General features: G+C 72.3%; 52 protein-coding genes, 1 tRNA gene and 2 pseudogenes (2 of these 55 only partly in view). 44 read left to right on the top strand and 11 right to left on the bottom strand.

Annotated elements, in window-relative coordinates:
* A protein-coding gene (locus tag OG286_RS15085) for a protein kinase domain-containing protein (protein WP_405361354.1) crosses the window boundary here: on the top strand, positions 1-1,017 show its 3' portion. The gene continues 840 nt to the left of window position 1, outside the view; only the last 1,017 of its 1,857 coding nucleotides appear in the window; its start codon lies off the left edge, out of view; the stop codon is at positions 1,015-1,017.
* Between the two features lie 12 nt (positions 1,018-1,029).
* Here the strand turns inward: OG286_RS15085 and OG286_RS15080 are convergent.
* Positions 1,030-1,224, bottom strand: a pseudogene (locus OG286_RS15080) (hypothetical protein); the annotation flags it as partial.
* 45 nt (positions 1,225-1,269) lie between these two features.
* Between OG286_RS15080 and OG286_RS15075 the strand changes: the two are divergent.
* Both OG286_RS15075 and OG286_RS15070 read left to right on the top strand, forming a co-directional pair.
* Positions 1,270-2,019 (top strand): annotated as a pseudogene (locus OG286_RS15075) (amino acid ABC transporter ATP-binding protein).
* 127 nt (positions 2,020-2,146) lie between these two features.
* Positions 2,147-3,331 carry a protein kinase domain-containing protein gene (locus OG286_RS15070; protein ID WP_405361356.1) on the top strand — a complete coding sequence of 395 codons (1,185 nt, stop codon included), beginning with the start codon at positions 2,147-2,149 and terminating at the stop codon, positions 3,329-3,331.
* On the opposite strand, the gene OG286_RS15065 is transcribed toward OG286_RS15070, so the two are convergent.
* Entirely contained in the window at positions 3,302-4,042 is a 741-nt protein-coding gene (locus tag OG286_RS15065) for an MBL fold metallo-hydrolase (protein WP_396320816.1), read from the bottom strand. The genes OG286_RS15070 and OG286_RS15065 overlap by 30 nt on opposite strands.
* 359 nt (positions 4,043-4,401) lie before the next feature.
* Between OG286_RS15065 and OG286_RS15060 the strand changes: the two genes are divergently transcribed.
* The gene (locus OG286_RS15060) at positions 4,402-5,253 is read left to right on the top strand and encodes a fumarylacetoacetate hydrolase family protein (RefSeq protein ID WP_396320817.1); all 852 of its coding nucleotides are present in this window, start codon (positions 4,402-4,404) and stop codon (positions 5,251-5,253) included.
* 70 nt (positions 5,254-5,323) lie between these two features.
* Here the strand turns inward: OG286_RS15060 and OG286_RS15055 are convergent, their stop codons facing one another.
* Positions 5,324-6,064, bottom strand: coding sequence for a TetR/AcrR family transcriptional regulator (locus OG286_RS15055; protein WP_396320818.1), 741 nt, complete (start codon positions 6,062-6,064; stop codon positions 5,324-5,326).
* Between the two features lie 164 nt (positions 6,065-6,228).
* Here OG286_RS15055 and OG286_RS15050 point away from each other — a divergent pair, with 164 nt between their 5' ends.
* The 5 genes from OG286_RS15050 (at position 6,229) to OG286_RS15030 (ending at position 12,691) form a co-directional block, all read left to right on the top strand.
* Entirely contained in the window at positions 6,229-6,918 is a 690-nt protein-coding gene (locus tag OG286_RS15050; protein ID WP_396320819.1) for a rhomboid-like protein, read from the top strand.
* Between the two features lie 64 nt (positions 6,919-6,982).
* On the top strand, positions 6,983-8,725 hold the full coding sequence (locus OG286_RS15045; protein ID WP_405365345.1) for a DUF885 domain-containing protein: 1,743 nt from the start codon (positions 6,983-6,985) through the stop codon (positions 8,723-8,725).
* A gap of 247 nt (positions 8,726-8,972) precedes the next feature.
* The gene (locus tag OG286_RS15040; RefSeq protein WP_396320821.1) at positions 8,973-10,553 is read left to right on the top strand and encodes an MFS transporter; all 1,581 of its coding nucleotides are present in this window, start codon (positions 8,973-8,975) and stop codon (positions 10,551-10,553) included.
* Positions 10,554-10,633: 80 nt separating this feature from the next.
* Positions 10,634-11,560, top strand: coding sequence for a carbohydrate kinase family protein (locus OG286_RS15035; RefSeq protein ID WP_396320822.1), 927 nt, complete (start codon positions 10,634-10,636; stop codon positions 11,558-11,560).
* 126 nt (positions 11,561-11,686) lie between these two features.
* On the top strand, positions 11,687-12,691 hold the full coding sequence (locus OG286_RS15030; protein WP_396320823.1) for a trypsin-like serine peptidase: 1,005 nt from the start codon (positions 11,687-11,689) through the stop codon (positions 12,689-12,691).
* A gap of 113 nt (positions 12,692-12,804) precedes the next feature.
* Here the strand turns inward: OG286_RS15030 and OG286_RS15025 are convergent.
* Positions 12,805-12,876 (bottom strand) — tRNA-Arg (locus tag OG286_RS15025).
* A gap of 176 nt (positions 12,877-13,052) precedes the next feature.
* On the opposite strand from OG286_RS15025, the gene OG286_RS15020 reads away from it, so the two are divergent.
* From OG286_RS15020 to OG286_RS14895, 26 genes are all read left to right on the top strand, one after another.
* Positions 13,053-13,472, top strand: a complete 420-nt coding sequence (locus OG286_RS15020; RefSeq protein ID WP_405366057.1) for a PleD family two-component system response regulator — start codon at positions 13,053-13,055, stop codon at positions 13,470-13,472.
* Between the two features lie 73 nt (positions 13,473-13,545).
* A complete protein-coding gene (argS, locus tag OG286_RS15015) occupies positions 13,546-15,201 on the top strand; it encodes an arginine--tRNA ligase (protein WP_396320824.1) in 1,656 nt (551 codons plus the stop codon).
* Positions 15,202-15,286: 85 nt separating this feature from the next.
* Complete coding sequence (gene lysA, locus OG286_RS15010; RefSeq protein ID WP_396320825.1) at positions 15,287-16,735, top strand: diaminopimelate decarboxylase; 1,449 nt, start codon at positions 15,287-15,289, stop codon at positions 16,733-16,735.
* Positions 16,736-16,870: 135 nt separating this feature from the next.
* A complete protein-coding gene (locus tag OG286_RS15005; protein WP_396320826.1) occupies positions 16,871-18,163 on the top strand; it encodes a homoserine dehydrogenase in 1,293 nt (430 codons plus the stop codon).
* An 8-nt stretch (positions 18,164-18,171) separates the two neighbouring features.
* Positions 18,172-19,260, top strand: a complete 1,089-nt coding sequence (gene thrC, locus OG286_RS15000; protein WP_396320827.1) for a threonine synthase — start codon at positions 18,172-18,174, stop codon at positions 19,258-19,260.
* 348 nt (positions 19,261-19,608) lie between these two features.
* Positions 19,609-20,544 (top strand): homoserine kinase, encoded by a 936-nt coding sequence (gene thrB / locus OG286_RS14995; RefSeq protein ID WP_396320828.1) that lies wholly within the window; start codon positions 19,609-19,611, stop codon positions 20,542-20,544.
* A gap of 707 nt (positions 20,545-21,251) precedes the next feature.
* Entirely contained in the window at positions 21,252-23,357 is a 2,106-nt protein-coding gene (rho, locus tag OG286_RS14990; protein ID WP_396320829.1) for a transcription termination factor Rho, read from the top strand.
* Between the two features lie 127 nt (positions 23,358-23,484).
* Complete coding sequence (locus OG286_RS14985; RefSeq protein WP_396320830.1) at positions 23,485-24,630, top strand: LCP family protein; 1,146 nt, start codon at positions 23,485-23,487, stop codon at positions 24,628-24,630.
* A gap of 138 nt (positions 24,631-24,768) precedes the next feature.
* Positions 24,769-24,990, top strand: coding sequence for a 50S ribosomal protein L31 (gene rpmE / locus OG286_RS14980; protein WP_396320831.1), 222 nt, complete (start codon positions 24,769-24,771; stop codon positions 24,988-24,990).
* A 133-nt stretch (positions 24,991-25,123) separates the two neighbouring features.
* Complete coding sequence (gene prfA / locus OG286_RS14975; protein WP_148642920.1) at positions 25,124-26,215, top strand: peptide chain release factor 1; 1,092 nt, start codon at positions 25,124-25,126, stop codon at positions 26,213-26,215.
* 61 nt (positions 26,216-26,276) lie between these two features.
* Positions 26,277-27,143, top strand: coding sequence for a peptide chain release factor N(5)-glutamine methyltransferase (gene prmC, locus OG286_RS14970; RefSeq protein ID WP_396320832.1), 867 nt, complete (start codon positions 26,277-26,279; stop codon positions 27,141-27,143).
* Positions 27,144-27,272: 129 nt separating this feature from the next.
* Positions 27,273-27,920, top strand: a complete 648-nt coding sequence (locus OG286_RS14965; RefSeq protein ID WP_396320833.1) for an L-threonylcarbamoyladenylate synthase — start codon at positions 27,273-27,275, stop codon at positions 27,918-27,920.
* Between the two features lie 29 nt (positions 27,921-27,949).
* Positions 27,950-28,597: a protein-tyrosine-phosphatase gene (locus tag OG286_RS14960; protein WP_396320960.1), complete on the top strand. Its 648-nt coding sequence runs from the start codon at positions 27,950-27,952 to the stop codon at positions 28,595-28,597.
* Positions 28,598-28,956: 359 nt separating this feature from the next.
* Positions 28,957-30,237, top strand: a complete 1,281-nt coding sequence (glyA, locus tag OG286_RS14955) for a serine hydroxymethyltransferase (protein WP_396320834.1) — start codon at positions 28,957-28,959, stop codon at positions 30,235-30,237.
* Positions 30,238-30,397: 160 nt separating this feature from the next.
* Positions 30,398-31,756 (top strand): MraY family glycosyltransferase, encoded by a 1,359-nt coding sequence (locus OG286_RS14950; RefSeq protein ID WP_396320835.1) that lies wholly within the window; start codon positions 30,398-30,400, stop codon positions 31,754-31,756.
* A 286-nt stretch (positions 31,757-32,042) separates the two neighbouring features.
* On the top strand, positions 32,043-32,486 hold the full coding sequence (locus OG286_RS14945) for a hypothetical protein (RefSeq protein ID WP_396320836.1): 444 nt from the start codon (positions 32,043-32,045) through the stop codon (positions 32,484-32,486).
* Positions 32,487-32,771: 285 nt separating this feature from the next.
* Positions 32,772-33,587, top strand: a complete 816-nt coding sequence (atpB, locus tag OG286_RS14940; RefSeq protein WP_396320837.1) for a F0F1 ATP synthase subunit A — start codon at positions 32,772-32,774, stop codon at positions 33,585-33,587.
* Between the two features lie 89 nt (positions 33,588-33,676).
* Positions 33,677-33,919 (top strand): ATP synthase F0 subunit C, encoded by a 243-nt coding sequence (gene atpE / locus OG286_RS14935; protein WP_030302757.1) that lies wholly within the window; start codon positions 33,677-33,679, stop codon positions 33,917-33,919.
* A gap of 34 nt (positions 33,920-33,953) precedes the next feature.
* Positions 33,954-34,514, top strand: coding sequence for a F0F1 ATP synthase subunit B (locus tag OG286_RS14930; RefSeq protein WP_396320838.1), 561 nt, complete (start codon positions 33,954-33,956; stop codon positions 34,512-34,514).
* Complete coding sequence (locus tag OG286_RS14925; protein WP_396320840.1) at positions 34,511-35,326, top strand: F0F1 ATP synthase subunit delta; 816 nt, start codon at positions 34,511-34,513, stop codon at positions 35,324-35,326. Before OG286_RS14930 ends, OG286_RS14925 begins: the two co-directional genes overlap by 4 nt.
* Positions 35,327-35,477: 151 nt before the next feature.
* Entirely contained in the window at positions 35,478-37,052 is a 1,575-nt protein-coding gene (gene atpA / locus OG286_RS14920) for a F0F1 ATP synthase subunit alpha (RefSeq protein WP_396320842.1), read from the top strand.
* Positions 37,053-37,084: 32 nt separating this feature from the next.
* Positions 37,085-37,999 carry a F0F1 ATP synthase subunit gamma gene (locus tag OG286_RS14915; RefSeq protein ID WP_396320843.1) on the top strand — a complete coding sequence of 305 codons (915 nt, stop codon included), beginning with the start codon at positions 37,085-37,087 and terminating at the stop codon, positions 37,997-37,999.
* A 2-nt stretch (positions 38,000-38,001) separates the two neighbouring features.
* Complete coding sequence (gene atpD, locus OG286_RS14910; protein ID WP_396320844.1) at positions 38,002-39,447, top strand: F0F1 ATP synthase subunit beta; 1,446 nt, start codon at positions 38,002-38,004, stop codon at positions 39,445-39,447.
* A gap of 184 nt (positions 39,448-39,631) precedes the next feature.
* Entirely contained in the window at positions 39,632-40,015 is a 384-nt protein-coding gene (locus OG286_RS14905; protein ID WP_148642910.1) for a F0F1 ATP synthase subunit epsilon, read from the top strand.
* A 145-nt stretch (positions 40,016-40,160) separates the two neighbouring features.
* Positions 40,161-40,661: a DUF2550 domain-containing protein gene (locus OG286_RS14900; protein WP_396320845.1), complete on the top strand. Its 501-nt coding sequence runs from the start codon at positions 40,161-40,163 to the stop codon at positions 40,659-40,661.
* Between the two features lie 87 nt (positions 40,662-40,748).
* Positions 40,749-41,339 carry a cob(I)yrinic acid a,c-diamide adenosyltransferase gene (locus OG286_RS14895; protein WP_396320846.1) on the top strand — a complete coding sequence of 197 codons (591 nt, stop codon included), beginning with the start codon at positions 40,749-40,751 and terminating at the stop codon, positions 41,337-41,339.
* A 31-nt stretch (positions 41,340-41,370) separates the two neighbouring features.
* Here OG286_RS14895 and OG286_RS14890 read toward each other — a convergent pair whose 3' ends face one another.
* A complete protein-coding gene (locus OG286_RS14890) occupies positions 41,371-41,961 on the bottom strand; it encodes a hypothetical protein (protein WP_405361368.1) in 591 nt (196 codons plus the stop codon).
* 157 nt (positions 41,962-42,118) lie between these two features.
* Between OG286_RS14890 and OG286_RS14885 the strand changes: the two genes are divergently transcribed.
* From OG286_RS14885 to OG286_RS14865, 5 genes are all read left to right on the top strand, one after another.
* Positions 42,119-43,330 (top strand): sensor histidine kinase, encoded by a 1,212-nt coding sequence (locus tag OG286_RS14885; RefSeq protein WP_396320849.1) that lies wholly within the window; start codon positions 42,119-42,121, stop codon positions 43,328-43,330.
* Positions 43,327-43,977 carry a response regulator gene (locus tag OG286_RS14880; RefSeq protein WP_396320850.1) on the top strand — a complete coding sequence of 217 codons (651 nt, stop codon included), beginning with the start codon at positions 43,327-43,329 and terminating at the stop codon, positions 43,975-43,977. Before OG286_RS14885 ends, OG286_RS14880 begins: the two co-directional genes overlap by 4 nt.
* A 284-nt stretch (positions 43,978-44,261) precedes the next feature.
* Complete coding sequence (locus OG286_RS14875) at positions 44,262-45,131, top strand: 3-hydroxyacyl-CoA dehydrogenase family protein (protein ID WP_396320851.1); 870 nt, start codon at positions 44,262-44,264, stop codon at positions 45,129-45,131.
* A gap of 367 nt (positions 45,132-45,498) precedes the next feature.
* A complete protein-coding gene (locus tag OG286_RS14870; RefSeq protein WP_396320852.1) occupies positions 45,499-45,843 on the top strand; it encodes an STAS domain-containing protein in 345 nt (114 codons plus the stop codon).
* A gap of 182 nt (positions 45,844-46,025) precedes the next feature.
* Positions 46,026-48,413, top strand: a complete 2,388-nt coding sequence (locus tag OG286_RS14865) for a hypothetical protein (protein WP_396320853.1) — start codon at positions 46,026-46,028, stop codon at positions 48,411-48,413.
* A gap of 18 nt (positions 48,414-48,431) precedes the next feature.
* On the opposite strand, the gene nucS is transcribed toward OG286_RS14865, so the two are convergent.
* Complete coding sequence (gene nucS, locus OG286_RS14860) at positions 48,432-49,091, bottom strand: endonuclease NucS (protein WP_396320854.1); 660 nt, start codon at positions 49,089-49,091, stop codon at positions 48,432-48,434.
* Between the two features lie 486 nt (positions 49,092-49,577).
* Between nucS and OG286_RS14855 the strand changes: the two genes are divergently transcribed.
* Positions 49,578-49,970, top strand: a complete 393-nt coding sequence (locus OG286_RS14855; protein WP_329489629.1) for an SCO5389 family protein — start codon at positions 49,578-49,580, stop codon at positions 49,968-49,970.
* A 239-nt stretch (positions 49,971-50,209) separates the two neighbouring features.
* Here OG286_RS14855 and OG286_RS14850 read toward each other — a convergent pair whose 3' ends face one another.
* Entirely contained in the window at positions 50,210-51,520 is a 1,311-nt protein-coding gene (locus OG286_RS14850) for an LLM class flavin-dependent oxidoreductase (RefSeq protein ID WP_405361374.1), read from the bottom strand.
* A gap of 228 nt (positions 51,521-51,748) precedes the next feature.
* On the opposite strand from OG286_RS14850, the gene OG286_RS14845 reads away from it, so the two are divergent.
* Complete coding sequence (locus OG286_RS14845) at positions 51,749-52,072, top strand: ATP/GTP-binding protein (RefSeq protein WP_396320856.1); 324 nt, start codon at positions 51,749-51,751, stop codon at positions 52,070-52,072.
* Positions 52,073-52,099: 27 nt separating this feature from the next.
* On the opposite strand, the gene OG286_RS14840 is transcribed toward OG286_RS14845, so the two are convergent.
* Together OG286_RS14840 and OG286_RS14835 are read right to left on the bottom strand one after the other, a co-directional pair.
* Positions 52,100-52,867: an ABC transporter permease subunit gene (locus OG286_RS14840; RefSeq protein WP_396320858.1), complete on the bottom strand. Its 768-nt coding sequence runs from the start codon at positions 52,865-52,867 to the stop codon at positions 52,100-52,102.
* A 1-nt stretch (position 52,868) separates the two neighbouring features.
* The gene (locus OG286_RS14835) at positions 52,869-53,873 is read right to left on the bottom strand and encodes an ATP-binding cassette domain-containing protein (protein WP_396320859.1); all 1,005 of its coding nucleotides are present in this window, start codon (positions 53,871-53,873) and stop codon (positions 52,869-52,871) included.
* Positions 53,874-53,966: 93 nt separating this feature from the next.
* On the opposite strand from OG286_RS14835, the gene OG286_RS14830 reads away from it, so the two are divergent.
* Together OG286_RS14830 and OG286_RS14825 are read left to right on the top strand one after the other, a co-directional pair.
* Positions 53,967-54,761 (top strand): alpha/beta fold hydrolase, encoded by a 795-nt coding sequence (locus OG286_RS14830; protein ID WP_405361377.1) that lies wholly within the window; start codon positions 53,967-53,969, stop codon positions 54,759-54,761.
* The gene (locus OG286_RS14825) at positions 54,758-55,078 is read left to right on the top strand and encodes a hypothetical protein (protein WP_396320862.1); all 321 of its coding nucleotides are present in this window, start codon (positions 54,758-54,760) and stop codon (positions 55,076-55,078) included. The genes OG286_RS14830 and OG286_RS14825 overlap by 4 nt, the downstream gene beginning before the upstream one ends.
* Before the next feature lie 124 nt (positions 55,079-55,202).
* On the opposite strand, the gene OG286_RS14820 is transcribed toward OG286_RS14825, so the two are convergent.
* The gene (locus OG286_RS14820) at positions 55,203-56,132 is read right to left on the bottom strand and encodes a cellulose-binding protein (RefSeq protein WP_396320863.1); all 930 of its coding nucleotides are present in this window, start codon (positions 56,130-56,132) and stop codon (positions 55,203-55,205) included.
* A gap of 107 nt (positions 56,133-56,239) precedes the next feature.
* On the bottom strand, positions 56,240-56,891 hold the final stretch of the coding sequence (locus tag OG286_RS14815; protein ID WP_396320864.1) for a hypothetical protein. Its footprint extends 3,833 nt past the window's final position; only the last 652 of its 4,485 coding nucleotides appear in the window; the start codon falls outside the window, past its right edge; its stop codon occupies positions 56,240-56,242.

The raw sequence follows: 56,891 nt of genomic DNA, 5'->3' as shown, positions 1-56,891 counted from the left end.
GAGGGGGCGGCCGCGGCCCCGGCCCCGGCCCCGGCCGCGACGGTGCTGGACCGTCCGGCGCCGCCCCCGCCGTCGATGCCGCCCCCGCCGTCGACGCCGTCGACGGCTCCCGCTCCGCCGCTCGCGCCGCCTCCCACCCCGCCCGTCGCGCAGCCGCGCGCCGAGGTGCCGCCCGTGCTCCCGCCGCTCACCACGCCGCCGGTCACCGCCCCGCCCGCCGCGGCGAACGACACCGTCCGGGCCGCGCTGCGCGAGCGCCGGAGCGCGGCCTTCCGGGCGGCCACCGCCGGGGAGTCCGCCATCCAGCTCCAGGCGGTGGCCCGGGAGTCCGTCGTCGCGCTCGGCGCCACCGACCGGGACACCCTCTGCGCCTGGCGGGACTTCACCTGGTACCTCAGCCGGGCCGGCGACCTCGACGGGGCGATCCGGCTGCTCTCCACCGTGGTCGAGGACATGCGGCTCGCGCTGGGCCAGACCGATCCGGACACCCTGGCCGCCCGCTACCACCTGAGCTGGTGCATCGGCGAGAGCGGTGAGACGGTCACCGCGATCCGCCGGCTCTCCGAGCTGCTGCCGGACATGCACGCCATCTGGGGCGGCCACGACGCCCGCGTCCTGAAGGCCCGGCACGACCTGGCGGTGTACGCGGCCAACCGGGGCGATCTGGAAGGCGCCGTGCTCCAGCTGCGCACGCTGCTGCCGGACCTCGCCCGGGCGCTCGGCGAGCAGCACCCGACCACCGTCCAGGCCTGGCACGACCTCGCCGGCTACCAGCAGCGGCTGGCGCAGCCGGCCCGCCGCCCCCGCGCCTCGCGGCGGATGAAGATCAGCCCGCTCGAGGCCGTGGTGCTGATCCGGCGCCTCCTGGCCTGGGACTTCGCCTCGGACCAGGAGGCCAACGCCTGCCTGAACGCGCTGGAGCGCGGGACGGGTATCAAGGGGGTGGGGGACTGGATCCTGTCCGCTCCGGATCACGTCACGGCCGAGGACCTGGTGGAGGAGCTCTTCGGTCCGTAGCGCCCCGCGCGGTCAGCGGCAGCCGCTCACCGCCGGTTCCGCCGGCACGCCGGCCAGCGCGCGCAGCAGTGCGCGGGCGGCGGCGTCGTTCTGCCGGAACCCGGGGGAGTCGGTACGCGGCCGGGCGAAGGCCGCCGCCGCGCGGAGGCTGGTGTGCGGGCCGAGAGCGGTGCGGCGCGGGTGCGCCCCGCCGCCCAGGGCCGGATCCCCTCCAGCAGGGTGACCGCCACCACCACCGTCGCCGCAGCACCCATGGTGCAGGTCAGGGGCCTGTACAAGACCTTCGGGCAGCTCGCCGTGCTGCGCGGGGTCGACCTCGACGTGGCGGCCGGCTCGGTGACGGTGGTGCTCGGCCCGTCCGGCTCCGGCAAGTCCACCCTGCTGCGCTCGATCATCCACCTGGAGAAGCCGGACCGGGGCTTCGTCGCGATCGACGGCGAGCTGGTCGGCTACCGGCGCTCCGGCGGCCGGCTGCACGAGCTCAAGGAGCGCGAAGTCCTGCGCCGGCGCACCGACATCGGCTTCGTGTTCCAGAACTTCAACCTGTTCCCGCACCTCACCGTGGTGGAGAACGTCATCGAGGCGCCGGCCGGTGCGCTGCGCCGGCCCAGGGCCGAGGCCCGGGCGGCGGCGCTGGAGCTGCTGGAGCGGGTCGGCCTGGCCGACAAGGCGGACGCCTACCCCCGCCGGTTGTCCGGCGGCCAGCAGCAGCGGGTGGCGATCGCCCGGGCGCTGGCGCTGGAGCCGAAGGTGCTGCTCTTCGACGAGCCCACCTCGGCGCCCGATCCCTAGCTGGTCGGAGAGGTGCTGGACGTCATCAAGGACCTCGCCCGGGCCGGCACCACCATGATCGTGGTCACCCACGAGATCGGCGCCCGCGAGGTCGCCGGCACCGTCGTCTTCATGGACGGCGGCGTGGTGGTCGAGCAGGGCCCGCCGACGGCCGTCCTGGACGACCCGCGGCACGAGCGCACCCGGGCCTTCCTGGCCAAGGTCCTCTGACTGTTCCCGGGGGCCGTCCGGGCCGAGCCGCAGTCCGTTCACCCTCCTGTTCTCCCCCACCGCTATCGTGGCCCCGGTCACGGTGAACACCGTTCGAATCCGGTGGACTTGGGGGGTTGGGGGAGACATGAGGGCTGGGGAGGTGCTGGACGGCCGCTACCGGTTGGACCGCAAGCTCGGCGCGGGCGGCTTCGGGGTGGTCTGGACGGCGTACGACAGCAACATCGGACGGCCGGTCGCGGTCAAGGTCCTCTCCGAGGAGAAGGCGAGCGACGAGGAGGCCGTCGAGCGCTTCATCCGGGAGGCCAGGACCGCGGGCAGCCTCTCCAATCCGCACATCGTCACCCTGTACGACTACGGCCGGGTGCAGCGGGGCGCCCTCTCCACCCACTACCTGGTGATGGAGCTGGTGAACGGCCGGCCGCTCTCCGCGGTCCTCAGGGAGGGCACCCCCGACCTCGCGCTGTCGCTGAAGTGGGTCCGGCAGGTCTGCAAGGGGCTGGACGCCGCCCACCGCTCGGGCGTGGTGCACCGGGACATCAAGCCCGAGAACATCATGATCGCCGACAGCGGCGAGGCCAAGGTGCTGGACTTCGGGATCGCCCGGCTGCTGACCCAGTCCGGCGGCGGGCTCACCTCCACCGGCGTGGTCATCGGCACCCCGCCCTACCTGGCGCCCGAGTGCTGGTCCGGCGCGCCCATCGACGGCCGGGCCGACCTCTACGCGCTCGGCGTGGTGCTCTTCCAACTCTGCACCGGGCAACGGCCGTTCAACGCCGGTTCGCCGGTCACCATGATGTACCAGCACCTGAACGACCCGCCGCCGCCCGTCCACACCCCCGATCCGGCGCTCGCCGTGCTGGTCCGCCAACTGCTCGCCAAGGACCCGGCCGACCGGCCCGCCGACGCCGCCGAGGTCCGCCGCCGGCTGCGCGAGGTCCGGCTCGGCCCGGAGGAGCCCAGCGCCGAGGTGCTGCGCAGGCGGGCCGACCAGGCCTGGCAGCACGGGGCGGACGGCCGGCCGGGGGAGGCCGTCCGGATCCTCACCCCGCTGATCCCGCAGCTCGCCCGGGTCTGCGGCCCCGACGACGTCCGCACCCTGCGCACCTGCCACGACCTGGCCCTCTGGCTGGCCCGCGACGGCAGCCCGGGCGCCGCCGTCGCGCTGCTGACCGAGCTGTCCGGGGCCCTCGGTGAGCCGGACGCCCGCGCCGACGTGCTGCGCGACCTGGACCGCTGGCGGCGCGCGTGCGAGCGCGGCGGTCCGGGCCCGGACCGGCCGCTATCCCTGCGGCAGCTGCTCGACGGCTGACCGCAGCGCCGCCGAGGCTCCGTCGGTGACCGGGTCGCCGTGCCCGAAGACCGCCGTCCCCACCGGCAGCGCGGCCAGCCGGCGCAGGGCGTCGGCGGCCCGCACCGGGTCGGTGTTGAAGACGCCGAGCATGGTCCGCCCGCCGACGTTGGCCACCGCGTCCCCCGTGAACAGCACGCCGGGCCCGGGAAGGTGCAGGGCGATGCTGCCGTCGGTGTGCCCCGGCACGTGCACCACCACCGCGCCCCCGCCGAAGCCGAGCACCTCGCCGTCCTCGACCTCGCGGTCGACTGGGCACGGCGGGGCCGGGGGCAGCGGCGGCAGGCCGGCCCTGAGCTCCTGCTCGAACGGGCTCAGCACCGGCGGCACCGGCTCCCGCTCGCCGCGGATCACCGGGGCCTCCAGCCGGTGCGCCACCACCTCGGCGCCCCAGCGTCGCGCCAGCTCGGCGGCCGAGCCGGTGTGGTCCTCGTGGTGGTGGGTCAGCACGATCCTGCGCAGCGCCGCCGGGTCCGACCCGGCCCGGAGGATCGCCGCCTCGACGGCGTCGGCCGACCCGGCGATGCCGGTGTCGACCAGGGTGAGGGCCTCCCCGCCCCCGTTCTCGTCGCCGCCCCCGTCCCCGCCCGCGTTCTCGTCCCGCCAGAGGTAGGCGGTGCCGAAGTCCAGTGTGATCATGTACAACTCGGGGCGTACCCGTATCAGCTCCATGCCCGCGATCCTGTGCTCCCGCCCGGCCGCCCATGCGCCTGTTCGCCCTGGGCAGGACGCCGTTCGCCCATGGCGGAGCTCTCCCGCAGCGCTCTCGCAGGCCCCGCTGCCCTCCCGCAGCCCTCCCGGGCACTCCCGGGCACCTCGCCCGGCCCGCGACGGCCGGCCGGCCCGGAAGGCTGTCAACCGTACGGGCACCTGATTCGGCACCGTCACGGCTTGTGCGAATTGATAGGAACTCGCCCATCGAGACGGTCTGGTTCGCAGGTGGGAGGCATTGATATACCTCGCATGCAAGAGTCCGGGAGCGGTGTGCGGCCGCCCCGGCCAGCTGCGAAGAAACTGGTGGTGACGCTCATATGAAGCTCCTCCGTGTCGGACCTCCGGGCGCCGAGCGTCCGGTCGTGCTGGGCCAGGACGGCACCGCGTACGACCTCTCCGGGCGCGCCCCGGACATCGACGGCGCGTTCCTCGCCGGGCTCGACCCGGACGCGCTGGCCCGCGACGTGGCCGCCGGCCTGCTGCCGGAGACCGACCTCGCCGCCCAGCGGGTGGGCGCGCCGGTCGCCCGGCCGGGCAAGGTGGTCGGGATCGGGCTCAACTACCGCGACCACGCGGCCGAGGCCGGGGCGCCGATCCCGGACGAGCCGGTGATCTTCCTCAAGCCCAGCTCCACCGTGGTCGGCCCGTACGACGAGGTGCTGGTGCCGCGCGGCGGCGAGAAGACCGACTACGAGGCCGAGCTGGCCATCGTGATCGGCCGGACCGGCCGGTACCTGGCGGACCACGCGGAGGCCGCGCAGGTCATCGCCGGGTACACCATCGCCAACGACGTCACCGAGCGCGCCTTCCAGTTCGAGCGCGGCGGCCAGTGGGACAAGGGCAAGTCGGCGGAGACCTTCACCCCGCTCGGGCCCTGGCTGGTCACCGCCGACGAGGTGGCGGACCCGCAGCGGCTGCCGCTGCGCCTCTGGGTCAACGGCGGGCTGCGGCAGGACGGTTCCACCTCGCAGATGGTCTTCCCGGTCCTGGAGATCGTCCGGTACGCCAGCCAGTTCATGGTGCTGGAGCCGGGCGACGTGATCGTCACCGGCACCCCGGCCGGCGTCACCCTGGGCCACCCCGGCACCCCGTTCCTGATCCCCGGGGACATCGTCGAGATCGAGATCGACGGGCTCGGCCGGCAGCGGCAGGTGTTCGGCAAGGCGTAACGCCCGCCACTGGCGACCCTTGCCCCGGGCACGGGGGCCGGGGTTTGCCGCGACCCGGTGCGGTGCGCCGCTACGGCCGCCGCGCGAGCAGTTCGCGCAGCCGCTCCACCCGGGTGTCGTCCGGGCCCTCCAGTGCCAGCAGCCCCGCCAGCACGTCCGCCGTCTGGCGGTCACCCAGCGCCGTCGCCGCCGCCATCGCCACGAACTGGTCCACCAGCCAGTCCCGCACCTCGGCCACCGGCACCGCCCGGCCCTCGTCCAGCCAGGTCAGCGAGGCGCCCTCGACCACCGCGATCCACGAGCGGACCAGCAGCGTCAGCCGCGGCCCCGCCTCCCGGACGCCCAGATGGCGCAGCGTCCGCTTGAGCGCCGCCCGCCGGACCTCGTCGACGATCGCCGACGTGCCCGCCGTCTCCACCACCGAACCGCCGCGCAGCAGCGCCGCGTACCCCGCGTCGTGCTCGGCCACGAAGGCGAAGTAGCTGTCCAGCACGGCCGCCAGCTGCGCGGTCGGGGTGCCGGTCAGCGGCACCGTGAACCGGCTGGTCAGCTCCTCGGCCGCGGTGCGCAGCGCGGCCTCGTAAAGCTGCTGCTTGCCGCCCGCGAAGTACCGGTACACCAGCGGCCGTGACGCCCCCGCGGCCTCCGCCACGTCGTCCAGGCCCACGTCCTCGGGCGCTCTGGCGGCGAACAGCTCCAGCGCCACCGCGATCAGCTGCTCCCGCCGCTGCTGCACCGGCAGCCGCCGGTACCCGGTGCGTCGCGGGCGTGCCTCGGGGGTGACGGGGGCGGGGGCTGAGCTGGCGTCCATGGCGGTCAGCGTAATGGGCGTCAGGGCGTTCGGCTCCTGGCATGCGTGGTACTTCTCGAACGGGTGTCCGCGCCGCTGCCTGCGCGCTCCCGTGGGCGGGCGGAACGAGGGCGCCTCGCCCAGGATGGAGGCGTTGCCGCCGCCGCCGAGGAAGGGGCCGCCGGATGTCGCGGACGCCGGACCGGCCGGGCCTGCTGCGCCGCCTGCCGCGGGCCGTGCGGGCGTGGATCCGCTCGGCCCCGGGCACGTACGTGTGGCTGCTGGTGCTGGCGGCCACCAGCTTCGTGGTGGCGCGGATGGACCAGGCCAACCTGGACTGGTTCCTGGCCGCCCGGTCGACCAACGTCGACAACCTGCGCTCCGACCCGGTGCACGTCCTGGTGGCCAGCGCGATCTGGACGGAGTCGTCGGCCTTTCTCCTCTACTTCGTGCTGTTCAGCCTCTTCCACGCCAACGCCGAACGCTGGCTGGGCACCCTGCGCTGGTTCACCGTCGCCGCCACCGCCCATGTGCTGGCCACCTTCGTCAGCGAGGGCGTGGTCGCCCGGGGCATCGCGAAGGGCCGGCTGCACGAGGACCTCGCGGGCACCGTGGACGTCGGCGTCTCGTACGCGCTGGCGGGCGTCGTCGCCGTGCTCGCCTACCGCCTCGCCGGGCGCTGGCGGTGGTTGTACGGCGGCGGGGTGCTGGTCTTCTACCTGGTGCCGCTGGTCACCTCGCACACCTTCACGGACCTCGGACACTTCTGCGCCGTCCTGATCGGCCTCTGCTTCTTCCGCTTCGCGCGCGGACGGCCCACCTGGGACCCGGGCGTGGTGCTCCGGGGGTGGCGGGAGCGGCGGGCCGGAGCCTGAACTGGCAGGCCCATGCCATGGGATAGGGGCTTGCAAACGGCCCCTGCCACGAAATGATGTCCGAATGGTTGAAGAACTGATCAGCTCCGACGGCACCACCCCGCGCCGTGTCGCCGACGCCTACGTCCAGGCGCTCGCTCTGCTGGACCCGTTGACCGCGGTGTATCTGGGGCTCAACCCCGAGGACGACCGCCTCCCCGACCTCTCCCCGGCCGGCGTCGAGGCGGTCGCCGAGCTGGCCCGGCAGACCCTCGCGCGGCTCACCGAGGCGGAGGAGGCCGGGGCCGCCGAGGGCGAGGCCGAGCGCCGGTGCGCCCGGCTGCTGCGCGAGCGGCTCACCGCCGAACTCGCCGTCCACGACGCGGGCGAGAGCTTCCGCGCGGTCCGCAACCTGGGCTCGCCGGTGCACAACGTCCGTGACGTCTTCACCCTGATGCCCACCGGGACCGAGCAGCAGTGGGAGGTCGTCGGCCGCCGGATGGCCCGGGTGCCCGCCGCCCTGCTGCAGTACCGCGAGACCCTCGCCGAGGGCATCCGGCGCGGCCTGCTCTCCGGCCCCCGCCAGGTCACCACCGTGGTCGAGCAGTTGGGGGAGTGGCTGGACGCGGGTGCACCGCGCAGCGGCCCGGACAACGGTGACGGCGGGCGACGCGCGGGGTGGTTCGGCGAGTTCGTCAAGGACGCCCCCGAGGGACTGCGTGCGGGCCTCGCCGAGCACGCCGTCGCCGCCGCCGAAGCGCTGGCCGAGCTGCGCGACTGGATGCGCGACGTCTACGGCCCGGCCGCGGCCGACGCCCCCGACACCACCGGGCGCGAGCGCTACGGCCGCTGGGTCCGCTACTGGACCGGCGCCGACCTCGACCTCGACGAGGCGTACGCCTGGGCCTGGGAGGAGTTCCACGACCTCCACGCCCAGATGAAGGCGGAGGCCGAGAAGGTGCTCCCCGGCGCCGGCCCGATGGCGGCGATGAAGTGGCTGGAGAGCGACGGCCCCGCCATCCAGGGCGCGGAGTCCGCCCGCGAGTACCTCCAGGGCCTGATGGACCAGGCGATCAACGACCTCCAGGGCACCCACTTCGACCTCGCGGAGCCGGTCACCCGGGTCGAGTCGATGATCGCTCCGGCCGGCGGCGCCGCCGCGCCGTACTACACGGCGCCCTCGCTGGACTTCACCCGCCCCGGGCGGACCTGGCTGCCGACCATCGGCCGGGACAGCTTCCCGGTCTGGGACCTCGTCTCCACCTGGTACCACGAGGGCGTCCCGGGCCACCACCTCCAGCTCGCGCAGTGGAACTACGTCGCCGACCGGCTCTCCACCTACCAGGTCAGCCTCGGCGGGGTCAGCGCCAACCTGGAGGGCTGGGCGCTGTACGCCGAGCGCCTGATGGACGAGCTGGGCTACTTCACCGACCCCGGCCACCGGCTCGGCTACCTCAACGCCCAGATGATGCGGGCGCTGCGGGTGATCGTCGACATCGGCATGCACGTCGGCCTGGACTTCCCCGCGGACTCCCCGTACAAGCCCGGCGAGCCGGTGCTGCCGGACGCCGCCCGGGAGTTCTTCGGCCTGTACTGCGGGCTGTCGGCGGACTTCCTGGACAGCGAGCTGGTCCGCTACCTGGGCATGCCCGGGCAGGCGATCGGCTACAAGCTGGGCGAGCGCGCCTGGTTGCGCGGCCGGGCGGCGGCGCGGGCGGCGCACGAGGCGCGGGGCGAGGAGTTCGACCTCAAGGCCTGGCACATGGCGGCGCTGTCGCAGGGTTCGCTCGGCCTGGACGACCTGGTCGCGGAGCTGGCCGCGCTCTGAGCCCCGTCGCGGTACTTCGCCGGGCCCCGGGTGTCATGGACGCCCGGGGCCCGCGTGCGTCCTCGTCCGCCGCGCTGCCCCGGGCCCGCCCGGTGCTCCTGGGCCTCGTCCCCTGGTCCCGGGACCCTGGTTCTTTGGTCCTGAATCGCCGTATTTGGTGAGGTTTTTCCTTGCCATTCGGCGCCCCGCGAGTTTGGCTTGAAGGCGACTGCGTGACCTCTCCGATCCCCTCCGGAAGGCTCAACCAGTGTCTGCTCAAACTGCCACCGGTCATGAAGCTCATGGGGCGGCGGACAGCCGCCGCTGGTGGGCCCTGGCGGTCATCGCCATCGCCCAGCTGATGATCGTCCTCGACATCACGATCGTGAACATCGCGTTGCCGTCGGCCCAGAAGGACCTCGGCATCTCCGACGCCAACCGGCAGTGGGTGATCACCGCCTACACGCTGGCCTTCGGCGGCCTGCTGCTCCTCGGCGGCCGGCTGGGCGACCTCTTCGGCCGCAAGCGCGTCTTCACCATCGGCCTGCTCGGCTTCGCCCTGGCCTCGGCGATCGGCGGCGCGGCGGTCGGACCAGCCATGCTCTTCGGGGCCCGCGCCCTGCAGGGCGCCTTCGGCGCGATCCTCGCGCCCTCGGCGCTGGGGCTGCTGTCCACGACCTTCACCAACCCCAAGGAACGCAGTACGGCCTTCGGCATCTTCGGCGCGATCGCCGGCGGCGGTGCCGCGATCGGGTTCATCGCGGGCGGTCTGCTGACCGAGTACCTGAACTGGCGCTGGTGCCTGTTCGTCAACACCCCGATCGCCATCGCCACGGCCGTCGCCGCCTACTACGTGCTCACCCGTGACCACATCGCCAAGGGGCGCCGGGTCAGACTCGACCTGCCCGGTGCGCTGCTCGGCTGCGGCGGCCTGCTCGCCATCGTCTTCGGCACCTCCGAGGCCGTGACCCGGGGCTGGGGCGACTGGCTGGTGCTGGGCTCGCTGGGGCTCGGCGTCCTGCTGCTCGCGCTCTTCGTGCTGGTCGAGAAGAACACCCGGCACCCGCTGCTCCCGCTTCACATCGTCGGCGAACGCAACCGCGGCGGCGGCGCGCTCTCGGTCGGCCTGGCCATGGTCGGCATGTTCGGCCTGTTCCTGTTCCTCACCTACTACCTCCAGGTGATCAAGCACTTCTCGCCGGTGGTCTCCGGTGTCTCCTTCCTGCCGATGACCGCCGCCATCGTCATCAGCTCGACCGGCATCGCGGCCCGGCTGATGACCAGGGTGCCGTCCCGCAACCTGATCGCCCCCGGGCTGCTGCTCGCCGCGGCGGGCATGGCCTGGCTGACCCAGATGAAGGTGGACAGCCCGTGGGCCGCCATGGTGCTGCCCGCGGAGCTGCTGCTCGGCTTCGGCATGGGCCTGGTCTTCATGCCGTCGATGAGCCTGGCCACCCTCGGCGTCGCCCCGAACGAGGCCGGCGCGGCCTCGGCCACCATCAACTCGGCCCAGCAGGTGGGCGGCTCCTTCGGCACGGCGCTGCTGAACACCATCGCGGCCAGCGCCACCGCGTCGTACCTGGCCACCCGGGTCGCCTCCGACCCGGCGGTACAGGCGCAAGGTGCGGTGCACGGCTACGTGACCGCGACCTGGGTGGCGATGGGGATCCTGATCGTCGCCGCGCTGGTCGCCTTCCTGATGATCACCCACCGTCCGGCGCCCGGTGAGGCGGCCGGACTCGAACCCGGAGAGGCCGTGGCCGTCGCCGAGGCCGGCGCCGGGGGCACCGCGGACGTGAGTGCCAAGGCGGGGGCGGTGACGCCGAGCGACAGACAACGGGCATCCTGAAACTTGCCGCAAGGTCTTGCAGTCAACCTCCGGCGCCTGCTTGACTCCTGGTCAGTCCCAGGGATCAAGGAGGCGCCGTCGTGTCGGAGTCCGAGTCCTCGTTCGCCCATGACCTGCTGGTGGTCGGCGGTGCCGGAGTCGACACCATCGTCCGGGTCGACCGGCTCGAAGTGCCCGACGGCGATTCGCAGTACGTGCCGCCGGTCCGCGACTACGTCGCCCACACCGGCAACGGCGTCGCCCTCGGCGCCCACCACCTCGGCCTGCGCACCGCCTTCCTCGACCACCTCGGCGACGACCCGCAGGCCGGGTTGATCCTCGCCGAGTACGCCCGCCAGGGCCTCCCGTTCGCCCACCTGGTCTCGCCGCACGGCACCCCGCGCGCGGTCAACCTGGTCGACGCGGCCGGCCGCCGCTTCTCCTTCTACGACGGCCGCCACCCCGCCGACCTGCGCCTCCCGCGCGAGTTCTACCTGCCGTACGTCGAGCGCAGCCGGCACGTGCACCTCTCCATCACCGGCCCCAACCGCGACATGTACCCGGACCTCCACCGGCTCGGCCGCACCACCTCCACCGACCTGCACGACTGGGACGGCGTCAACCCGCACCACCGCGACTACGCCCTCAACTCCGACCTGGTCTTCCTCTCGGTGGCCGGCTGCCGGGGCCGCCACGAGGAGCTGATGCGGACGATCCTCGCCGAGGGCCGGGCCAGCGCGGTGATCGCCACCGCCGGCGCCGAGGGCTGCCACCTGCTCACCCGCGACACCCCGCCGCTGCACCTGCCCGCCGTCGACCCGGGCCGCCCGGTCGTCGACACCAACGGCGCAGGTGACGCGTTCGTGACCGGCTTCCTGCACGGCTGGCTCCGCGGCCGCCCGCTGCCGGAGTGCGCCCGCGCCGGCTCGGTGGCCGGCGCGTTCGCCTGCACCACCGCCGGGACGCACACCGCGTTCATCACCGCGGACGGTCTCGCCGACGGCCTGGCGCGCGCCCTGGCCGGCTGACCGGGCCCGGTCGCCCCGGCGCGGTTTTCTCATCGGTCTCCCAGCCGGGCATAACGACCCTCCCAGCTCCTTCCGCCATAGTCGGACCGTCTTCGCACCGACACCCAGGGCAGGAGCAGACCAGGTATGGGCCAGCACCGCCGCCGCGCGCCCCGACGCCGCCGCCTCCTGACCCCCACCCTCCTGAGCGCGCTCGCCGCGCTCACCCTCGCCGCGGTGGTCGCGGGCACGCACGACCTGGCCTCGGAGGCGACGGCGGCGGGCGGCCCGTCGGCGATGGTGGTCTCCCCGGCGGGCCCGGCCCCGTCGGCCACTTCGGACATCACCGCGCCGGCCGCACCGTCGGCCACGCCGGCGGACACCGCGTCGCCGGACCCGTGGGAGGTCCAGGCCGCCCCCGCCCCGACGGCGACCGACACCCCGACGGCGACCGACGCCCCCACGCCGGCCGACACCCCCACGGTCTCCCTCGGCACCACCGCCGAGGCCCCGGCCGCCCGCGCATCGGCCACCTCCGAATCGGCCACCGTGGGAGCCCTGTTCAGCGGCGAGGTCGCGGCCGGAGACCACTTCTGCACCGCCAGCGTCCTGCACAGCCCCACCGGCAACCTGCTGCTCACCGCCGCCCACTGCCTGAACAGCACCGCCGGTGTCACCTTCGCCCCCGGCTACCGCAACGGCACCGCCCCGTACGGCACCTGGCGGGTCACCGCCATCCACACCACCACCGGCTGGTCCCGCAACGGCGACCAGGACGAGGACTTCGCCATCCTGGAGACCGCCGCCGCCGGCGGCCGCCGGATCGAGGACGTGGTCGGCGCCAACTCACTCGGCGCCGACGAACCCTTCGACGCCACCGTCCGCCTCTACGGCTACGCCAGCGGCTCCGAGACGCCCCTCCTCTGCACCAACACCACCGGCCGCCGGAGCAGCTACCAGCGCGTCATCGACTGCGCCGACTACCCCGGCGGCACCAGTGGCGGCCCCTGGATCAGCACCTCCACCGGCCACGTCATCGGCGTGATCGGCGGCTACCAGCAGGGCGGCGACACCTCCGACACCTCCTACAGCGCCTACTTCGACCACACCATCGCGGCCCTCTACGGCGAGGCGGCCGCCGAGGCCGGCTGAGCCGCCCCGCCCGGTGGGGCGGACGCTCCCTCAACTCGCCCGCAGGAATGACAAAGGCCCAGATCCGTGGATGAACTCCACTGATCTGGGCCTTTGTTGCACTTCTTGCGAAGTGCCCCCGGCAGGATTCGAACCTGCGCACCCGCCTCCGGAGGGCGGTGCTCTATCCCCTGAGCTACGGGGGCCTGCTTGGTGTTGTCATCGCGTTCGCTCCGACGTGGAGAACATTACCAGGCCCGGGGCGTGGTCCGTGCACGGGTTTCCGGGGCGGGTTTCCGGGGAGGGCGAGCGAGGGGAGCGGAAGTCCGGAAAGGCCGGACGGGGCGGCGGGGCCGCCGATACCCTCGGTGAGGTGTCGGGAGTGTCCGGGCGGGTCCTCGTGGTGGACGACAGCGAGGTGATCCGCCAGCTGATCAGGGTCAACCTCGAGCTGGAGGGCTTCGAGGTGGTGACCGCCGCCGACGGCGCCGAGTGCCTGGAGGTGGTCCGCCGGGTGAAGCCGGACGTCGTGACGCTGGACGTCGTGATGCCGCGGCTGGACGGGCTGCGGACGGCGGCCCGGTTGCGGGCGGCGCCGGGGACGAGCGGGCTGCCGATCGCGATCGTGAGCGCCTGCACGCCGGCCGATCTGGATCTCGGCGAGGCGGTCGGCGTGGACGGGTACCTCGGGAAGCCCTTCGATCCGGCGGATCTGGTCGCGCTGGTGTGGCGTCTGATGACGCTGGGCGGCGGCGCGGACGGATTTCGCCCTCAGCGAACGGATGGGATCGATCGGGGCTGAGCACGGCGGCCGGGCGTCTCAACCGGTAAACCGAGTGGCGGGCGGGTGCCCCGTCTCGCCTACGCTTGGCGTCGTGACCCCCGCAGAGCTTTCCCAGGCAGTCCAGGCCGCAGTGAGCGCCGCCGTCGAGGCGGGCGAGCTGGCCGTCGCCGTGCCCGAGCACGTGACGATCGAGCGGCCCAAGAACAGGGACCACGGCGACTACGCGACCAACGTGGCCCTCCAGCTCGCGAAGCCGGCCGGTAAGCCGCCGCGAGCCGTGGCCGACCTGGTGGCCGCCCGTCTGCGCGAGCTGCCCGGGGTCGCCAAGGTCGACATCGCCGGTCCGGGCTTCCTGAACATCACCCTCGACACGGCCACCCAGGGCGCACTGGCGCGCACCATCGTCGAGGCGGGCGCCGAGTACGGCCGCAACGAGGCGCTCGAGGGCCTGAAGATCAACCTCGAGTTCGTCTCCGCCAACCCGACCGGCCCGATCCACATCGGCGGCGTCCGCTGGGCCGCCGTCGGCGACTCCCTGGCGCGCGTGCTGCGGGCGTCCGGCGCCGACGTCACCACGGAGTACTACCTCAACGACGCCGGCGTGCAGATCTCCAAGTTCGCCGGCTCGCTGAAGGCCGCCGCCAACGGGCAGCCCGTCCCCGCCGACGGCTACGTCGGCGAGTACATCGCCGACATCGCCAAGGCGATCACCGACGGCGTCCCCGGCGTGCTCGACCTGCCCGAGGACGAGCAGCTGCAGGTCTTCCGCGCCGAGGGCCTCAAGCTCATGGTGGCCGAGATCCAGCGCTCGATGGAGGAGTTCGGCACCCACTTCGACGTCTGGTTCTCGGAGAAGTCGCTGCACGACTCCGGCGCCGTCGAGAAGGCCATCGACCGGCTGCGCGAGCAGGGCCACGTCTTCGACCAGGACGGCGCCATCTGGCTGCGCACCACCGACTTCGGTGACGACAAGGACCGCGTCCTGATCAAGGCCGACGGCGAGACGACGTACTTCGCCGCCGACGCCGCGTACTACCTGTCCAAGCGGGACCGCGGCTCCGAGGTCTCCGTCTACATGCTGGGCGCGGACCACCACGGCTACGTCAACCGGCTCAAGGCCATCGCGGCCTGCGCGGGCGACGACATGGACCGCAACATCGAGGTCAAGATCGGCCAGTTCGTGAAGATGCTTCGCGACGGCGAAGAGGTCCGCATGTCCAAGCGGGCCGGCAACATCATCACGATCGACGACGTGGTCGAGTGGATCGGAGTGGACGCCGCCCGCTACACGCTGGCGCGGTCCTCGACGGACTCCACCATCACGCTCGACATCAACGTGCTGACCAGCCAGACCAACGAGAACCCGGTCTTCTACGTCCAGTACGCGCACGCCCGGATGAGCTCCGTCCAGCGCAAGGCGGCCGGGCTCGGCATCACCAAGGCCCAGGACTTCAAACCGGAGCTGCTCGCCACCGAGTGGGAGTCCGACCTGCTCGGCCAGCTCGGCGAGTTCCCGCGGGTGCTGGCCAAGGCCGGCGAGCTGCGGGAGCCGCACCACGTCGCGCGGTACCTGGAGGAGGTCGCGCGCGACTACCACCGGTTCTACGACAACTGCCAGATCCTGCCCAAGGGCGACGAGGAGGTCACCGACCTCACGCACGCCCGGCTCTGGCTCGCCGACGCGACGCGCACGGTGATCGCCAACGGCCTCACGCTCCTGGGCGTGACGGCGCCCGAGCGGATGTAGCACCACCCCCCACAGCGCAGAGCGGGGGCGGCGGACGGTCAACGGGGACCGTCGCCGCCCCTCGCCATAGGTCTAGGAAGAGCTCATGAGTCGCTCCGCACACCCCGCAGGCCCCCGTCACGGCGACGTGCTGCCCGAGGGCCACTACCAGGCCCCGCCGGCCGACCTGAACGTGCTCGACCCCAAGGTCTGGTCCCGGACGGTCACCCGCGGCGCCGACGGCGTCGTCACCGTCGGCGGTCTCGACGTCAACCGGCTCGCCGCCGAGTTCGGCACCCCGGCCTACGTCATGGACGAGGCTGACTTCCGCTCCCGGGCCCGCGCCTGGCGGGACGCCTTCGGCACCGACGCGGACGTGTACTACGCGGGCAAGGCGTTCCTCTCCAAGGCGGTCGTGCGCTGGCTGCACGAGGAGGGCCTGAACGTCGACGTGTGCAGCGGCGGGGAGCTGCAGGTCGCGCTGGCCGCGGGGATGCCCGCCGAGCGGATCGCGCTGCACGGCAACAACAAGTCCGTCCACGAGCTGGAGCAGGCCGTGAAGGCGGGCGTCGGCCACATCGTGGTCGACTCCTACGAGGAGATCGAGCGCCTGGCCGCGATCGCCGGCCGGCAGGGCGTCCGGCAGCCGGTGCTGATCCGGATCACCGTCGGCGTCGAGGCGCACACCCACGAGTTCATCGCCACCGCGCACGAGGACCAGAAGTTCGGCCTCTCGCTCAATCTGGCCGCGCCGCGAAGCGGCAGGGCCGAGGGTGAGGGTAGGCGACGGGAGGGCGGCGGCGCGGCGGCCGAGGCCGTGCGCCGGGTGCTCGCGCACGGCGAGAACCTGGAGCTGCGCGGCATCCACTCGCACATCGGCTCGCAGATCTTCGACACGGCGGGCTTCGAGGTGGCCGCCCGCCGGGTGGTCGGCCTGCTGGCCGAGATCCGCGACGAGCACGGCGTCGAGCTGCCCGAGATCGACCTCGGCGGCGGCCTCGGCATCGCCTACACCAGCGAGGACGACCCGCGCGAGCCCGCCGAGATCGCCTCCGCGCTGGCCGAAATCGTGCGCCGCGAGTGCGCCGCCGCCGACCTGAGCGCCCCCCGGCTGAGCGTCGAGCCCGGCCGCGCGATCGTCGGCCCGACCACCTTCACGCTGTACGAGGTGGGCACGGTGAAGCCGCTGGAGGGGCTGCGCACCTACGTCAGCGTGGACGGCGGCATGTCCGACAACATCCGTACCGCGCTCTACGACGCCGAGTACTCGGTGGCCCTGGTGTCGCGCAGCAGCGACGCCGAGCCGATGCTGGTCCGTGTGGTGGGCAAGCACTGCGAGTCCGGCGACATCGTCGTCCGGGACGCCTTCCTGCCGGCCGACCTGGCCCCGGGCGACCTGCTCGCGGTGCCCGCCACCGGCGCCTACTGCCGCTCGATGGCGAGCAACTACAACCACGCCCTCAAGCCCCCGGTGCTGGCCGTCCGGGACGGTTCGGCCCGGGTGATCGTCCGGCGCGAGACGGAGGAGGATCTCCTGCGTCTCGATATCGGATGACGAAATTCTCGTCTCAGATCATGGAACGACCGTAGATCCGTACGGAAAGTCCCGGAGACTGGTACAGACCGAAGTTCCGGCGGACCCGAAATCCCGCCGGAATACCGAAGCACGATGAATGCAGAGCGGAGTCGGATGATGCGTACGCGGCCGCTGAAGGTGGCGTTGCTGGGCTGTGGTGTGGTGGGCTCCGAGGTGGCGCGCATCATGACGACGGACGCCGCCGACCTCGCCGCGCGCATCGGCGCGCCGGTCGAGCTCGCCGGCATCGCGGTCCGCCGGGCCGGCCGGACCCGCCCGGGCGTGCCCGAGCACCTGGTCACCACCGACGCCGAGGCCCTGGTCAACCGGGGCGACATCGACGTGGTGATCGAGGTGGTGGGCGGCATCGAGCCGTCCAAACACCTCCTCCTGTCGGCGTTCAAGCAGGGCGCCTCGGTGGTCAGCGCCAACAAGGCGCTGCTCGCCCAGGACGGTACCGAGCTGCACGCCGCGGCCGCCGAGGCCGGGGTCGACCTCTACTACGAGGCCGCGGTGGCCGGCGCGATCCCGCTGCTGCGCCCGCTGCGCGAGTCCCTCGCCGGGGACAAGGTGAACCGGGTGCTGGGCATCGTCAACGGCACCACCAACTTCATCCTCGACAAGATGGACAGCACCGGCGCCGGCTACTCGGAGGCGCTGGAGGAGGCCACCGCGCTCGGTTACGCCGAGGCCGACCCGACGGCCGACGTCGAGGGCTTCGACGCCGCCGCCAAGGCCGCGATCCTGGCCGGGATCGCCTTCCACACCAAGGTGACCGCGGCGGACGTCTACCGCGAGGGCATCACCGAGGTGACCGCCGCCGACATCGCCTCCGCCAAGGAGATGGGCTGCGTGGTCAAGCTGCTCGCGATCTGCGAGCGCGCGGCGGACGGCGAGTCGGTCACCGCGCGGGTCCACCCGGCGATGATCCCGCTGTCGCACCCGCTGGCGTCCGTCCGCGAGGCGTACAACGCGGTGTTCGTCGAGGCCGAGGCGGCCGGCCGGCTGATGTTCTACGGCCCGGGCGCGGGCGGTTCGCCGACCGCCTCCGCGGTCCTCGGCGACCTGGTCGCGGTCTGCCGCAACAAGCTCGCCGGCGCCACCGGCCCCGGTGACTCGCTGTACACCCGGCTGCCGGCCAAGCCGATGGACCAGGTCGTCACCCGGTACCACGTCAGCCTGGACGTGGACGACCGCGCGGGCGTGCTCGCCCAGGTGGCGTCCGTCTTCGCCGAGCACGGCGTCTCCATCGACACCGTGCGCCAGCAGGGCCGCGACGGCGACGCCTCGCTCGTCGTGGTCACCCACCGTGCCACCGACGCCGCCCTGTCGGCGACGGTGGACAAGCTCCGTGCGCTGGACAGCGTGCGGGACGTGGCCAGCATCATGCGGGTTGAAGGGGAGTAGGAACAGCCATGAACGCCGTGATCGCCAGAGGCGCGCACACCCACCAGTGGCGCGGCCTGATCGAGGAGTACCGCGACCGCCTGCCGGTCAGCGACTCCACTCCCGTGGTCACCCTGCTGGAGGGCGGCACGCCGCTCGTCCCCGCCCAGGTGCTCTCCGAGCGCACCGGCTGCGAGGTCTACCTCAAGGTCGAGGGTGCCAACCCGACCGGGTCCTTCAAGGACCGCGGCATGACGATGGCCATCTCCAAGGCGAAGGAGGACGGCGCCCAGGCCGTCATCTGCGCCTCCACCGGCAACACCTCGGCCTCCGCCGCCGCCTACGCGGTACGCGCCGGGATGGTGTCGGCGGTGCTGGTGCCGCAGGGCAAGATCGCGCTCGGCAAGATGGGCCAGGCGCTGGTCCACGGCGCCAAGATCCTGCAGGTGGACGGGAACTTCGACGACTGCCTCACTCTTGCGCGTGAACTGTCCGAGAAGTACCCGGTGGCGCTGGTCAACTCGGTGAACCCGGCTCGCATCGAGGGCCAGAAGACCGCCGCCTTCGAGATCGTGGACATGCTCGGCGACGCGCCGGACATCCACGTCCTCCCGGTCGGCAACGCGGGCAACATCACCGCGTACTGGAAGGGTTACCGCGAATACGCCACCGACGGGCTGGCCGCCCGCACCCCGCGGATGTGGGGCTTCCAGGCGTCCGGTTCGGCCCCGATCGTGGACGGCGCCCCGGTGCTCAAGCCGCAGACCATCGCCACCGCGATCCGGATCGGCAACCCCGCCTCCTGGGACTTCGCGCTCGCCGCGCGGGACGAGTCGGGCGGCCTCATCGACAAGGTGACCGATCGTCAGATCCTGTCCGCCTACCGGCTGTTGGCCGCGCAGGAGGGCGTCTTCGTGGAGCCCGCCTCGGCCGCCTCGGTGGCCGGTCTGCTGGCCAAGGCGGAGGCCGGCCTGGTCGACCCGGGCCAGCGGATCGTCTGCACCGTGACCGGCAACGGCCTCAAGGACCCGGACTGGGCGGTGGCCGGCGCGCCGCAGCCCCAGGTGGTCCCGATCGACGCGGAGGCCGCCGCCCAGCGCCTCGGCCTGCTGGACTGAGCCCCGTCACCCCGTGACCGGTGTCCGGGCCGACCCTTTCGGGGGTCGGCCCGACGCCGTTCTCGGCTGACACTTTTGTGTCAATTCAGCCGCGCATTCCGATGCCATTCCGGCATGCATTCCGGCCAGAAACGGCAACACACCAGATCGAAGGCCCACGGGGTGTACCACTGTGGAACCTCTCTTCGATACTCTGGGTTCGGCCGTGTGGCACATGCCCCGGGTCCGGCCCGTCTGCGGGCCGCGCCGACGACTGTGACCGCCCGCCCCGGCCGGGGCCCGCGGCCCCTCCCCACCCTCGCACCGACGCGCTTCGCGCCGCCCGATTTCCCCAGGAGAGTCCACCGCATGGCCGGTCCTGCGTTCCGTGCTGCCGCCGTCCGGGTCCGGGTTCCCGCGACCAGCGCCAACCTCGGCCCCGGCTTCGACGCCTTCGGACTCGCCCTGGGTCTGTACGACGACGTGGTCGTCCGGGTCTCCGACTCCGGGCTCTCCGTCGACATCGCCGGTGAGGGTGCCGACACGCTGGCCCGCGACGAGCGCCACCTGGTGGTCCGCTCGATGCGGGCCGCCTTCGACCGTCTCGGCGGCCAGCCGCGCGGCCTCGAGGTCGTCTGTGCCAACCGGATACCGCACGGCCGGGGCCTGGGCTCCTCGTCCGCCGCGATCTGCGCCGGCATCGTGGCCGCCCGCGCCGTCACCATCGGCGGCCCGTCCGCACTGGACGACGACGCGCTGCTGGCCCTCGCCTCCGAGCTGGAGGGCCACCCGGACAACGTCGCGGCCTGCCTGCGCGGCAACTTCACGGTGGCCTGGACCGACGAGGAGTCGGCCAAGGCCGTCACCCTGGAGCCGTCCGCGCAGGTCGTCCCGGTGGTTTTCATCCCGGCCACCGAGGTGCTCACCGAGACCGCCCGTGGCCTGCTGCCCAGGACCGTCCCGCTGGCCGACGCCGCCGTCAACGCGGGCCGCGCCGCGCTGCTGGTGGAGGCCCTGACCCGGCGGCCCGAGCTGCTGCTCGCCGCCACCGAGGACCGGCTGCACCAGGACTACCGTGCCTCGGCGATGCCGGACAGTGCCGCGCTGGTGGGGGCGTTGCGCGCGGAGGGCATCCCCGCGGTGATCTCCGGGGCCGGCCCGACCGTGCTGGCGCTCACCGACGAGGCGGGTGCCGAGAAGGTGCTGGCCTTCGCCGACGACCACGGTCACGGCGGCCCGGTGTTCGCCGCGCACCGGCTGGAGCTCGACCGGGCCGGGGCCTCGGTGCTCCCGCTCGACGCCTGAGCACCAGGTCGGAGCGGTCCTTGGAGCAGTACGACGGGCCCGTCGAGCAGGACATCGAGCACGTCGGCAGGACATCGGGCGGGACGTCCGGCAGCCCGGACCGGCGCAGGCCGGAGCCGGGTTGTCCGGACACGATTGGCAAGCGCAAGGCTGGGGAATGTCTGAGGGGGTCGGTAGTGTTAACCTCATTGCTGCACCAGGTGCCCTCCGGGGCTCGGTGCGCCGCGTCCCGATCCCAGCGCTCCGCTCGCGCGGAGCCCCGGCGATGCACGGGGCGACGATTCTCCGGGAGCCCACCGCAGCGCGTACGCAGCCTGCCTGCGCGACTTGCGGCCGCATCCCGAAGCCGTGACGGCACCTGACTCCCACCCGCAGCCTCCACCTGAGGCCAGAACGGGCGGAGCACGGGCCACCGTCACGCGACGGGGCCCGGGATTCGCAGGCAGCGTGGGGGTACACCCCCTACCGAAGCTGGGGTGGGGGTACCTCCCGGCCGAAGGCTGGGGGGAAGGGTCGGCACGCGACCGTCCCATCGCGCCACTCAGCACCACCGTGCTTCACGCACCGCACCTCGCAGCCCTCTCCCGACTGGCGACCGCCATTCGGGGGATCACCGCCTCGGACCGACGCAGTCGAGCGTTGGTCAGGACAGCACAACCGGTCGCCGAGCCAGACAGGCCGACGTCCGCTCCAGGGAAGGACCCTTAGTGAGCGACACCACCGATCTGATGGGCGCGCGCCCGGACGCCGAGGCGTCGGACGCAGCCGCCGCCCCCGCGGCCCCGGCCCGGCGCCGTCGTACCGCTGCCGCGGGCCTGGACGGCCTCGTCCTGGCCGAGCTGCAGAAGCTCGCCTCGACGCTGGGGATCAGCGGCACGGGACGCCTGCGCAAGAGCCAGCTGATCGAGGCCATCAAGGAGAAGAGCGGCGGGGACCCGCTGCTCGCCGCCGGCGGCGCCACCACGGCCGCCCCGGCCACCAAGCGTGCCGCCGCCAAGGCGGACGCCGCGGAGCCGGCCGAGAAGCCCGCCCGCCGCACCAAGGCCGCGCAGGCCGAGGCCCCGGCCGCCGCAGAGGCGCAGGCCCAGATCGATATCCCGGTCCAGGCCGCCGCCGAGACCGCCGCGCCCGCCCGTACCGAGCGCACCCGCCGCCGGGCCACCTCGGCCGCCGGCGCCCCGACCGCCGAGGCCGCCGCCGAGGCGCCCGCCTCGGTCGCCACCGAGGCCAAGCAGGCCGAGGCCCGCCCGGCCGAGACCCGCGCCTTCGAGGGCCGCGAGGAGGGTCGTACCGAGACCCGCCGCGACCGCCGGGACCGTCGCGACCGCCGCGAGGGCGGCGAGCGCGAGGGCCGCCAGGAGGCCGGCGAGGCCCAGGCCGGCCAGGACGGCGAGAGCCGCGAGTCGCGCCGCGACCGCCGCAACCGCCGGGACCGTACCGACCGCCCCGAGCGTGCCGACCGCCAGGGTGGCCAGCAGCAGGGCGGCCAGGGCGAGGGCCAGCAGAACCGCCAGGGCGGCCAGCAGGCCCAGCCGCAGGCGCAGCAGCAGGGCGGTTACGACGACGACGAGTTCGGCGACGGCCGCCGCGGCCGCCGCGGCCGTTACCGCGACCGCCGGGGCCGTGGGCGCCGCGAGGGCTTCGAGGCGGGCGTAGCCGAGCCGCAGGTCGGCGAGGACGACGTCCTGATCCCGGTCGCGGGCATCCTCGACATCCTCGACAACTACGCGTTCGTGCGCACCTCCGGCTACCTGCCGGGCCAGAACGACGTCTACGTCTCGCTCGCCCAGGTCCGCAAGAACGGCCTGCGCAAGGGTGACGCCATCACCGGTGCGGTCCGCCAGCCGCGTGACGGCGAGCGCCGCGAGAAGTTCAACGCCATGGTGCGGCTGGACTCGGTCAACGGCATGGACCCGGAGAGCGGCCGCGGCCGCCCCGAGTTCAACAAGCTGACCCCGCTCTACCCGCAGGAGCGGCTCCGCCTGGAGACCGACCCGGGCGTGCTGACCACCCGGATCATCGACCTGGTGTCGCCGATCGGCAAGGGCCAGCGCGGTCTGATCGTCGCGCCGCCGAAGACCGGTAAGACGATGGTGCTGCAGGCGGTCGCCAACGCGATCACCCACAACAACCCCGAGTGCCACCTGATGGTCGTCCTGGTCGACGAGCGTCCGGAGGAGGTCACCGACATGCAGCGGTCGGTGAAGGGCGAGGTCATCTCCTCGACCTTCGACCGCCCGGCGGAGGACCACACCACCGTCGCGGAGCTGGCCATCGAGCGCGCCAAGCGCCTGGTGGAGCTGGGCCACGACGTGGTGATCCTGCTGGACTCGATCACCCGCCTCGGCCGCGCCTACAACCTGGCGGCGCCGGCCTCCGGCCGCATCCTGTCCGGTGGTGTCGACTCGACCGCGCTGTACCCGCCGAAGAAGTTCTTCGGTGCCGCGCGCAACATCGAGAACGGCGGCTCGCTGACCATCCTGGCCACCGCGCTGGTCGAGACCGGCTCGCGGATGGACGAGGTGATCTTCGAGGAGTTCAAGGGCACCGGCAACATGGAGCTCAAGCTCGACCGGAAGCTCTCGGACAAGCGCATCTTCCCGGCCGTCGACGTCGACGCCTCCAGCACCCGCAAGGAGGAGATCCTGCTGGGCAGCGAGGAGTTGGCCATCGTCTGGAAGCTCCGCCGGGTGCTGCACGCGCTCGACTCGCAGCAGGCGATCGAGCTGCTGCTGGACAAGATGAAGCAGACCAAGTCCAACGCCGAGTTCCTGATGCAGATCGCCAAGACGACCCCCGGGTCCGGCGACTGACCGTAGACGGGTAACTCACCAGCACAGAACCCCGGTTCGCGCGAGCGGACCGGGGTTCTGCGCGTTGTTCCAGAGTTGGGACAGATTGATCCCTTTCGATCATGTCGTCCGATTTACTCTGGAACGTATGGCCGAGCAAAAGAGGATTCCGAGCCGCCGCCGCAAGGTCCTGCGCGTGGCCGCCTGCGCGTTCGCCGCGCTCGTCGTCCTCGGGACCGGGGCGGCCGGCTACGCGTACTTCAAGCTCAACGGCAACATCAAGAGCGTCGACATCAACGCGCGGCTGGGCACCGCCCGCCCGCCGTCCGCCACCGACGGCTCGTTCAACATCCTGGTGCTGGGCTCGGATTCGCGGGCCGGCGGCAACGGCGCGCTGGCCGGCGGCGACACCGGCGACACCGCCCGTTCGGACACCGCGATGGTGGTGCACGTCGACCAGGACCACTCGCGGGCCGAGGTGGTCTCGATACCCCGCGACACCCTGGTCACCCGGCCCGACTGCACCGACAGGAGCGGCAGGAGCGTCCCCGGGGCCAAGCGCGCGATGTACAACAGCGCGTACGAGACCGGTGGTGCCGCGTGTGCGGTCAAGACCACCGAAGCGCTCACCGGGCTGCGGATGGACCACTACGTGGAGATCGACTTCGCCGGCTTCGCCCGGCTCGTGGACGCGATGGGCGGGGTCACGGTGACCACCACGGTGCCCATCCACGACCAGGACAGCGGGCTGGACCTGGCGGCCGGCGAGCACCACCTCGACGGCAAGCAGGCCCTGGCCTTCGTCCGTACCCGGCACGGCGTCGGCGACGGCAGCGACCTCGGCCGGATCGAGCTGCAGAAGCAGATGGTGAGGTCGCTGCTCCAGCAGGCCGGCGGGATGGGGCTCTTCTCCAACCCGGTCAAGCTCTGGTCGGTCGGCGACACCCTGACCAGCTCCGTCACCACCGACTCGGCGCTGGCCTCGGTGAACTCCCTGGTGGGCCTGGCCGAGGAGCTCAAGGGGATCGGCCCGGACCAGCTGTCGATGGTGACCCTGCCGGTCGTGACGGCCCCCGGCGACCCCAACCGGGTGGTCGCGCAGCAGCCGCAGGCGGACCAGCTCTGGGCGGCCCTGAAGGCCGACCAGGCGCTCCCGCAGGGCGTCGTGGCGGCCCAGCCCTCGAACCCCGCCCAGGCCACCCCCACGGTCCCCGCGAAGGCCCCCTCGAAGGCCCCGGCGACCGGCCCGGCGAACGCCGCGAAGCCCTCGCCGAGGGCGACCGCGGCCCGCTGAGCCCGGCCCGGAATATCCCGGATCGCCACCCGGTTTGGGAAGAAGCGGCCGGTCCTGGCAGACTGGTCCGTCGGTCCCGGTTCACGTGCGGCGTCCCAGCCGCCGACCCGGTGCCCTCCCGAACACTAGGAGAACCCCTTGAAGTCCAACGTTCACCCCGAGTACGTGGTCACCCATGTGACCTGCACCTGCGGCAACGAGTTCACCACCCGCTCGACCGAGACCAGCGGCGAGATCCGCGCCGAGGTCTGCTCGCAGTGCCACCCGTTCTACACCGGCAAGCAGAAGATCCTCGACACCGGTGGCCGCGTCGCCCGCTTCGAGGCCCGCTTCGGCAAGCAGCACAGCGCGAAGGCCTAGCGCTCCCTCGGCGCCGGTTTCCGGTGCCCCCGTACTCGTTCCGGGGGCGCTGGGGACCGGCGCCGTTCGCGTCCCCCGGCGCCCGAGCGCCCCGCGACCCCCATCACCGCAACCCACGGGAAGAAGGCCACCCATGTTCGAGGCAGTCGAAGAGCTCCTCGTCGAGCACGCCGACCTCGAAACGAGGCTGGCCGACCCGTCCGTCCACGCCGACCAGGCCAACGCCCGGAAGCTGGCCAAGCGGTACGCCGAGCTGACCCCGATCACCCGGGTCTACCGGGCGTGGAAGCAGGCCGGCGAGGACATCGAGGCCGCGCGCGAACTCGCCGCCGAGGAGCCGGAGTTCCTCGCCGAGGTGAAGGACTCCGAGGCCCGCCGCGAGGAGCTGACGGAGGAGCTGCGGCTGCTGCTCGTCCCGCGCGACCCGAGCGACGAGAAGGACGTCATCCTGGAGATCAAGGCGGGCGAGGGCGGCGAGGAGTCCGCGCTGTTCGCCGGTGACCTGCTCCGGATGTACCTGCGCTTCGCCGAGCGGATCGGCTGGAAGACCGAGATCATCGACTCCAACGAGTCCGACCTCGGCGGCTACAAGGACGTCTCGGTGGCCGTCAAGACCAAGGGCGCCCGGACGAACCCCGATGGCTCGCCCGCCCAGGGCGTCTGGGCCCGGCTGAAGTACGAGGGCGGCGTGCACCGCGTGCAGCGCGTCCCCGCCACCGAGTCGCAGGGCCGCATCCACACCTCCGCGGCCGGCGTGCTGGTCACCCCCGAGGCGGAGGAGGTCGAGGTCGAGATCGTCGCCAACGACCTGCGGATCGACGTCTACCGCTCGTCCGGCCCCGGCGGCCAGTCGGTCAACACCACCGACTCGGCGGTCCGGATCACCCACCTTCCGACCGGTATCGTGGCGTCCTGCCAGAACGAGAAGAGCCAGCTGCAGAACAAGGAGCAGGCGATGCGCATCCTGCGTTCGCGGCTGCTGGCCGCCGCGCAGGAGGAGGCCGAGCGGGAGGCCTCGGACGCGCGCCGCAGCCAGGTCCGCACCGTGGACCGCTCCGAGCGGATCCGCACGTACAACTACCCCGAGAACCGCATCTCGGACCACCGCACGGGCTTCAAGTCGTACAACCTGGACCAGGTCCTGGACGGCGACCTGAACGCGGTGATCCAGTCCTGCGTGGACGCGGACGCGGCCGCAAAGCTCGCGGCGGCACAGCAGAACTGAGACCGGCGTCCGGGCCCCGGACGCACCAGAGAAGCCGCAGCGCAGAAACAAGAGGTCGTACGTGAACCTGCTGCTCGCCGAGGTGGCCCAGGCCACCCAGCGGTTGGCCGCGGCCGGTGTGCCGTCGCCGCGCTTCGACGCGGAGGAGCTCGCCGCACACGTCCACAACGTCAAGCGCAGCCAGCTGCACACGGTCAAGGACGCCGACTTCGACGCCCGCTACTGGGAGGCCGTCTCCCGCCGCGAGGCGCGCGAGCCGCTCCAGCACATCACCGGCCGGGCGTTCTTCCGCTACCTGGAGCTGGAGGTCGGCCCCGGGGTCTTCGTGCCCCGCCCGGAGACCGAGACGGTCGTCGAATGGGCCATAGACGCCGTCCGCGACATGGACGTCGCCGAGCCGCTGGTGGTCGACCTCTGCTCCGGCTCCGGCGCCATCGCGCTGGCCCTCGCCCAGGAGCTGCCGCGCTCCACCGTGCACGCCTTCGAGCTGGACGAGGGCGCGCTGCGGTACACCCGGCGCAACATCGAGGCCAGCTCCGACCGGGCCCGGGTCACCCTGCACGCCGGCGACGCCACCAAGGCCTTCGCCGACGACCGCTCCTGGGACGGCCGCTTCGACCTGGTCATCTCCAACCCGCCGTACATCCCGCTCACCGAGTGGGAGTACGTCGCTCCGGAGGCCCGCGACCACGACCCGCAGATGTCGCTGTTCTCCGGCGAGGACGGGCTGGAGACCATCCGCGGCATCGAGCGCGTCGCCGCCCGCCTGCTGCGCCCGGGCGGCGCCGTGGTGATCGAGCACGCCGACACCCAGGGCGGCCAGGTGCCGTGGATCTTCAACGAGGAAGGCGGCTGGACCGACACCGCCGACCACCGCGACCTGAACAACCGGCCGCGTTTCACAACAGCCCGAAAGGTCTCGTTGTGACCACTGAACACAGCACGACGGCCCGGAAGGGTCTCGTTGTGACCATTCAACGCAGCACCACCGCCCGCGGGGCGTCGCTGTGAACGCGCCCGCCCACGTGATGAGCCATCTCGGAAGGGGACCGCACCGATGAGCCGCCGCTACGACTGTGCCGACGCCGGGGACCGCGCCACCGGTCTGCGCGAGGCCGCCTCGGCCATCCGCCGGGGCGAACTCGTCGTGCTCCCCACCGACACCCTGTACGGGGTCGGTGCGGACGCCTTCTCGCCGGAGGCCGTCGCCGCCCTGCTGGCCGCCAAGGGCCGCGGCCGCAACATGCCCTCGCCGGTCCTGGTCGGCTCGCCGACCACCCTGCACGGCCTGGTCACCGACTTCTCCGAGCAGGCCTGGGAGCTCGTCGACGCCTTCTGGCCCGGCGGCCTCACCCTGGTCGCCCGGCACCAGCCCTCGCTGCGCTGGGACCTCGGCGAGACCCGGGGCACCGTCGCCGTCCGGATGCCGCTGCACCCGGTCGCGATCGAGCTGCTGAACGCCACCGGCCCGCTCGCCGTCTCCAGCGCCAACAAGACCGGCGGCCCGTCGCCGTCCACCTGCGACGAAGCCGAGCAGCAGCTCGGCGACGCCATCTCGGTCTACCTGGACGGCGGCACGGCCGACCACGCCACCGCGTCCTCCATCGTCGACGTCACGGGCAAGGTCCCGGTCCTGCTGCGGGCCGGCGCGATCAGCGCCGAGCAGCTGAGGGAGGTCGTCCCCGACCTGGAGGCCGGCAGTTGACGGCCGCCTCCCTCCATGCCGGGCCCGGCATATCGCCGTACCTGAGCGTGGGCCCCAGGCCGTTGGACCACTTCCGGATCCTCTTCGTCTGCACCGGGAACATCTGCCGCTCGCCGATCGCCGAGCGGCTCACCCGGCGTGAGCTGGACACCCGGCTCAGCCCCCGGGTCGCCGGGCGCATCCTCGTGGAGAGCGCCGGCACCTGGGGACATGTGGGTGCGCCGATGGAGGAGCACGCCGCCACGGTGCTGGACGAGTACGGCGCCGACAGCGGCGGCTTCGCCGGGCGCGAGCTGCTGGACGAGCACGTGGTCGAGGCCGACCTGGTGCTCACCGCCACCCTGGACCACCGCGCCCAGGTGATCTCGATGGGCCACGAGGCCGGGCTGCGGACGTTCACCCTGAAGGAGTTCACCCGCCTCGTCCGGACGATCGACCCGGGCACCCTGCCCGACCCGCGCCGCGGCGCCGACGTCACCGAGCGTGCCCGCGCCCTGGTCCGGGCCGCCGCGGCGCTGCGCGGCTGGCTGCTCGCCGCCAGCCCGGAGTCGGACGAGGTGCACGACCCGTACGGCGCGCCGATCGGCATGTTCCGCAACTGCGGCGAGGAGATATTCCACGCGGTGGACCCGGTGGTCACCGCGCTCACCGGCGTCCCCGCCCGCCGCCCGGTCTGATCGACGGCACCGGCGCGCCCTCCTGCCGCTGTGCCCGATGGGCGGCTCCGGGCGCTGGTCCCGGTGCCGACGGTCGTCGCTCGGATGCCCCTCGTGCCTCGGGTCTCCTCGTTCCTCGCTTTCGGCACCGGCGCGCCCTCCTGCCGCTGTGCCCGATGGGCGGCTCCGGGCGCTGGTCCCGGTGCCGACGGTCGTCGCTCGGATGCCCCTCGTGCCTCGGGTCTCCTCGTTCCTCGCTTTCGGCACCGGCGCGCCCTCCTGCCGCCCGGCCGGGTGCACCGGCCCCGCGTCGGCAGGACGGCCGCGATCCCCGGACCTACGCTGGAGAAATCCACCCGATGCGCCCCGGGAGCTCCGCCATGACCGTCACCGATGCCGCGACCGGAACCTCCGAGACGACAGGGCGGCGGTGGGCGTCCGAGACGCTGCGCCGTGCCGACCCGCAGCTGGCAGACCTGCTGGCCGCCGAGGCCGAGCGGCGGGCCGAGAGCGTCCAGCTGCTGGCGGGGGAGAACCTCACCAGCCCCGCAGTGCTGGCCGCCCTCACCGGCCCGCTGATCGACAAGTACGCCGAGGGCTACCCCGGCCGGCGCCACCACACCGGCTGCACGCTGGCGGACGCCGCCGAGCTGCTGGCGATCGACCGGGCCTGCGGACTCTTCGCCGCCCCGCACGCCAACGTCCAGCCCCGGTCGGTCACTTCGGCGATGCTGGCGACGTACGCGGCACTGCTGCGGCCGGGTGACGTGGTGCTGGCGATGTCGCTGGAGCACGGCGGCCACCTCAGCTGCGGCTCGCGCGCCAACTTCTCCGGCCGCTGGTTCGACTTCGTCGGCTACGGGGTGCGCCGGGAGGACGGTCTGATCGACCTCGACGAGGTCCGTGAGCTCGCGCGCAAGCACCGCCCGAAGGCCATCGTGGCCGGCTCCATCTCGTACCCGCGGCACCCGGACTGGGCCGCCTTCCGGGAGATCGCCGACGAGGTGGACGCCTATCTGATCGCCTCCGCCGCGCAGACCAGCGGCCTGGTCGCGGCGGGTGTGGCGCCCTCCCCGGTGCCGTACGCGGACGTCACCGTGGCCGCCACCCACAAGCTGCTCCGCGGTCCGCGCGGCGGCCTGCTGCTCTCCACCGCAGCTCTGGCCGAGCGGATCGACCGGGCGGTCTTCCCGTTCAGCCAGGGCGGCGCGGCGATGAACGAGGTGGCCGGCAAGGCCGTCGCGTTCGCCGAGGCGGCCACCCCCGGGTACCGCGCGTACGCCCACCGCACCGTCGCGGGGGCGCGCGTCCTGGCCGCGGGGCTCGCGGAGGCCGGCATGCGCCCACTGACCGGCGGTACCGACACCCACCTGGTCACCGCCGACGTCGGCCCGCTCGAGGTCAGCGGCGCCGAGGCCGAGCGCCGCTGCGCCGTCGCCGGACTGATGCTCGGCAAGTGCGCCCTGCCGTACGACCCGGCGCCGCCCGCCGAGACGTCCGGGATCCGGCTCGGTAGCGGGACCGTCACCTCGCAGGGCATGGGCGAGGCGGAGCTGGCCGAGATCGCCGGCCTGATCGGACGGCTGCTCTCCGAGGGAACGGACGTACGGATCGGTGCCCGGGTCCGGGAGCTCGCGGGGGCCTTCGCCGACCGCCGGTGAGCGGGTATCGCGGTCAGCTACCCGGTAGGGCGAACCGCGATGCACGTCCCGGGCGTCCGACTCAATAAGGTGTGTGCCGTGGCGACGCACCTCGATACCCGGACAGGCACGGGAGTACCTTCGGTACCCACCCGTCGGACAGTGACGCAGGAGGCCAGTGGTGCGTGAGTATCTGCTGGTGCTGTTCTGCACCGCGGCCGTCACCTACCTGCTGACCGGCCCGGTCCGGAAGTTCGCGATCGCGGCGGGCGCGATGCCGCCGGTCCGCGCCCGTGACGTGCACCGCGAGCCCACGCCGAGGCTGGGCGGCATCGCCATGTTCGGCGGACTCTGCGCGGGCATCCTGGTCGCCTCGCAGCTGGACAACCTCTCCAAGGTCTTCTCCCAGGGCACCGACATCCGCGCGCTGCTCTCCGGCGCCGGGATCATGTGGCTGCTCGGCGTGCTCGACGACAAGTGGGGCGTGGACGCCCTGGTCAAGCTGGGCGGCCAGATGATCGCCGCCGGCGTGATGGTCTGGCAGGGGGTCACCGTGATCACCCTGCCGGTGCCCGGCGTCGGCGCGGTCGCGGTCAGCCCCACCCAGGGCATGGTCATCTCGGTCACCCTGGTCGTCGTCATGGTCAACGCGGTGAACTTCATCGACGGCCTGGACGGCCTGGCCGGCGGCATGGTCTGCATCGCCGCGATGGCCTTCTTCCTGTACTCGTACCGGCTCTGGTACGGCTACACGATCTCGGACGCCGCCCCCGCCGTGCTGTTCAGCGTGCTGCTGATCGGCATGTGCCTGGGCTTCCTGGTGCACAACCTGCACCCGGCCCGGATCTTCATGGGCGACTCCGGCTCGATGATGCTCGGCCTGATGCTGGCCGTCGCCGCGATCTCCATCACCGGCCGCGTCGACCCCGACCTCATCACCAGCGAGACCGGTTCGCAGACCGCCACCGTGCACGCCTTGGTGCCGATCTACATCCCGCTGCTGCTGCCGCTGACCGTCATCGCGCTGCCGCTCGCCGACCTGCTGCTCGCCGTGGTCCGCCGCACCTGGGCCGGGCAGTCGCCCTTCGCCGCCGACAAGCGGCACCTGCACCACCGGCTGCTCCAGGTCGGCCACTCGCACAGCCGGGCCGTGCTGATCATGTACTTCTGGGCCGCGCTGATCGCCTTCGGGACCGTCGCCTTCTCGGTCACCAACACCGGCCGCACGGTCGTGCTGACGCTGGCCGGGCTCTGCCTGGTCGGCCTGGTCGTGCTGCTCACCCCGCGGTTCCGCCCGCGGGCCCCGCGCGCGGTGCAGGGCTTCGTCCCGCCGCGCTACCGGCGCCGCGGCCCGGCCCGGAGTGCCGCGGCGGCCGTCGGGAGCGACGCCGTGCCGCCCGCCCCGACCTCGGCGCCGATGGCCGAGCTGTCCGCCAAGGACAAGGAACTGCTCGGCGAACTGCCCAAGGGCTCGTCCGCCGTCGGCGGCAACGGGAACGGCAACGGCAACGGTACGAACCGTGGCCGTCAGGTGAACTGACGTATCGTCAAGATGGTTCACCCGTACGGCGACACTGTTGGGCCATCGGTGTGACAGGTACCACACATTCATGGTAAAGCTCTCATCAAATAGTTTGTGATACCGTTCACGAGTACCGAGAACACGCCGAAAGACCTGACAGGTGGAGGACTTCCGTCCCTGGTCGGTCTCCCTCGACGGGCCCGCCGCGGAGCGGCAAGGCCTGCGGCGCTTCCTCGGTCGGTGCCACCCACCACGTTCTGTGCCCGTCCCCCCGCCACATCGACATGCCGCCGGAGCTGCCGACATGCCGTCCAACGACGCGCGGATCCTCCGCGGCGCCGCGATCCCCACTGCGGTCGCCGGAATCATCGCCATGGTGATCTCCTATGCCGTCGCGGGCGGCAAGGGAGCGCTCGGCGCCCTGTTCGGAACGCTGCTGGTGATGGCCTTCTTCAGCTTCGGCCAGGTCGCACTCGACCGGCTGACCAGGTCGAACCCGCACATCATGATGGCCGCCGGACTCCTGGTCTACACCACTCAGATCCTGCTGGTCGGTATCGTCCTCGCGGTCTTCAAGAACACCGAGCTCTTCAACCGGCAGGCGTTCGCCTTCACGCTGCTGGGCTGCGCCCTGATCTGGACGGGCTTCCAGGTGCGCGGCGCACTCAAGGCCAAGACCTTCTACGTCGACACCGACGCCTCCGAAAACAAGGCCGACAAGCCTTCCGACTCGGGGCGTCAACAGTGACGAGGCCCGACTGTCCCCCCAACGAGGGGGGCGGTGTTTATGCGGTCCTGACGGACTGCTATCGTCCGTCGCAACAACGGAGTACGGGAAGCGGCCAGGTCTGTCCGATCGATGGACGGATCGCCCCCCGGACCCGTGCAGTCTTCGATGGTCCCGCTGTGGCGCTGCTACCTGCCGAGCGGGCTCCGCGAGAAACCCATCAAGTTCCAGTGCCGCACCGTGGCCGCAGGCCACGCCGACACACCGAGGTTGCCGTAACCATGCGTCACGACGAAGGAGTCCGTGGTGAGTGCTGATCAGCTCACGTTCCTCGCCTCAGGCAGTTGCCACTTCGGGGACGCTGGCTGCGGCTTCCCGGCCCCGGGCCTGAACGAGTTCCAGTTCGAGCCGATCTTCTCGATCGGCAGCGTCGACTTCAACAAGCCGATGCTGCTGTCGATGATCGTCGCCTTCCTGGTGGTCGTCTTCTTCTGGGCCTCGTTCGCCAAGCCGCGCCTCGTCCCGGGCAAGCTGCAGCTGGTCGGTGAGATCGGCTACGACTTCGTCAAGCGCTCCATCGTGCTGGAGACGATCGGCAAGAAGGGCGAGAAGTACGTCCCGATGCTCGTCTCGATGTTCTTCTTCGTCTGGTTGATGAACATCATGTCGGTCATCCCGTTCGCCCAGTTCCCGGTGACGGCAGCGATCGCGTTCCCGGCCGGCCTCGCGGCCGTCGTCTGGGTCACCTACATGACGCTGACCTTCAAGAAGCACGGCTTCGTCGGCGGCCTGAAGAACCTCTGCTGGCCTTCGGGCATTCCCGGCTGGGTCATGTTCATCCTGGTGCCGATCGAGTTCTTCTCGAACATCTTCGTGCGCCCGTTCACGCTCGCGGTCCGAGCCTTCGCGAACATGTTCGCCGGCCACCTGCTGATCGTGATGTTCTCCATCGCCTCCTGGTACCTGCTCAGCCCGACCCTGGGCGCGCTCTACGGCTCGGCCTCGTTCATCGTCGCCGTCGGCCTGACCGCCTTCGAGCTGCTGGTCCAGTTCCTGCAGGCCTACATCTTCGTGATGCTGGCCAGCAGCTACATCGCCGGTGCCCTCGAAGAGGCGCACTGAGCCAGGGGCCACGGCCCTCCTGAACCACTCCCGGAACGCCCGGTGGCCAATCACCACCGGTACACCATCCCCGCAAAGGACACACTGCAATGAGCATGCTCGCTGAGGTCGGCGTCTACGGTTCCGTCGCTTCGATCGGTTACGGCCTCGCCGCGATCGGCCCCGGCATCGGTGTCGGTCTCATCTTCGGTAACGGCGTGCAGGCCATGGCCCGCCAGCCCGAGGCCGCCGGCCTCATCCGCTCCAACATGTTCATCGGCTTCGCGCTGACCGAGGCGCTCGCCCTCATCGGCATCGTCATGCCGTTCGTCTTCGGCCAGGGCCCCAAGTAATCCCCGCCGTAGACCCTTCGAGGAAGGTCCAGATATGAGCGTCGTGGCTCAGCTTGCGGAGACGGAGGAGATCATGAATCCTCTCCTGCCCGCGTGGCCCGAGATCATCATCGGCCTGCTCTGCTTCTTCATCGTCTTCGGCCTGCTCGGCAAGAAGCTCCTCCCCAGCATCGAGAAGGTGCTGTCGGAGCGCCGGGACGCCATCGAGGGCGGAATGGAGCGGGCCGAGGCCGCTCAGGCCGAGGCTCAGGCCCTGCTTGAGCAGTACCGCGCCGAGCTCGCCGAGGCGCGTCACGAGGCTGCCCGCATCGTCGAGCAGGCTCGCGAGCAGGGCGCTGCCCAGCTCACCGAGATGCGCGAGGAGGGCCAGCGTCAGCGCGAGGCCATCGTCGCCGCCGGCCACGCGCAGATCGAGGCCGACAAGAAGCAGGCGACCGCCGCCCTGCGCCAGGACGTGGGTTCGCTCGCTTCGCAGCTGGCCTCCCGCATCGTGGGTGAGTCCCTCGAGGACCACGCGCGGCAGAGCGGCGTCATCGACCGCTTCCTGGACGAGCTGGAGGCCAAGGCCGCCGTTGCTCAGGGTGCGGCCAAGTGATCGGCGCAAGCCGCGAGGCCCTCGCCGCCGGGCGGCAGAACCTCGAAGGCCTGACCGACTCCACCTCGGTGGATGCGGCCAAGCTCGCCGAGGAGCTCACCGCCGTCACGGTCCTCCTGGACCGTGAGGTGTCGCTGCGCCGCGTCCTGACCGACCCGTCCCGGTCCGGCCAGGACAAGGCCCAGCTGGTCTCCTCGCTGCTGACCGGTCAGGTCTCCGGCGAGACCATCGACCTGGTCTCCGGCCTGGTCCGCTCCCGCTGGTCGGGTGCGCGTGACCTGGTCGACGCCGTCGAGGAGCTGGCCGCGTACGCCGAGGTCATCGCGGCCGAGAAGGCCGGTGTCCTGGACGACGTCGAGGACGAGCTGTTCCGGTTCGGCCGGGTGGTGAGCGGCTCGAACGAGCTGCGCTCCGCGCTGACCGAGCCGAAGGCCGGTGCCGCCCCCAAGGCGGCGCTGATCAAGAAGCTGCTCGGCGGCCGCGCCAACGCCGGCACCGTCCGGCTGGTCACCGCCCTGGTGAACGCTCCGCGTGGCCGTAGCCTTGAGCAGGGCCTCGAGTCCTACTCGAAGCTCGCCGCCGCCCGGCGCGGGCGCGTGGTGGCCCTGGTCACCACCGCGGTGCCGCTGTCGGACGGCCAGAAGGAGCGCCTGTCGGGCGCCCTGGGCCGGCTCTACGGCCGCCAGGTGCACCTGAACATCGACGTCGACCCCGAGGTCGTCGGCGGTGTCCGGGTCCAGATCGGCGACGAGATCATCGACGGCACCGTGTCGAGCCGCCTCGAAGGCGCTCGCCAGTCGCTCGAAGGCTGAGTACCGAAGCACATCCGACCCTCGGTCGGGAACCGGCTCCACCGGAGCCGGCAAATCGTACGGCCGGTTCGAGAGACCCGGCCGAGAGTCGAATACTTGCGGCCCTCAATGGCGGGCCGAGGATCGCAAACTAGGAGAGCAGGGAAGCCTGATGGCGGAGCTTACGATCCGTCCGGAGGAAATCCGGGACGCGCTGGCCGACTTTGTCCAGTCGTACCAGCCGGACGCCGCCTCGCGTGAAGAGGTCGGCACGGTCACTGACGCGGCGGACGGTATCGCGCATGTCGAGGGCCTGCCCTCGGTCATGGCGAACGAGCTGCTGAAGTTCGAGGACGGCACGCTCGGCCTCGCGCTGAACCTCGACACCCGCGAGATCGGTGTCGTCATCCTCGGTGAGTTCAGCGGCATCGAGGAGGGCCAGACGGTGCGCCGCACCGGCGAGATCCTCTCCGTGCCGGTCGGCGACGGCTACCTCGGCCGCGTCGTGGACCCGCTGGGCAACCCGATCGACGGTCTGGGCGACATCGCCTCCACCGGCCGCCGCGCCCTGGAGCTGCAGGCCCCCGGCGTCATGGCCCGCAAGTCGGTCAAGCAGCCGCTGCAGACCGGCATCAAGGCCATCGACGCGATGACCCCGATCGGCCGCGGCCAGCGCCAGCTGATCATCGGTGACCGCCAGACCGGCAAGACCGCGGTGGCCGTCGACACGATCATCAACCAGCGTGACAACTGGCGCTCGGGCGACCCGGAGAAGCAGGTCCGCTGCATCTACGTCGCCGTGGGCCAGAAGGGCTCCACCATCGCGTCCGTCCGTGGCGCCCTGGAGGAGGCCGGCGCGCTGGAGTACACCACCATCGTGGCTGCTCCCGCCTCCGACCCGGCCGGCTTCAAGTACCTCGCCCCGTACACCGGTTCGGCCATCGGCCAGGAGTGGATGTACGAAGGCAAGCACGTCCTGATCATCTTCGACGACCTGTCGAAGCAGGCCGAGGCCTACCGCTCCGTCTCCCTGCTGCTGCGCCGCCCGCCGGGCCGCGAGGCCTACCCGGGTGACGTGTTCTACCTGCACTCCCGTCTGCTGGAGCGCTGCGCCAAGCTGAACGACGCCCTGGGCGGCGGCTCGATGACCGGTCTGCCGATCATCGAGACCAAGGCCAACGACGTCTCGGCGTACATCCCGACCAACGTCATCTCCATCACCGACGGCCAGTGCTTCCTGGAGTCCGACCTGTTCAACGCCGGCATCCGCCCGGCCGTGAACGTCGGTATCTCGGTCTCCCGCGTCGGTGGCTCCGCCCAGATCAAGGCCATGCGCTCGGTCGCCGGCCGTCTGCGCCTGGACCTCGCCCAGTACCGTGAGCTGGAGGCGTTCGCCGCCTTCGGTTCCGACCTGGACGCGGCCTCCAAGGCCCAGCTGGAGCGCGGTGCGCGCATGGTCGAGCTGCTGAAGCAGGGCCAGTACCAGCCGTTCCCGGTCGAGGAGCAGGTCGTCTCCATCTGGGCCGGCACCACCGGCAAGCTGGACGACGTCCCGGTGGCGGACATCCGCCGCTTCGAGCGTGAGTTCCTGGACCACGTGCGCCTGCAGCACAAGGACCTGCTGGCCGGCATCGTCGAGACCGGTCTGCTCGCCGACGGCACCGTCGACGCGCTGACCACCGCGATCGACGCCTTCAAGCAGGGCTTCACCACCGCCGACGGCAAGCTGCTCGGCGAGCAGGCCTGAGTCCGGTAGCGAGGGAAAGGACGTAACGACCCATGGGAGCACAGCTTCGGGTCTACAAGCGCCGGATCCGCTCTGTCACCGCGACGAAGAAGATCACCAAGGCGATGGAGATGATCTCCGCGTCGCGCATCGTCAAGGCGCAGCGCGCGGTGGCCGCCTCCACTCCGTACGCCGATGAGCTCACCCGGGCGGTGACGGCGGTGGCCACCCGGTCCAACGCCAAGCACCCGCTCACCACCGAGAACCCGGACGCCACCCGGGCCGCCGTCCTGCTGATCACGGCGGACCGTGGTCTGGCGGGCGGTTACTCGACCAACGCCATCAAGGCGGCGCTCACGCTCTCCGAGCGGCTCCGCGGCGAGGGCAAGGACGTGGTGACGTACATCGTCGGCCGCAAGGGCGTCTCGTACTACGGCTTCCGCGACTTCTCGGTCGCGGGCTCGTGGACGGGATTCTCGGACAAGCCGACCTACGGCGACGCCAAGGCCGTGGCGGCCGACCTGATCGAGGCCTTCACGGCCGAGACGGGCGGCGTGGACGAGCTCCACCTCGTCTCGACCGAGTTCGTGTCGATGCTGACGCAGAACGCGGTGGACGCCCGGCTGCTGCCGCTGAAGCTGGACGAGGTCCAGCTCAGCGACCAGACGCCGGCCAAGGCGGAGATCTTCCCGCTGTACGACTTCGAGCCGTCGGCGGAGGGCGTCCTCGACGCGCTGCTGCCGCGGTACGTCGAGAGCCGGATCTACAACGCGATGCTGCAGTCGGCCGCCTCCGAGCACGCCGCTCGCCGGCGTGCGATGAAGAGCGCGACGGACAATGCCGGCGAGCTCATCAAGTCGCTCACGCGGCTTGCCAACTCGGCCCGTCAGGCCGAGATCACCCAGGAAATCAGCGAGATCGTCGGCGGTGCCAACGCCCTCGCCGACGCTAGCCGCGGGAGCGAATGAGAATGACCACCACTGTTGAGCCGACCACGGCGACGGGCCGCGTCGCGCGGGTCATCGGCCCGGTCGTCGACGTGGAGTTCCCCGTCGACGCTATTCCGGACATGTACAACGCCCTGCACGTCGAGGTGGACAACCCCGACGGCTCGGGCAAGAAGACCCTGACCCTCGAGGTCGCGCAGCACCTCGGCGACGGCATGGTCCGCGGCATCTCGATGCAGCCGACCGACGGCCTGGTCCGTGGCACGCAGGTCAGCGACACCGGCGCGGCCATCTCCGTCCCGGTCGGCCAGATCACCAAGGGCAAGGTCTTCAACGCCCTCGGCGACGTGCTGAACGTCGACAAGGACGAGTTCGAGTCGCAGGTCAAGGTCCGGTGGCCGATCCACCGCAAGGCCCCGGAGTTCAAGGACCTCGAGTCCAAGACCGAGATGTTCGAGACCGGCATCAAGGTCATCGACCTCCTCACCCCGTACGTCACGGGTGGCAAGATCGGTCTGTTCGGTGGTGCCGGTGTCGGCAAGACCGTTCTGATCCAGGAGATGATCTACCGCGTCGCCGAGAACTTCGGTGGTGTGTCGGTGTTCGCCGGCGTCGGCGAGCGCACCCGTGAGGGCAACGACCTCATCGACGAGATGGTCGACTCGGGCGTTCTGGACAAGACCGCGCTGGTCTTCGGCCAGATGGACGAGCCGCCGGGCACCCGTCTGCGCGTCGCGCTCTCCGCGCTGACCATGGCGGAGTACTTCCGTGACGTCGAGAAGCAGGACGTGCTCCTCTTCATCGACAACATCTTCCGGTTCACCCAGGCCGGTTCCGAGGTGTCGACCCTGCTCGGCCGTATGCCCTCCGCGGTGGGTTACCAGCCGAACCTGGCCGACGAGATGGGCCTCCTGCAGGAGCGCATCACCTCGACCCGCGGTCACTCGATCACCTCGATGCAGGCGATCTACGTCCCCGCGGACGACCTGACCGACCCGGCCCCGGCCACCACCTTCGCCCACCTGGACGCGACGACCGTTCTGTCGCGCCCGATCTCGGAGAAGGGCATCTACCCGGCCGTCGACCCGCTGGACTCCACGTCCCGCATCCTCGACCCGCGGTACATCGCGCAGACCCACTACGACACGGCCATCCGTATCAAGGGGATCCTGCAGAAGTACAAGGACCTCCAGGACATCATCGCGATCCTCGGTATCGACGAGCTGTCCGAGGAGGACAAGGTCACGGTCCACCGTGCCCGTCGCATCGAGCGCTTCCTCTCGCAGAACACCTACGTGGCGAAGCAGTTCACCGGTGTCGAGGGTTCGACCGTGCCGCTGTCCGAGACGATCGAGGCCTTCAACTCGATCGCGGACGGCAAGTACGACGCCGTTCCGGAGCAGGCCTTCTTCATGTGCGGTGGCATCGAGGACCTCGAGAAGAACGCCGCCGAGCTGGCGAAGAAGTAATCGCGGCCGGTAGCAGCTGAGTGACCGTGAGGGGTGGGCCCCAGCCCTGGGACCCACCCCTCGCGTCGCATCGGCTGTGATTCCGGTCAAATCCGTGCCGCCGGTTTCATGCCGGGGGCGCGGGCCCGTTATTCTTACCGAAACTCCCGAGTAATCGGGGGTTGCATGAGCCTAGGAGCCCACGTTGGCTGAGCTGCACGTCGAGCTGGTCGCAGCCGACCGCAAGGTGTGGTCCGGTGCGGCCACCATCGTCGTCGCCCGTACGGCCTCCGGTGACACCGGCATCATGCCGGGCCACACCCCGGTGCTGAGCGTGCTGGAGACCGGTCCGGTCACCATCCGCACGGTGGACGGCGGCACCGTGATCGCCGCTGTGCACGGAGGCTTCATCTCCTTCGCCGACAACAAGCTGTCTCTGCTCGCGGAGATCGCCGAGCTGGCGGACGAGATCGACGTCGCACGTGCCGAGCGTGCACTGGAGAAGGCGCAGTCGGACCTGGACGAGCACGCCGAGCGACGCGCAGAGGTGCGTCTGTTCGCGGCGCGCGGTCTCAAGGCCCACGCCTGAGTGCGCCAGACCCTCTAGCGGGGTCGACCGACGGTCCCGGGGACGCGTGAGCGTGACCCCGGGACTGTCGTCTCAGTTGGTAGGTCAACGCGGTCGCCTGATACGACCGACACGGGGAACGCGGGTAGCGAGGAGGTAGGTGAGCATGGTCCTCGCCCTTGTGGTGTGCGCGGCGGTCGTGGCCTCGGGTGTGATCGGCCTGGTCGCGTTCGCGGTACGACGCCGTGTGATCCAGCGGGTCGGCGGCACGTTCGACTGCAGCTACCGGCTCAAAATGCCCGCCGACGCCTCGACGCAGCCCGACCTCGACGAGAACGGCAAACCCACCTCGGCCCCGGTCCCCCAGACCGACGGCAAGGGGTGGGTTTTTGGTATCGGCCGCTACAGCGGTGACTCGATCGAGTGGTTCCGGGTCTTCTCGTACGCCCCGCGCCCGCGCAAGGTGCTGCCCCGCCGGGAGATCGAGGTGCTCGGCCGGCGCTACCCCGAGGGCCAGGAGGAGCTGGCGCTGCTCTCCGGCTCGGTCGTGCTGCGGTGCCTGCACAACGGCGCCCCGCTGGAGCTGGCGATGAGCGAGGACGCGCTCACCGGCTTCCTCGCCTGGCTCGAGGCCGCACCCCCCGGGCAGAGGGTCAACGTCGCGTAGCGGCGAGGCCCTCGGGGTGGGGGCACCTCCCGGCCGGAGGCTGGGGGAGGGTTAACGCCGCCTAACCGCTTGGCTACTCTTGGCCCCATGGTCAATCTGACGCGCATCTACACCCGTACCGGCGACGACGGCACCACCGCGCTCGGTGACATGAGCCGTACCACCAAGACCGATCCGCGCCTGGTCGCGTACGCCGACACCAACGAGGCGAACGCCGCGATCGGTGTGGCGATCGCCGCCGGCGGGCTGACGGAGGATGTCGCCGCCGTCCTCACCCGGGTGCAGAACGACCTCTTCGACGTCGGCGCCGACCTGGCCACCCCGGTGGTGGAGGACCCGCCCTCGTCCCATTCCAGGGTGGCCCCGCCGCTGCGGGTGCTGCAGTCCTACATCGACAAGCTGGAGGAGGACTGCGACCACTACCTGGAGTCGCTGGAGAAGCTGCGCAGCTTCATCCTCCCCGGGGGCACCGCGGGCGCCGCCTACCTGCACCTGGCCTGCACGGTGGTGCGCCGGGCCGAGCGGGCCACCTGGGCCGCCATCGAGGAGCACGGGGAGAGCGTCAACCCGCTGACCGCCAAGTACCTGAACCGGCTCTCCGACCTGCTGTTCATCCTGGCCCGGACGGCCAACAAGGAGCAGGGCGACGTGCTCTGGGTACCGGGCGAGAACCGCTGATCACCCCTGCGGGGCCTACGGCTGCCGGGGCCTACTGCTGCTGCGGGATCTTCCAGCCGACCACGTGGCCGTCCTCGACGATCGCGCCGGCCGGCGCCTCCTTGGGCCACCGCGAGTAGCAGGCGGCCACGATCACGTTGATCACGGCGGCCAGGCCCAGCCGGATGTACCAGCCGATGAAGGCGGAGAAGTGCGCGGCACCGGCGGAGAGCGGCACCAGGGCGGTGATCAGGCCCAGCGTGATGGCGGCCGAGACCACGGTGCGGCCGCAGATCTGCCACTCGTGGCGGGTCCGCTCGGGGCCGTACTTGGGGGAGGGCTTCGGCTTGGGGCCGCCGGCGAAGCGGTGCTGGAAGTGCCGGTCGGCCCAGCGGACCAGCGAGGGCCCGTACCCGATGGAGAAGCCCGCGTAGCCCGCGGCCAGCGCGTGCGTCCAGCTCGCGGCGGCGCCGCCGCGCAGGTCGAGGACGGTGAGGACGAACAGCGTGAGGTCCACCACCGGCAGGCCGACCAGCAGCACGGTGCTCGTCCTGCGCCACCGCAGGAGGTAGCGGGTGGCCAGGCCGAGCCCGAGGAGGATCCAGAAGGCGACCTCGGCGGCGAGGATGAGGGTGACGATCATGGTGGGCTCCGCGGCTCTCGGTGACGCTGCCAGCCTTTCCGACGCGGGTGCGCGTGTCGTCGTCGCCGGAGCCGAGCCCGGTCTGCACCTTTCGATGTACGGCGGCTCCTCCCCGCACCGGAGCCGCCCACCCGGCCGGAGATGATCTGATGGGGCCGTGCGCAGACCCAACCTCACCCCGCGGCAGCAAGACCGGGCGATCGCGCTCTTCGGGCTGCTCGGGGGCCTGTTCCTGATCGCCATCGGGGTCTACGACGGCTCCGAGCACATCCCCCGCTGGATGGTCGTCCCGCCGCTGCTGCTGATGGCCTCGCTGGAGCCGGTCCGGCGCACCCGGCCGGTCCTCATCGCGACGGCCGGCGGGATCGTCTTCGCGGTCAGCATCTTCAACGGGGCGCTTCTGGCGACCACCCTGATGTACACCGACCTGCTGTACGCCGCGGTGCTCTACGGCAACCCGAAGATGTCGCGGGTGCTGCACCTGACCGGTGCGGCCTCGGTGCTGGGGCTCTCGACGCTGGTGCTGATCTACAGCGACGCCCCGACCGCGGTGGCCGTCGTGGTGCTGACCACGCTGGTCTACCTGGCGCCGGTCTGGACGGGCGACATCGTGCGCAAGCACCGGCAGGAGGCGGAGACCCAGCGGCTGCGGGCCGAACAGACCGCGCTGCTCTCCGAGCTGGACCGGCGCGAGGCCGTCGTCGCCGAACGGGCGCGGATGGCAAGGGAGTTGCACGATGTGGTGGCCAACCACCTGTCGGCCATCGCGATCCACGCCACCGGGGCCCAGTCGGTGGCCCGCCGCCAGCTGCGGCCCGAGGACGACCCGTTGGTGGAGGTGCTGGCGGTGATCCGGGAGAACAGCGTGCAGGGACTGGCCGAAATGCGCCGCATGATCGGCCTGCTGCGGGACAGTGGCGGGGGAGAGGCCGACGCGTCGTACGCCGCGCCCGACCTGGAGGCGGTCGACGCGCTGCTGGCCAAGGCCCGGGCGGCCGGGCAGGACGTCGGTCTGGACTTCGAGTTCACCGAGCACGGCGACCGCGGGGAGCTGCCGGTGCCGGTCAACCTGGCGGCGTACCGGATCGTCCAGGAGTCGCTGACCAACGCGCTCAAGCACGCCGGGCCGGGGCACGTCCGGGTGCTGCTGGAGTACCGGCCGGAGGAGCTGCGGATCGCGGTGGACAGCCCGTTCCGCAGCGGCGCCGGCCGGGAGCTGCCCGGTGCCCGGGCGGGCATGGTGGGCATGCGGGAGCGGGCCGGACTGCTCGGCGGCAGGTTCACGGCCGGGCCCGAGGGGGATTTCTGGAGCGTACGCGCGGTGCTGCCGCGGGCGCTGGTGACCGAGGACGGAGAGGGGCGGGCATGACGATCCGGGTGCTGGTGGCGGAGGACCAGGCGGCGGTCCGCGCCGCGCTGGTGATGATCCTGCGGGCCGAGCCGGACATCGAGGTGGTCGGGCAGGCCGCGGACGGCGAGGAGGCCGTCCGGCTCGCGCTGGAGCTGCGGCCCGACGTCGTCCTGATGGACGTGCAGATGCCCCGGCTGGACGGCGTCTCGGCGACCCGCCAGGTGGTGGCCGCCGGGGCCGCCCAGGTACTGGTGCTCACCACGTTCGACCTGGACGAGTACGTCTACGGCGCGCTGCGGGCCGGCGCGGCCGGGTTCCTGCTGAAGGACCTGGAGGCGGACACCCTGGTGGAGGGCATCCGCACGGTGGCGCGCGGGGACGGCATGCTGGCGCCCTCGGTGACCAGGCGGCTGATCGGCTCCTTCGCCCGCCCGGACCGGGCCGTCGGGCCGGACGTCCGCGAGGCGGTGGCCGGGCTCACGCCGCGTGAGCGGGAGGTGCTGGCCTGCCTCGGTGCCGGGCTCTCCAACGGGGAGATCGCCGGGCGGCTGGCGATGGCGGAGGCGACCACCAAGACGCACGTCAGCCGGATCCTGGCCAAGCTGCGGCTGCGCAGCCGGGTGCAGGCGGCGATCCTGGCCCAGGACCTCGGCCTGGGCATCTGAGCACCCGGCAGATCGGTCCGGCAGATCGGTCCGGCCGGCCCGTCCGGCCGGGTCTGTCGCAGATCACACTCTCGGATGCCACCACGGGCGCGTGAAGGGTATTAGAGTCCCGCGCGTAGTGAGCGAAGCGAGTGAGCCGAAAGAGGTGCGCGCTTCGCTCGGGCGACCGCCGCGCGACAGCGGGGCGGGACAACAGAGCGATGCGGCTCTTGCGGGTGATCCCTGCCCTGAGCCGCCTTCAGGGCCCGCCCGCAGGGCGGCGACGGCATCCGGGAGACCAAGCCATGAGCAATGCGTCCAGCCAGCAGATCGCCGTGATCGGCGCCGGCCTCATGGGGGCCGGCATCGCCCAGGTCTCCGCCCAGGCCGGCCACCCGGTGGTGCTGCGGGACGTCACCGAGGAGGCGCTGCAGCGCGGGCTCGCGGGCATCCGCGCCTCGTACGACAAGTTCGTCTCCAAGGGCCGGCTGACCGCCGAGGACGCCGAGGCGGCGCTCGGCCGGATCACCACCACCACCGACCTGGGTGCGGTCGCCGAGGCTGACATCGTGGTCGAGGCGGTCTTCGAGCAGCTGGACGTCAAGGAAGGCGTCTTCCGGGAGCTCGACAAGATCGCCAAGGACGGCGCGGTGCTGGCCTCCAACACCTCCGCGATCCCGATCACCCGGATCGCGGCCGCCACCGGGCGCCCCGAGTCGGTCGTCGGCGTGCATTTCTTCTCGCCGGTGCCGCTGATGAAGCTGGTCGAACTGGTCCGCGGCTACAAGACGAGCGACGAGACGCTGGCCACCGCCCGCGCCTTCGCCGAGGGCGTCGGCAAGGACGTCGTCGTCGTCAACCGCGACGTGGCCGGCTTCGTCACGACCCGACTGATCACCGCGCTGGTCGTCGAGGCCGCCAAGCTCTACGAGTCGGGCGTCGCCACCGCCGAGGACATCGACACCGCCTGCCGGCTCGGTTTCGGCCACCCGATGGGCCCGCTGGAGACCGCCGACCTGACCGGCGTCGACATCCTGCTGCACGCCGCCCGGAACATCTACGCCGAGACCCAGGACGAGAAGTTCGCCGCGCCGGAGATCATGGCGCGCATGGTCACCGCCGGCGACCTGGGCCGCAAGAGCGGCCGAGGCTTCTACCCGTACCCGGGCAAGTGACCCACCAAGGCGCGTGACCAGGCGGGCCGTACGGTCGGAGCATCGTACGGCCCGTCTGCCGGGGGCGGGTGAGTTTCCTCACGCCGGGTGCCGCAGACGGGTGATTTGGGCGGTAATCGAGCGTAGGTGTGGAGAGTTCCTGCGTATATTCCCTCGGACGAGTGAAGTTGCTTCAGATCTGGCCGGAACCAGCAACCTGCGGACCTGGTTCACCGTCAGATGAGGGGGAGCCCGGCCCGCGCCGACGGCCGCGGCCGGGCCCGGGCGCGGGGCGTCAGGCCCGCCCGGATGGACACCTGTTCCCGGGCCCGGCGCGGCCGGGGTGGGACGACCCGTACCAGTGACCCGCCAGGCGGAGGAGGAGACCATGCGCATCCAGGGCGACCACGCCGCGCTGGCCATCGAAGGCCGCCTCGACGTGCGCACCGCCGCCGACGCGCGGGTCCGGCTGCACCAGGCCGTCGACGGCGGGCTGGGCGACCTCGTCCTCGACCTCGCCCGGCTGGAGTTCTGGGACGCCACCGGCCTCGGCGTGATCATGGGCACGCACCGGCGGGCCGGCCGGATCGGCCGCCGGCTGGTGCTGCGCTCCGTCCCGGCCCAGCTCCAGCGGCTGCTGGTGGCCACCCGGCTGCACCGCATCCTCGCCGTCGAGGGCGTGGTCGCCGAGCCCCGTGGCGCCACCCTGCCCGTGCTCGGCCCGGTGCTGTAGGCCGCCGCTCCCCGGTTCAGGGTGGGTCCGCGCTTCGCGCGCGGCGGCGGATGTGCAAGAGTCTGCCGTCAGAACACGGCCGCCGGGCCGAGGTCCGGCTCCTCCCAGCCTCCGGCCGGGTGGTACCCCTCAGCCCGGAAACGGCCGTGCGAAGTCGTCGGTCGACAGGGGCGGAGCAGATCGTGGGACAGCCATCCGGTGAGTTCCGGCAGGAGGCCGTACGCACCCGGGGCGGTGAACTGGTCTCCGGTGGCCTGCTGGTGACCGTCGGCACCCCGGACGGCTCCGAGGTGCGCCCCTGTCCCGAGGAGTGGCGCCCCCGCCCCCGCCGGATCGAGCGCACCGAACCCGCCCGCGGCCCGGTCGGCGGCCCCGGCCGTGCGGTCGGACCACTCGCCCTCGGCGCCGGGCCCGCCGACCTCCCGCTGCTCGACCGCGAGGCCGACATCGCCCAGCTGCTGGGCCTGCTTGCCGAGGGCCGTTCGATACGCCTGGTCGGCCAGGCCGGCTCCGGCCGCAGCGCCCTGCTGTCGGCCGTCGCCGAAGCGGCCGGCGACCTCGCACCCGGCGGTGTCGTCCAGCTCTGCGGCCACCGCCGCACCGCCGCCGACCTCCTCCAGGACCTCTTCGCCGCCACCCACCAGGCCCCCGGCTTCCGCCCCGACCCCGGACAGCTCGCCGAACACCTCGGCCGGGTCGGCGCGATCGTCGTGATCGACGAGGTCGAGCAGGCCGGCCCGGAGCTGGAGCAGCTGCTCGCCGCCGCCCCCGACTGCGCCTTCCTGGTCTCCGTCGCCCCCGACAGCCCGCCGCTGCCCGCCGACTCCCGGCTCCGGGACCACCTCGTCGCCGGTCTCTCCCGCCCCGCCTGCCTCGCGCTCGCCGCCCGGCTGGCCGGCCGCCCGCTCGACGTGGCCGAGAAGGCGTGGGCCGTCGACCTCTGGTTCGAGTCCGAGGGGCTGCCGCTGCGCTTCGTCCAGGCCGCCGCGCTGCTGCGGCAGCGGGACGTCGCGGTGGACGCGCTGGTGGCCGCCGAGGAGGACCGCCTCGACGTCTTCGGCGTGGTCCAGGAGCCCGTCCACGACCCCGATCCGGCGGTCCGTGAGGGCGCGCTGCGCAGGACCGTCCCGCTGCCGTCCGTTGCCGAGAGCGCCTCGCCCGCCGTCCGGCTCGCCGAGGGCCTCTCCGAGCCCGCCCAGGCCGTGCTGCGGCTCTCCGTGGCGCTCGCCGGCGAATGCCCGACCGCCCCGCACCTGCCGGCGCTGATCGACGTCGGCCAGGGAGAGAGCGCCCTGCACGAACTCGCCGACGCCGGGCTCGCGGTGTCCATCGGCGGCCACCACCGTCTCACCGCGGGCGCGCTCGAACTCCTCGCGCCGCACTGGCCGGCCCGCGGCAGCATCGACGGGGCCGCCCAGCACTTCGCCTGGTGGGTCGGGCACAGCTCCGTCTCCACCGAGCAGATCGCGGCCGAGGCCGAGGTGGTGATCGGGGTCATGCTGGCCGACCGCACCGCCGGCCGGCACGCCGCCGTCGTCCGGCTGGCCCGGGCGGCCGCCCCGGCGCTGGCGCTGGCACTGCGCTGGGGGGCCTGGGAGCGTGCCCTGATGCTCGGCCTGGAGGCCGCCCGGCAGACCGGCTCCCGGGCCGACGAGGCCTGGTTCCACCACGAGTTGGGCGTCTACGCGATCTGCGTCCGGGAGCCCGGCCGGGCGGCCGCCGAACTGGAGTCCGCGCTCACGCTGCGGGCCGCGCTCGGCGAGCCGCGCGGGGCCGCCGGCGCCCGCCGGATGCTGGACCTGCTGCGCGCCGACGGCCGGGAGCTGCCCGCCGCCCAGGCCGGCCCGGTGCCCGCGCGACGGCCCGTCATCCGGGCGATCGCGCAGGTGCCGTGGCGGTTCAAGACGACCCCCGGTACGGCCGGCCGTACCCGCCGCACGGCGATCGCGGCCTCGGCGGCGGTGCTCGCGCTCGGCGTGCTCGGCACGGCGGTCGCGATGAGCGTCACCGGCCCGGAGGAGCACCGGGGCACCGACCCGCACAGCAGCACCGACGACGGCACCGGCCTGCCCGCGGGCGGGACGACGCCCCGGCCGAGCCTCAGCCCCGGCACGGCGGCCTCCGGCGGCTCGGAGAGCCCGGGCGGCTCCCCGGCGGTGGAGGAGAGCGGCCCGGAGCCGTCGGCGAGCAGCAGCGGGGCGTCGCACTCGCCGTCCGCGTCGAAGAAGCCGAGCAGGTCGCCGAGCGCCGGCGAGTCCGCCTCGCAGTCCCCGGCCCCGGGCCAGTCGCAGCCCCCGGCGGGCGGCGCGGGCGGCGCGGGTGGAGCAGGCGGTGGCGCGGGCGCCGGCGGTGCGGGCGGGAACCCGCCGCCGCCCGGCGGTTCGGCCGGCGGCGCGGGCTCCGGCTCGGGCGGCGCGAACGGGGGCGCGGCGGGCGGCCAGTCCGGTGGGGGCACCAGCTCGCCGCCGACCACCACCACGCCCAGCTCGACTCCGCCGACCACCAGCGCCTCACCGAGCACGACGCCGTCGGGCTCGGTGAGCCCGACGGCGTCTCCGTCCTCGTCCTGACGGGTCAGGGAGTCCGGGTCAGAACAGCTTCAGCTTGTCGTCGTCGATGCCGCGCAGCGCGTCGTAGTCCAGCACCACGCAGCCGATGCCGCGGTCGGTGGCCAGGACGCGGGCCTGGGGCTTGATCTCCTGCGCGGCGAAGATGCCCTTGACCGGGGAGAGCAGCGGGTCCCGGTTGAGCAGCTCCAGGTAGCGGGTGAGCTGTTCGACGCCGTCGATCTCGCCGCGGCGCTTGATCTCGACGGCGACCGTCGCGCCGTCGGAGTCGCGGCAGAGGATGTCGACCGGGCCGATGGCGGTCGGGTACTCGCGGCGGATCAGGGACCAGCCGGTGCCGAGCACCTCCATCCGGTCCGCCAGCAGCTCCTGGAGGTGTGCCTCGACGCCGTCCTTGATCAGGCCCGGGTCGACCCCGAGCTCGTGGGACGAGTCGTGCAGAACCTCCTCCAGTGTGATGATGAGCTTCTCGCCGGCCTTGTTCTCCACCGTCCAGACCCCGTCGGCCTCCCTGAGGACGCACGGCGGGGACATCCAGTTGAGCGGCTTGTAGGCGCGGTCGTCGGCGTGGATGCTGACGCTGCCGTCGGCCTTGACCAGGATGAGCCTGGTGGCGGAGGGCAGATGGGCGGAGAGCCGACCGGCATAGTCGACTGAGCAGCGGGCAATTACGAGACGCACGGTCGACCACGCTAGCCCACTGAGGCCAGTTGATGCGATTCCGCGACGACCGGGTGAAGAATCCGCGAACCCCGCGAACATGGAGGTTCGGCGATCCGGCGAACGCCTGTCGGCACCCTGGCGCCCATTCCCTCGGGCCGCTACGGTGTGTGACGGGGTGCTCGCAGGAGCGCTGTCAACGGGGATGGAGACTTCAGATGAACGATCCGACGTGATCCGGCCAATCTGGTGCACCAAGGCGTATTTCCGGAGCAATCCGAAGGAATCACCGGCCTGGCCCTCCGTTGACTGCCACGCTGTTCTGGGCGGCCGGCGCCCCCGACAAGTCGCTCGACCCGTCCTCGGCGCCGACGCCTCCGCACGGTGCCGGAAACAGCCGTCCGACGGCGTTCCGGACATCACGCGCGATTCGCCCACCCTCACCCTCAGCTTGGACTACGCATCACCACCCGGGCGCCGCGCGGGTGGACCGCGAGAGGAGAATCCATGTCGCTCGACGTCTCACCGGCCCTGCTCGAGAAGGCCGAGCGGGGCGAGGTCGACGAGCGGGAATTCGTCGACTGCGTCCGCGTCTCCCTGCCGTACGCCTGGGAGCTGATCAGTTCGCTGGTCGCCCAGGCGAAGGTCGACGGCACCGACTTCGCCGACAACCACGTACCGCCGCCCAGCGAGCAGGCCCGTGGCCAGCTCCTCCGGGCCCTCGCCAGCGACGCCATCCGGGGTGCGCTGCAGCGCCACTTCGGTGTCCGGCTGGCCTTCCAGAACTGTCACCGGGTGGCGGTGTTCCTGCCGTCGGACTCCAACGAGGCGCGGTTCGATCGTTTCACGTCCGTCCGGGAGCAGCTGCTCAACCAGTCCGAGGAACTCCGGGACTGCTGACCGGTCGTCGGACGCACGGCCCCGGCGCGGCATGCCACCGGGCCGCCCCGCCCCCGCCGAGGGGGAGGGGCGGCCCGGGCTGCTACTCGCCCGCTCGCCTCCGGTGCGCTCGCGTCCGGTGCCGACGGTCGGCGCTCCAACGCCCCTCGCGCCTCGGGGTGTCCTCACTTCTCCCTTTCGGTACCGGCGCGCCCCTTCGGCTCGGGGCGGGGCCGCTACTCGCCGGCCCGTCGGGCTCCTCAGCCCAGCTGCGGCAGCACCTCGGAGCCGAGCCGGGCGATGTTGTGCAGGGTGGCCTCGCGGTCGCCGCTGCCCTCGGCGAGCAGCGCGAAGCGGCGGATGCCGGTGCGCTCGGCGGTGGCCAGCAGCCGGTCGGCGCACTGCTTCGGCGTGCCCACCGCGTGCAGGTCGCAGAGGAGTTCGGTGTACTGGTGCGGGTCGCGCATCTTGCGCTCCCGGCCGTCCACCGTGCGGTGCGCGCCGAGCCCGTACTCGAACCAGCCGGGCATCGCCCGCAGCAGGGTGGCCCGGGCGGCCGAGGTGCGGTCGTCGACCTGGGCCACGCCGGCCGCGACGTGTTGGCGGGTCACCCGGCGCAGCTGCTCCTCGCCGCGCCCGGCGGCCAGCCAGGCCGTCCGGTACAGCTCCAGCATCTGCAGCTTGTCCTCGTCACCGGAGTGCATGCCGAGCAGCATCGGCAGCCCGCGTTCGGCGGCCAGCCGTACCCCGCCGGGCGAGGTGCAGGCGACCACCACCGGCGGTCCGGCCGCCGGGCGCCCCGCGGTGGTGAGTTCCTCGCCGGCGCCGTCGGCGTCCTTGCGCTGACGGGGGAAGCGCAGCAGCCCGGACTGGTCGCCGAGGCCGAGCCAGGTGCCGAGGTCGGGTGTGCGCGGCGGCTCGCTCGCGCACGGCACCACGGCCACCTCGGGGAAGGTGAACTGCGGCCCGTCCGCGCCGACCCGGGAGCCGCGCAGCCAGCGCAGCAGCAGGTCGAGGCGCTCGGGGAAGCCCTGTTCGAAGGCGTCCACGCCGCTGCCGAACACGTCCAGGTCGATCCAGGGACCGCCGCGGCCGACCCCGAGCGTGAACCGCCCGCCCGAGATGAGGTGCAGCATCGCGGCCTGCTCGCCGAGGGCCACCGGGTGGGCGGTGGAGAGCACGCTGACCGCCGTGCCGACGCCGATCCGGCGGGTGCGGCCGAGCAGCATCGCGGCGAGGGTGGCGGCGTTCGGGCAGACCCCGTACGGGACGAAGTGGTGCTCGGCCAGCCATACGCCGTCCAGACCCGCCCGTTCGGCCTCGACGGCGGCCCGGACGGTTCGGTCCAGGGCCTCGCCGTGGGTCTGCCCGGGGAACTGCGCCGAGAGCAGGAAGGCGCCGACCCGGACCGGTGCGGTCTCCGGGGGGAGTGCGCCGGAGCGCTGCGGCGCGGGCAGCGGGGTGCCGGGGGCGGCGGTCACCGGGGCGGCGGCCGCCAGCACCTGGCCGGGTGCCGGGGACCGGACTCCGACGGGCCGGCGGGTCTCGGCTCGGGCGCTGGTCTTGGTCATCCTTGGGCCTCCTCGGGTGCGCGCAGGGTCTGCGGGCCCCGCCTGTCCCCTTGTGAGTAACCGATGTCATGTGCCAATGGCACGCCGAACCACGAATTTCGCGGAAGATCGGGTGGATATCGCGGGAAACGCCGAAGTGCCGGACGGTGGCGTGATAGGGGCCCTGGGGACGAGTCGCACGCCCTAGGCTGGAATGGTTCCGAGCCCCCGCAGAGAGGTAGCCCCGACGTGTCGCCCCGCCGCAACCGGATCAAGAGCGCCGCCGATCGCGAGACTGCGGAGCCGGCCGCCCCGCTCGGCGGCTCGCTGCGCCGCACCGACAGCTACCAGGGCGACGACTGGGTCGTCCAGACGGTGGCGGGCACGCCCGGCCGGTTCTACCGCTGCCCGGGCTGCGACCAGGAGATCCCCCCGGGTGTCGGCCATGTGGTGGCCTGGCCGATGCACGGCGCCGGGGTGGACGACCGGCGGCACTGGCACCGCGCGTGCTGGGGCGCCCGCGAGCGCCGGGCCTCCAACATCCAGCGCGGCCGCGGCGCCCCCCGGTACTGAGGGACGCCGCGTGCCATCCGGCCCGGGTCAGGCGTCGCGCTTCTTCAGGACGAGCGCGCCGCCGACCAGCGCGGCCAGCGTCCAGGCCAGGCAGATCGCGAACCCGGCCCAGGGGCCGTACGGCTGGCCGTGCTGCTCGTACACCAGGAGCATCCGCGAGCCCGCGTAGTCCGGGAAGTAGTGGGCCAGCGTCTTGACCTTCGGCACCGCCGAGAGGATCGGCGAGAGCAGGAAGAAGAACGGCACCAGCACGCCGAGCGCCAGCGTCTGGTTGTGGAGCATCGCGGTGACGCCGGCCGAGAACAGGCAGAGCATCGTCAGGTAGAGCGCCGCGCCGAACACCGCCCGCAGCACGTGCGGTTCGGAGATGCTGGTGGAGTGGTCGCCGAGCAGTGCCTGGCCGACGAAGAATGTGATGAACGCGGTGACCAGGGAGACTGCGAAGGCGAGGGCGCCGAGCACCACCGCTTTGCCGGTCAGCAGGGTGCCCCGCTGCGGGACGGCGGCCAGGGTGACCCTGATCATCCCGCTGCTGTACTCGTTGCCGACCGCGAGCACTCCGAAGACGATGATGGCCAGTTCGCCCAGCATGATGCCGGAGAAAGCCGTCCCCGTGGCGTCGAACGGGGTGTCGTCGTTGCCGCGGAACTCGGCGAAGTTGTTGTTGGTGAGCAGGGAGAGCAGAGCGCCGACACCGAGCGTGACGACGAAGGCCAGCGCGAGTGTCCAGACCGTCGACCGGACGCTGCGGATCTTCGTCCACTCGGAGCGCAGGACCGCCGGGAAGGACGCCATCTCAGTTCTCCTCCGTGCCGCTGGCCGCCGGCTGCTTCGCCGCGCCGCCCTGCCAGGTGGCGCCCCAGGTGCCCGGTGCGCCGGCCGCGTCGCGGCCCTCGCCGTCCCCGGCGTGGTACTCCACCGAGTCGGCCGTCATCTGCATGAACGCTTCTTCCAGCGAGGCCTGTTGGGGGCTCAGCTCGTGCAGCACCACACCGTGGCCGGCGGCCAGGTCGCCGAGCTGGGCGAGGTCGCCGTCGACCACCTCGTACGAGCCGTCCGGGCCGGGTTCGTGCCGGAGCCCGGCGCCGGCCAGCGCGTCCAGCAGGCGCTCGGGGTGCGGGGTGCGCAGCCGGACGGCGGAGCGCGAGTTGCGCCGGATGAACTCGGCCATCGGCAGGTCGGCGAGCAGCCGGCCCTTGCCGATGACGACCAGGTGGTCGGCGGTGACGGCCATCTCGCTCATCAGGTGGGAGGAGACGAAGACGGTCCGGCCCTCGCCGGCGAGGCGCTTCATCAGATTGCGGATCCAGAGGATGCCCTCCGGGTCGAGCCCGTTGACCGGCTCGTCGAACATCACGATCTCGGGGTCGCCGAGCAGGGCGGAGGCGATGCCGAGCCGCTGGCCCATGCCGAGCGAGAAGCCGCGGGCGCGCTTGCGGGCGACCGGGGTGAGGCCGACCAGGCCGAGCACCTCGTCCACCCGGGAGGTGGGGATGCGGTTGCTCTGGGCGAGCCAGAGCAGGTGGTCGCGGGCGCTGCGGCCGGGGTGGACGGCCTTGGCCTCCAGCAGCGCGCCGATGTACTTGAGCGGCTCGCTGAGCTGTCCGTATCTCCTGCCGTCGATGGTGACGCGGCCGGTGGTGGGCCGGTCCAGATCGAGGATCATGCGCATCGTGGTGGACTTGCCGGCACCGTTGGGGCCGAGGAAGCCGGTGACCACGCCCGGCGGCACCTGGAAGCTCAGCCGGTCCACGGCGAGTGTCTTGCCGTAGCGTTTCGTCAGGTCGTGCAACTCGATCATTCGCGCTCCCTTACTCTCCGTCAGGCTATGACAAAGCGGACGGGGCGGCCCGCTGAAGTGGGCCCGCCGGGCGCACCGGAATACGGTGGGCGCATGACCCAGCTCCCCTCCGCAGTGTCCGTCCGCGAGAGCGGTACCGGAACACCCCTCGTGCTGTTGCACGCCTTCCCGCTCAACGCCTCGATGTGGTCCGCCCAACTGGATGCCCTGCCCGGAACCACCGGCCACGAGGCCCGGGTGCTCGCCCCCGACCAGCGCGGCTTCGGGGGCACCGAGCTGGGCACGGACGAGCCCTCGCTGGACGCGGTCGCGGACGACGTCGCCCTGCTGCTGGACGCGGCCGGGATCGAGCGGGTGGTGCTCGGCGGCCTCTCGATGGGCGGGTACGTCGCGCTGGCCTTCGCCCGCCGCCACCCGCACCGGCTGGCCGGGCTGCTGCTGGCCAACACCAAGGCCACCGCCGACACCGACGCCGCCCGGGCCAACCGGGAGCGGATCGCCGCCGCGGTGCTGGCCCGCGACAGCGTCCAGCTGCTGCTGGACGAGAACGTGGCGGCCGGCCAGCTCGGGCCGGACTCCGGGCACCTGGTCGACCGGGTGCAGGGGATGATCGCCGCGGCGCCGCCGGCGGCGGTCGCCTGGGCGCAGCGGGCGATGGCGGCCCGGCCGGAGACCCTGGACGTGCTCGCCGGGGTGCGGGTACCGGTCGCCGTGGTGGCGGGGGCGGAGGACGGCCTGATGCCGCTCTCCGAGGCCGAGCTGATGGCGCGGGCACGTCCGGACGCGGAGCTGACCGTGCTCCCGCGGGTGGGCCATCTGAGCGCCCTGGAGGCGCCGGAGCAGTTCGACGCCGTCGTCCGCCGGCTGCTGGAGCGGGTGGCCGGATGAGCGAGCGGAGTGCGGAGCCGGGCAGCTGGGACTTCTCGGCGCTGGAGGTCACCGGCCGGATGCCCGTCACCAACCGGGGCGAGGGCCTGGTCGAGCTGACGCTGGAGCCGCTCGGCGAGGACTACTGGCTGCGGCCGGGGGAGACCTTCATCGTCACCTCGTACGGGGACTACGGCCCCGGCCACCCCTTCGAGGTGCAGTACTGGCCGGACTCGGTGTCGGTCTGGTGCACCTCGTGGTTCGGCACCGTCTCGGACGACGACGGCAACCAGCTGAGCTGCGGCCACCAGCGGCCGGACGGGGCCTACCCGCGGTGAGGGTGCGCGGATCGGGAGGCCGGCGCTCCGGCCTCCCGGTCCGCCGCCGCGGCGGCCCCGCGGCCCGGCCGGACAGCACGACGGGCCGCCACCCCGGAGGGTGAGGGCCCGTCGTGCTGCGGCGTCAGCGCGACTGCTGGGCGGGCACGCCCATGGTGTCGTCGTTCGGCAGCGACGCGGCGGCCACGGCCGCGCCGGTCAGCGTCGCCAGCATCTCGCGGACGTTGGTCAGCTGGGCGTTGATGCTGTCGCGGCGGTTGGTGAGCGCCGCCAGCTCGCGCTCGGATTCGCTGCGGATCCGGTCGGCCTTGGCGTTGGCGTCCGCCACGATGTCCTCGGACTGGCGCTGGGCCGTCTCGACGGTCTGGCGGGCCCGGCGCTCGGCGTCGGTCCGCAGCTTCTCGGCCTCCAGGCGCAGCTGCTCGGCCCGGTGCTCGATCTCGGCCAGGCGCTTCTCGGCCTTGGCCTGACGGGCGGCCAGGTCGCGCTCGGACTGCTCACGGCGCTTGGCGAGGTTGGTCTCGAACTCCAGCGCGGCCTGGGCGGCCTTGGTGCGGGTCTCCTCGAAGAGGGCGTCCGCCTCCTCGCGCTTGTTCTGGGCGTCCTTGTTGGCTTCGGCGCGCAGCTGGGCGCTGTCGCTCTTGGCCTTGTCGACGATCCGCAGACCCTCGTCCTCGGCCTTGGCCTTGCGGTCCTTGGCGTAGTTCTCGGCCTCGGTGCGGACCTGCTGGGCGGCGGCCTCGGCGAGCTCGCGGTGCTGCTCGGCGGCGCGGTGCGCCTCGTCGCGCAGGTCCTTGGCCTCCTCCTCGGCCAGCCGCAGGATCTTCTCGACGCGGGCGCCGAGACCGGCGTAGGAGGGCTCCGCCTCGGTGACCGCCGCCTGGGCGGTCTGGGTCTCGAGGTGGAGCTCCTCGATGCGCTTCTCCAGCGCGCCGATCCGGGTCAAGGCACTGTCACGGTCGGCCACCAGCTTGGTGATCCGCTCGTCGACCTGGGCGCGCTCGTACCCACGGCGCACCAGGTCGAAGCCGTGAGGGGAGTGACTGTCGCTCATGGGGTTCTGGGCTTCCTGTCGTCAAACCGCTGAGGTGGTTGAGGGAATCCTGACACGGTACCGGAGTGTCTACGGCGAAACGCCGTTGTCTCGCGGACAATGTCCGCTCAATCGGGTGGTGCACTCTTGGAGCGATTGCCACCCGACCGGGGGGCGCCGACTCCGGCACCGGCCTTGGCACCCCCGTCCTTCTTGGTGCTGCTTCCCCCGTTGGTCTGGGCGACCGGTGACGGTGCCTCGAACGCCTCCAGCGCGGACAGCACGTCCTGGACCCTGGAGATCTCGGTGTTGATGTCCTTGCGGCGGCGCACCAGTTCGTCCAGCTCGCGCCGGCCCTCGTCGGTGATCCGCTTCGCCTCGGCCCGCGCCTCGGTGAGCAGCCGCTCGGACTCCGCCTTGGCCAGCTCGATCTGCTCGTCCGCGGACTCGTCGGCGGTCCGCACCCGCTTCTCCGCCTCGGCCGACGCCGATTCGAGCCGCTGCTCCGCCTCGTCCTGGGCGGACTTCAGCTTGGCCTCGGCCTTGACGATCAGGGCCTCGGCGCGGTCGGTCGAGTCGGCGAGCTTGGTCTCGGCTTCCTTGAGCAGGCCCTCCGCCTTGCGGACGGCCGAGATCCGGACCTTGCTGGCCTCGGCGGACGCCTCCGAGGTCAGCTCGTTGGCGCGGTCCTCGGCGGCTGCGACCAGCGCCGCCGCCCGCTCCTCGGCCTCGGTGACGGCGGCCACCGCCTGCTCCTCGGCCTCGGTCAGCTGCTCCTGG

It is taken from the genome of Kitasatospora sp. NBC_00039 (genome assembly GCF_045160625.1).
Classification (GTDB): Bacteria; Actinomycetota; Actinomycetes; order Streptomycetales; family Streptomycetaceae; genus Kitasatospora.
The sequence above is the reverse complement of the archived record's forward strand: the minus strand, read 5'-3'. Positions and strand labels throughout refer to the sequence as shown.

Excerpts from the sequence above, each read along its gene's own strand:
- OG286_RS15070 (WP_405361356.1), top strand. The coding sequence starts at position 2,147 with ATGAGGGCTGGGGAGGTGCTGGACGGCCGCTACCGGTTGGACCGCAAG.
- OG286_RS15065 (WP_396320816.1), bottom strand. The coding sequence starts at position 4,042 with ATGGAGCTGATACGGGTACGCCCCGAGTTGTACATGATCACACTGGAC.
- OG286_RS15060 (WP_396320817.1), top strand. The coding sequence starts at position 4,402 with ATGAAGCTCCTCCGTGTCGGACCTCCGGGCGCCGAGCGTCCGGTCGTG.
- OG286_RS15055 (WP_396320818.1), bottom strand. The coding sequence starts at position 6,064 with ATGGACGCCAGCTCAGCCCCCGCCCCCGTCACCCCCGAGGCACGCCCG.
- OG286_RS15050 (WP_396320819.1), top strand. The coding sequence starts at position 6,229 with ATGTCGCGGACGCCGGACCGGCCGGGCCTGCTGCGCCGCCTGCCGCGG.
- OG286_RS15045 (WP_405365345.1), top strand. The coding sequence starts at position 6,983 with ATGGTTGAAGAACTGATCAGCTCCGACGGCACCACCCCGCGCCGTGTC.
- OG286_RS15030 (WP_396320823.1), top strand. The coding sequence starts at position 11,687 with ATGGGCCAGCACCGCCGCCGCGCGCCCCGACGCCGCCGCCTCCTGACC.
- lysA (WP_396320825.1), top strand. The coding sequence starts at position 15,287 with ATGAGTCGCTCCGCACACCCCGCAGGCCCCCGTCACGGCGACGTGCTG.
- OG286_RS15005 (WP_396320826.1), top strand. The coding sequence starts at position 16,871 with ATGATGCGTACGCGGCCGCTGAAGGTGGCGTTGCTGGGCTGTGGTGTG.
- thrC (WP_396320827.1), top strand. The coding sequence starts at position 18,172 with ATGAACGCCGTGATCGCCAGAGGCGCGCACACCCACCAGTGGCGCGGC.
- thrB (WP_396320828.1), top strand. The coding sequence starts at position 19,609 with ATGGCCGGTCCTGCGTTCCGTGCTGCCGCCGTCCGGGTCCGGGTTCCC.
- OG286_RS14985 (WP_396320830.1), top strand. The coding sequence starts at position 23,485 with ATGGCCGAGCAAAAGAGGATTCCGAGCCGCCGCCGCAAGGTCCTGCGC.
- prfA (WP_148642920.1), top strand. The coding sequence starts at position 25,124 with ATGTTCGAGGCAGTCGAAGAGCTCCTCGTCGAGCACGCCGACCTCGAA.
- OG286_RS14965 (WP_396320833.1), top strand. The coding sequence starts at position 27,273 with ATGAGCCGCCGCTACGACTGTGCCGACGCCGGGGACCGCGCCACCGGT.
- glyA (WP_396320834.1), top strand. The coding sequence starts at position 28,957 with ATGACCGTCACCGATGCCGCGACCGGAACCTCCGAGACGACAGGGCGG.
- OG286_RS14945 (WP_396320836.1), top strand. The coding sequence starts at position 32,043 with ATGCCGTCCAACGACGCGCGGATCCTCCGCGGCGCCGCGATCCCCACT.
- atpE (WP_030302757.1), top strand. The coding sequence starts at position 33,677 with ATGAGCATGCTCGCTGAGGTCGGCGTCTACGGTTCCGTCGCTTCGATC.
- OG286_RS14930 (WP_396320838.1), top strand. The coding sequence starts at position 33,954 with ATGAGCGTCGTGGCTCAGCTTGCGGAGACGGAGGAGATCATGAATCCT.
- atpA (WP_396320842.1), top strand. The coding sequence starts at position 35,478 with ATGGCGGAGCTTACGATCCGTCCGGAGGAAATCCGGGACGCGCTGGCC.
- OG286_RS14915 (WP_396320843.1), top strand. The coding sequence starts at position 37,085 with ATGGGAGCACAGCTTCGGGTCTACAAGCGCCGGATCCGCTCTGTCACC.
- atpD (WP_396320844.1), top strand. The coding sequence starts at position 38,002 with ATGACCACCACTGTTGAGCCGACCACGGCGACGGGCCGCGTCGCGCGG.
- OG286_RS14900 (WP_396320845.1), top strand. The coding sequence starts at position 40,161 with ATGGTCCTCGCCCTTGTGGTGTGCGCGGCGGTCGTGGCCTCGGGTGTG.
- OG286_RS14895 (WP_396320846.1), top strand. The coding sequence starts at position 40,749 with ATGGTCAATCTGACGCGCATCTACACCCGTACCGGCGACGACGGCACC.
- OG286_RS14890 (WP_405361368.1), bottom strand. The coding sequence starts at position 41,961 with ATGATCGTCACCCTCATCCTCGCCGCCGAGGTCGCCTTCTGGATCCTC.
- OG286_RS14880 (WP_396320850.1), top strand. The coding sequence starts at position 43,327 with ATGACGATCCGGGTGCTGGTGGCGGAGGACCAGGCGGCGGTCCGCGCC.
- OG286_RS14875 (WP_396320851.1), top strand. The coding sequence starts at position 44,262 with ATGAGCAATGCGTCCAGCCAGCAGATCGCCGTGATCGGCGCCGGCCTC.
- OG286_RS14870 (WP_396320852.1), top strand. The coding sequence starts at position 45,499 with ATGCGCATCCAGGGCGACCACGCCGCGCTGGCCATCGAAGGCCGCCTC.
- OG286_RS14855 (WP_329489629.1), top strand. The coding sequence starts at position 49,578 with ATGTCGCTCGACGTCTCACCGGCCCTGCTCGAGAAGGCCGAGCGGGGC.
- OG286_RS14850 (WP_405361374.1), bottom strand. The coding sequence starts at position 51,520 with ATGACCAAGACCAGCGCCCGAGCCGAGACCCGCCGGCCCGTCGGAGTC.
- OG286_RS14840 (WP_396320858.1), bottom strand. The coding sequence starts at position 52,867 with ATGGCGTCCTTCCCGGCGGTCCTGCGCTCCGAGTGGACGAAGATCCGC.
- OG286_RS14835 (WP_396320859.1), bottom strand. The coding sequence starts at position 53,873 with ATGATCGAGTTGCACGACCTGACGAAACGCTACGGCAAGACACTCGCC.
- OG286_RS14830 (WP_405361377.1), top strand. The coding sequence starts at position 53,967 with ATGACCCAGCTCCCCTCCGCAGTGTCCGTCCGCGAGAGCGGTACCGGA.
- OG286_RS14825 (WP_396320862.1), top strand. The coding sequence starts at position 54,758 with ATGAGCGAGCGGAGTGCGGAGCCGGGCAGCTGGGACTTCTCGGCGCTG.
- OG286_RS14820 (WP_396320863.1), bottom strand. The coding sequence starts at position 56,132 with ATGAGCGACAGTCACTCCCCTCACGGCTTCGACCTGGTGCGCCGTGGG.